The 43654-nt window shown below is 71.9% G+C and carries 40 protein-coding genes, 1 pseudogene and 1 riboswitch; of the genes and pseudogenes, 11 read left to right on the top strand and 30 right to left on the bottom strand.

Going from position 1 to position 43654, the window contains the following annotated elements:
- A pseudogene (locus AQJ66_RS31970) lies at nucleotides 1-336 on the top strand (2-oxoacid:ferredoxin oxidoreductase subunit beta); the annotation flags it as partial.
- Nucleotides 337-349: 13 nt separating this feature from the next.
- On the opposite strand, the gene AQJ66_RS31965 reads toward AQJ66_RS31970, so the two are convergent.
- Nucleotides 350-754, bottom strand: a complete 405-nt coding sequence (locus tag AQJ66_RS31965; RefSeq protein ID WP_061928897.1) for a winged helix-turn-helix transcriptional regulator — start codon at nucleotides 752-754, stop codon at nucleotides 350-352.
- Nucleotides 755-846: 92 nt separating this feature from the next.
- On the opposite strand from AQJ66_RS31965, the gene AQJ66_RS31960 reads away from it, so the two are divergent.
- From AQJ66_RS31960 to AQJ66_RS31950, 3 genes are all read left to right on the top strand, one after another.
- The gene (locus tag AQJ66_RS31960; protein WP_061928895.1) at nucleotides 847-1701 is read left to right on the top strand and encodes an SDR family oxidoreductase; all 855 of its coding nucleotides are present in this window, start codon (nucleotides 847-849) and stop codon (nucleotides 1699-1701) included.
- Between the two features lie 145 nt (nucleotides 1702-1846).
- The gene (gene rarD / locus AQJ66_RS31955) at nucleotides 1847-2806 is read left to right on the top strand and encodes an EamA family transporter RarD (RefSeq protein ID WP_079060542.1); all 960 of its coding nucleotides are present in this window, start codon (nucleotides 1847-1849) and stop codon (nucleotides 2804-2806) included.
- Nucleotides 2807-2825: 19 nt separating this feature from the next.
- Complete coding sequence (locus AQJ66_RS31950; RefSeq protein WP_061928893.1) at nucleotides 2826-3293, top strand: VOC family protein; 468 nt, start codon at nucleotides 2826-2828, stop codon at nucleotides 3291-3293.
- A 26-nt stretch (nucleotides 3294-3319) separates the two neighbouring features.
- On the opposite strand, the gene AQJ66_RS31945 is transcribed toward AQJ66_RS31950, so the two are convergent.
- Entirely contained in the window at nucleotides 3320-4339 is a 1020-nt protein-coding gene (locus AQJ66_RS31945; RefSeq protein ID WP_208611497.1) for a hypothetical protein, read from the bottom strand.
- A gap of 195 nt (nucleotides 4340-4534) precedes the next feature.
- Here AQJ66_RS31945 and AQJ66_RS31940 point away from each other — a divergent pair, with 195 nt between their 5' ends.
- Nucleotides 4535-5122, top strand: coding sequence for a flavodoxin family protein (locus tag AQJ66_RS31940; protein ID WP_061928891.1), 588 nt, complete (start codon nucleotides 4535-4537; stop codon nucleotides 5120-5122).
- Between the two features lie 6 nt (nucleotides 5123-5128).
- On the opposite strand, the gene AQJ66_RS31935 is transcribed toward AQJ66_RS31940, so the two are convergent.
- From AQJ66_RS31935 to AQJ66_RS31920, 4 genes are all read right to left on the bottom strand, one after another.
- Complete coding sequence (locus AQJ66_RS31935) at nucleotides 5129-6013, bottom strand: ABC transporter permease (RefSeq protein ID WP_061928889.1); 885 nt, start codon at nucleotides 6011-6013, stop codon at nucleotides 5129-5131.
- Nucleotides 6000-6974: an ABC transporter ATP-binding protein gene (locus AQJ66_RS31930; RefSeq protein ID WP_061928887.1), complete on the bottom strand. Its 975-nt coding sequence runs from the start codon at nucleotides 6972-6974 to the stop codon at nucleotides 6000-6002. Before AQJ66_RS31930 ends, AQJ66_RS31935 begins: the two co-directional genes overlap by 14 nt.
- A gap of 34 nt (nucleotides 6975-7008) precedes the next feature.
- On the bottom strand, nucleotides 7009-8220 hold the full coding sequence (locus AQJ66_RS31925; protein ID WP_061928885.1) for a LolA family protein: 1212 nt from the start codon (nucleotides 8218-8220) through the stop codon (nucleotides 7009-7011).
- Nucleotides 8221-8457: 237 nt separating this feature from the next.
- On the bottom strand, nucleotides 8458-9468 hold the full coding sequence (locus AQJ66_RS31920; protein WP_061928883.1) for a polyprenyl synthetase family protein: 1011 nt from the start codon (nucleotides 9466-9468) through the stop codon (nucleotides 8458-8460).
- Nucleotides 9469-9993: 525 nt separating this feature from the next.
- A riboswitch (cyclic di-AMP (ydaO/yuaA leader) is annotated at nucleotides 9994-10173 on the top strand.
- Nucleotides 10174-10191: 18 nt separating this feature from the next.
- Here AQJ66_RS31920 and AQJ66_RS31915 point away from each other — a divergent pair.
- Nucleotides 10192-10680, top strand: a complete 489-nt coding sequence (locus AQJ66_RS31915) for a transglycosylase SLT domain-containing protein (protein ID WP_061928881.1) — start codon at nucleotides 10192-10194, stop codon at nucleotides 10678-10680.
- Between the two features lie 87 nt (nucleotides 10681-10767).
- Here AQJ66_RS31915 and AQJ66_RS31910 read toward each other — a convergent pair whose 3' ends face one another.
- The 3 genes from AQJ66_RS31910 to AQJ66_RS31900 form a co-directional block, all read right to left on the bottom strand.
- A complete protein-coding gene (locus tag AQJ66_RS31910; protein ID WP_061928880.1) occupies nucleotides 10768-11580 on the bottom strand; it encodes an HAD family hydrolase in 813 nt (270 codons plus the stop codon).
- Nucleotides 11581-11719: 139 nt separating this feature from the next.
- Nucleotides 11720-12922 carry an FAD-dependent oxidoreductase gene (locus AQJ66_RS31905; protein WP_061928932.1) on the bottom strand — a complete coding sequence of 401 codons (1203 nt, stop codon included), beginning with the start codon at nucleotides 12920-12922 and terminating at the stop codon, nucleotides 11720-11722.
- 45 nt (nucleotides 12923-12967) lie between these two features.
- Nucleotides 12968-14239, bottom strand: a complete 1272-nt coding sequence (locus AQJ66_RS31900; RefSeq protein ID WP_061928878.1) for a carboxylate--amine ligase — start codon at nucleotides 14237-14239, stop codon at nucleotides 12968-12970.
- A 250-nt stretch (nucleotides 14240-14489) separates the two neighbouring features.
- On the opposite strand from AQJ66_RS31900, the gene fahA reads away from it, so the two are divergent.
- Both fahA and AQJ66_RS31890 read left to right on the top strand, forming a co-directional pair.
- Nucleotides 14490-15707, top strand: coding sequence for a fumarylacetoacetase (fahA, locus tag AQJ66_RS31895; RefSeq protein ID WP_061928877.1), 1218 nt, complete (start codon nucleotides 14490-14492; stop codon nucleotides 15705-15707).
- A gap of 217 nt (nucleotides 15708-15924) precedes the next feature.
- On the top strand, nucleotides 15925-16863 hold the full coding sequence (locus AQJ66_RS31890) for a M56 family metallopeptidase (RefSeq protein WP_061928875.1): 939 nt from the start codon (nucleotides 15925-15927) through the stop codon (nucleotides 16861-16863).
- Nucleotides 16864-16929: 66 nt separating this feature from the next.
- Here AQJ66_RS31890 and recQ read toward each other — a convergent pair whose 3' ends face one another.
- From recQ to AQJ66_RS31815, 15 genes are all read right to left on the bottom strand, one after another.
- Nucleotides 16930-18948 (bottom strand): DNA helicase RecQ, encoded by a 2019-nt coding sequence (recQ, locus tag AQJ66_RS31885; RefSeq protein ID WP_061928873.1) that lies wholly within the window; start codon nucleotides 18946-18948, stop codon nucleotides 16930-16932.
- A gap of 213 nt (nucleotides 18949-19161) precedes the next feature.
- On the bottom strand, nucleotides 19162-20811 hold the full coding sequence (gene nuoN / locus AQJ66_RS31880; RefSeq protein ID WP_061928871.1) for an NADH-quinone oxidoreductase subunit NuoN: 1650 nt from the start codon (nucleotides 20809-20811) through the stop codon (nucleotides 19162-19164).
- Nucleotides 20808-22379 (bottom strand): NADH-quinone oxidoreductase subunit M, encoded by a 1572-nt coding sequence (locus AQJ66_RS31875; RefSeq protein ID WP_061928869.1) that lies wholly within the window; start codon nucleotides 22377-22379, stop codon nucleotides 20808-20810. The genes nuoN and AQJ66_RS31875 overlap by 4 nt, the downstream gene beginning before the upstream one ends.
- A gap of 5 nt (nucleotides 22380-22384) precedes the next feature.
- Nucleotides 22385-24331, bottom strand: a complete 1947-nt coding sequence (nuoL, locus tag AQJ66_RS31870; RefSeq protein ID WP_061928867.1) for an NADH-quinone oxidoreductase subunit L — start codon at nucleotides 24329-24331, stop codon at nucleotides 22385-22387.
- A 15-nt stretch (nucleotides 24332-24346) separates the two neighbouring features.
- Nucleotides 24347-24646, bottom strand: a complete 300-nt coding sequence (gene nuoK, locus AQJ66_RS31865; protein WP_023547474.1) for an NADH-quinone oxidoreductase subunit NuoK — start codon at nucleotides 24644-24646, stop codon at nucleotides 24347-24349.
- Nucleotides 24643-25488: an NADH-quinone oxidoreductase subunit J gene (locus AQJ66_RS31860; protein WP_061928865.1), complete on the bottom strand. Its 846-nt coding sequence runs from the start codon at nucleotides 25486-25488 to the stop codon at nucleotides 24643-24645. Before AQJ66_RS31860 ends, nuoK begins: the two co-directional genes overlap by 4 nt.
- Nucleotides 25485-26126 carry an NADH-quinone oxidoreductase subunit NuoI gene (nuoI, locus tag AQJ66_RS31855; protein WP_061928862.1) on the bottom strand — a complete coding sequence of 214 codons (642 nt, stop codon included), beginning with the start codon at nucleotides 26124-26126 and terminating at the stop codon, nucleotides 25485-25487. The genes AQJ66_RS31860 and nuoI overlap by 4 nt, the downstream gene beginning before the upstream one ends.
- On the bottom strand, nucleotides 26119-27480 hold the full coding sequence (gene nuoH / locus AQJ66_RS31850) for an NADH-quinone oxidoreductase subunit NuoH (RefSeq protein WP_061928860.1): 1362 nt from the start codon (nucleotides 27478-27480) through the stop codon (nucleotides 26119-26121). Before nuoH ends, nuoI begins: the two co-directional genes overlap by 8 nt.
- Nucleotides 27477-29981, bottom strand: coding sequence for an NADH-quinone oxidoreductase subunit G (locus AQJ66_RS31845; RefSeq protein WP_061928858.1), 2505 nt, complete (start codon nucleotides 29979-29981; stop codon nucleotides 27477-27479). The genes nuoH and AQJ66_RS31845 overlap by 4 nt, the downstream gene beginning before the upstream one ends.
- Nucleotides 29978-31327: an NADH-quinone oxidoreductase subunit NuoF gene (gene nuoF, locus AQJ66_RS31840; protein WP_208611496.1), complete on the bottom strand. Its 1350-nt coding sequence runs from the start codon at nucleotides 31325-31327 to the stop codon at nucleotides 29978-29980. Before nuoF ends, AQJ66_RS31845 begins: the two co-directional genes overlap by 4 nt.
- Entirely contained in the window at nucleotides 31324-32193 is an 870-nt protein-coding gene (gene nuoE / locus AQJ66_RS31835) for an NADH-quinone oxidoreductase subunit NuoE (protein WP_061928854.1), read from the bottom strand. The genes nuoF and nuoE overlap by 4 nt, the downstream gene beginning before the upstream one ends.
- Nucleotides 32190-33512, bottom strand: coding sequence for an NADH-quinone oxidoreductase subunit D (locus AQJ66_RS31830; protein WP_061928851.1), 1323 nt, complete (start codon nucleotides 33510-33512; stop codon nucleotides 32190-32192). The genes nuoE and AQJ66_RS31830 overlap by 4 nt, the downstream gene beginning before the upstream one ends.
- Nucleotides 33509-34273 carry an NADH-quinone oxidoreductase subunit C gene (locus tag AQJ66_RS31825; protein ID WP_061928849.1) on the bottom strand — a complete coding sequence of 255 codons (765 nt, stop codon included), beginning with the start codon at nucleotides 34271-34273 and terminating at the stop codon, nucleotides 33509-33511. Before AQJ66_RS31825 ends, AQJ66_RS31830 begins: the two co-directional genes overlap by 4 nt.
- Entirely contained in the window at nucleotides 34270-34824 is a 555-nt protein-coding gene (locus AQJ66_RS31820; RefSeq protein WP_007383964.1) for a NuoB/complex I 20 kDa subunit family protein, read from the bottom strand. Before AQJ66_RS31820 ends, AQJ66_RS31825 begins: the two co-directional genes overlap by 4 nt.
- 15 nt (nucleotides 34825-34839) lie before the next feature.
- Nucleotides 34840-35199 (bottom strand): NADH-quinone oxidoreductase subunit A, encoded by a 360-nt coding sequence (locus AQJ66_RS31815; RefSeq protein ID WP_003992243.1) that lies wholly within the window; start codon nucleotides 35197-35199, stop codon nucleotides 34840-34842.
- 744 nt (nucleotides 35200-35943) lie between these two features.
- Between AQJ66_RS31815 and AQJ66_RS31810 the strand changes: the two genes are divergently transcribed.
- Nucleotides 35944-36765, top strand: coding sequence for a C40 family peptidase (locus AQJ66_RS31810; protein ID WP_107119102.1), 822 nt, complete (start codon nucleotides 35944-35946; stop codon nucleotides 36763-36765).
- 167 nt (nucleotides 36766-36932) lie between these two features.
- Here AQJ66_RS31810 and AQJ66_RS31805 read toward each other — a convergent pair whose 3' ends face one another.
- On the bottom strand, nucleotides 36933-38225 hold the full coding sequence (locus AQJ66_RS31805; protein WP_061928847.1) for a geranylgeranyl reductase family protein: 1293 nt from the start codon (nucleotides 38223-38225) through the stop codon (nucleotides 36933-36935).
- A gap of 97 nt (nucleotides 38226-38322) precedes the next feature.
- On the opposite strand from AQJ66_RS31805, the gene AQJ66_RS31800 reads away from it, so the two are divergent.
- Complete coding sequence (locus AQJ66_RS31800) at nucleotides 38323-38829, top strand: GNAT family N-acetyltransferase (RefSeq protein WP_061928928.1); 507 nt, start codon at nucleotides 38323-38325, stop codon at nucleotides 38827-38829.
- Between the two features lie 93 nt (nucleotides 38830-38922).
- Nucleotides 38923-39258 (top strand): PASTA domain-containing protein, encoded by a 336-nt coding sequence (locus AQJ66_RS31795; RefSeq protein WP_079060540.1) that lies wholly within the window; start codon nucleotides 38923-38925, stop codon nucleotides 39256-39258.
- 19 nt (nucleotides 39259-39277) lie between these two features.
- On the opposite strand, the gene AQJ66_RS31790 is transcribed toward AQJ66_RS31795, so the two are convergent.
- The 5 genes from AQJ66_RS31790 to AQJ66_RS40730 form a co-directional block, all read right to left on the bottom strand.
- Nucleotides 39278-39973 carry a demethylmenaquinone methyltransferase gene (locus AQJ66_RS31790; protein WP_061928843.1) on the bottom strand — a complete coding sequence of 232 codons (696 nt, stop codon included), beginning with the start codon at nucleotides 39971-39973 and terminating at the stop codon, nucleotides 39278-39280.
- Between the two features lie 65 nt (nucleotides 39974-40038).
- The gene (locus tag AQJ66_RS31785; protein ID WP_061928842.1) at nucleotides 40039-40644 is read right to left on the bottom strand and encodes an imidazolonepropionase-like domain-containing protein; all 606 of its coding nucleotides are present in this window, start codon (nucleotides 40642-40644) and stop codon (nucleotides 40039-40041) included.
- 7 nt (nucleotides 40645-40651) lie between these two features.
- On the bottom strand, nucleotides 40652-41851 hold the full coding sequence (gene mqnC / locus AQJ66_RS31780; RefSeq protein WP_061928840.1) for a cyclic dehypoxanthinyl futalosine synthase: 1200 nt from the start codon (nucleotides 41849-41851) through the stop codon (nucleotides 40652-40654).
- Between the two features lie 68 nt (nucleotides 41852-41919).
- A complete protein-coding gene (locus AQJ66_RS31775) occupies nucleotides 41920-42696 on the bottom strand; it encodes a prepilin peptidase (protein WP_079060539.1) in 777 nt (258 codons plus the stop codon).
- Nucleotides 42697-43473 (bottom strand): hypothetical protein, encoded by a 777-nt coding sequence (locus AQJ66_RS40730; RefSeq protein WP_061928838.1) that lies wholly within the window; start codon nucleotides 43471-43473, stop codon nucleotides 42697-42699.
- Nucleotides 43474-43654 lie beyond the last annotated feature (181 nt).

The raw sequence follows: 43654 nt of genomic DNA, 5'->3' as shown, positions 1-43654 counted from the left end.
GGGCAGCCGATCCGCTTCGGCGCCGACGGCTCCCGCGGCGTCCTCCGCGACCCGCGCACCGGCGACCTGGAAGTCGTGACGGTCACACCCGACAACGAGGCCCACATCCTCGTCCACGACGCGCACACCGCCTCCCCCACCACCGCCTTCGCCCTCTCCCGCCTCGCCGACCCCGACACCCTCCACCACACCCCCATCGGCGTCTTCCGCTCCGTCGAGCGGCCGGTGTACGACACGCTGATGTCGGAGCAGCTCGACACCGCGGTCGAGCAGCGCGGCAAGGGCGACCTCGCCGCCCTCCTGGCCGGCGGCGACACCTGGACGGTCGTCGGCTGAGCCGGTACGGCTGTCACGAGGCCCGGGACCGCGCGTCCCGGGCCTCGTCGTATGCCCGGCGGGCCTGCTCCACCTCGTCCATGCGGTCGTGGGTCCACCGGGCGAGAACGCGCACCTGCTCGGCGGCCTCGCGACCGAGGGCGGTGAGCGAGTAGTCGACGCGGGGCGGGATGACCGGCTTGGCGTCGCGGTGGACCAGGCCGTCGCGCTCCAGGGTCTGCAGGGTCTGGGTGAGCATCTTCTCGCTGACGCCCCGGCCCGTGTACCCGTTGACGGCCCGGCGCAGCTCGCTGAAGCGGTACGGCCGCTCGAGCAGCTCGACCAGGACCAGGACGCCCCAGCGGCTGGTGACGTGTTCGAGGACGAGCCGGTAGGGGCACAGCGCCTCGGCTTCGGCGACCTGCTTGCTTACTGCCATGCCAGTACCTTACTTCAAAGTGGGTACTTTCTTTCAGTTAGCGCCACTCCTAGGGTGAGTGTCCTACGCACCCCCACAAGGAGAACCGAGTCATGAGCATCGTCGTCACCGGAGCCACCGGACACCTCGGCCGTCACGTCGTGGAGCAGCTGCTGGAGAAGGTTCCGGCGGAGCGGATCACCGCCGTCGTGCGCGACCCGGCGAAGGCCGCCGGCTTCGCGGCCCGCGGGGTCCGGATCGCCGTCGCCGACTACAACGCGCCCGAGACCTTCGACGGCCTGTTCGCGGCCGGCGACAAGGTCCTGCTGATCTCCGGCAACGAGTTCGACAAGGACCGGGTGCGGCAGCACAGGGTCGTCATCGACGCCGCCGGGGCCGCGGGCGTCGCCCTGCTCGCCTACACCAGCGCCCCCGGCACCCTGACCGCCGCGCTCGCGGACGACCACCGGGCCACCGAGGAGGCGCTGCTCGCCTCCGGGCTGCCGTACAGCCTGCTGCGCAACGGCTGGTACCACGAGAACTACACCGAGAACCTGGGCCCGGTGCTGGAGCACGGCGCGGTCGTCCAGGCCGCCGGCGACGGCCGCCTGTCCTCGGCCTCGCGCGCCGACTACGCGGCCGCCGCGGTCGCCGTGCTGACCGGCGAGGGCCACGAGAACACGACGTACGAACTGGGCGGCGACGAGGCGTGGAACTTCGCCGAGTACGCGGCCGAGCTGAGCCGGCAGACCGGCAGGGAGATCGCCTACCGCCCCGTCTCCGTCGAGGCCCTCCAGGAGATCCTGACGGGCGCCGGGGTGCCCGGGCCGTTCGCCGCGGTCCTGGCCGGCGTCGACGCCTCGATCGAGCGGGGCGAGCTGGCCGTCTCCTCCGGTGACCTCTCCCGCCTCACCGGCCGCCCGACGACCCCGCTCGCCGAGGCCGTCACCACCGCGCTCAAGGGCTGAGCCCCCGGCGCGGGCCCTCCGGCACCTCCACCCCGCCTGTCATGACCGTATGGCGATACGGGCATGACAGGCGGGGGTGGGCGGCGCTACCTTCTCTGTGGCGCGTACGGGTGACGCGCAGGGTGAGGCGAGAAGGAGGGGCCCCGTGGCCGGGACATCCAAGGCAGAGCACCGGACAGGCCTGCTGAACGGTTTCGCCGCTTACGGCATGTGGGGACTGGTCCCGCTGTTCTGGCCGCTGCTGAAACCCGCCGGGGCGATGGAGATCCTGGCCCACCGCATGGTGTGGTCGCTGGCCTTCGTCGTCGCCGCCCTGCTCACCGTCCGCCGCTGGGCCTGGGCCGGGGAGCTGCTGCGGCAGCCCCGGCGGCTGGCGCTCGTCGCGGTGGCGGCGGCCGTCATCACCGTGAACTGGGGCGTCTACATCTGGGCGGTGAACTCCGGCCACGTCGTCGAGGCCTCCCTCGGGTACTTCATCAACCCGCTGGTGACCATAGCGATGGGCGTGCTGCTCCTGAAGGAGCGGCTGCGGCCGGTGCAGTGGGCGGCGGTCGGTACCGGTTTCGCCGCCGTCGTCGTCCTGACGGTCGGCTACGGCCGCCCGCCGTGGATCTCGCTGTGCCTCGCGTTCTCGTTCGCCACCTACGGGCTGGTGAAGAAGAAGGTCGGCCTCGGGGGCGTCGAGTCGCTGGCCGCCGAGACCGCCGTCCAGTTCCTGCCCGCGCTCGGCTACCTGCTCTGGCTCACCGCGCACGGCGAGTCCACCTTCACCACGGGCGGCGCCGGGCACTCCGTCCTGCTCGCCTCGACCGGCCTCGTCACGGCGCTGCCGCTGGTCTGCTTCGGCGCCGCGGCGATCCGGGTGCCCCTGTCCACGCTGGGGCTGCTGCAGTACCTGGCGCCCGTCTTCCAGTTCCTGCTCGGCATCCTCTACTTCCACGAGGCCATGCCGCCCGAGCGCTGGGCCGGTTTCGCACTGGTGTGGGTGGCGCTGGGCCTGCTCACGTGGAACGCGCTGCACTCGGCGCACCGGGCGCGGACGGCCGCCGCGATGCTCGGCGCGCCCCGCGTCGATGCGCCGGACTCCACCCCGGTGGAGGCCTGACACCGCTATAAGTGGGAGCATGCCGACACCGACCTCCGCCGCGGTCCACTGGAAGCTCGTCATCGACGCCGCCGACCCGCACGCCCAGGCCGACTTCTGGGCCGCCGCGCTGCGCTACGAGGCCGAGGACAACAGCGCGCTCGTCGAGCGCCTGCTGTCCCTCGGCGCGCTGCCCGGGCAGGCGACCGTCGAGTACCACGGCCGCCCCGCCTTCCGCGACCTGATCGCCGTGCGGCACCCCGACGACCCGTACGACCCGGACTCCGGTACCGGGCTGGGCCGCAGGCTGCTGTTCCAGCGCGTCCCGGAGGCCAAGACCGGCAAGAACCGGCTCCACCTCGACCTGCACCCCGGCGACGGACGGCGCGCGCAGGAGGTGGCGCGCCTGACGGCCCTCGGGGCGCGGGTGGTGCGGGAGGTGGAGGAGCCCGCCGGGCAGTGGGTGGTGATGGCGGACCCGGAGGGCAACGAGTTCTGCGTGCACTAGCCGCACCGGACGCACCCTGCACCGGCCTACGCCCGCGCCGCCTTCGCCGCGCGGTCGGTGAGGCGGACCATGCGGGCGCGCGCGGACTCCAGGGGGCGCGGGTCGCCGGCCGCGGGGCCCGGCTCCGCGGCGAGGTCCGCCCACAGCGCGATCAGGTCCCGGCCCAGCCGCAGTCCCTCTTCGGGGTCGCGCACCGCGCGCCAGGCGGTGGCCGCGCTCTGCACGTTGCCGTAGGCGGACTCCGCGTCCAGGGCCTGCCGGCGGAGCCGGGCTAGGTCCAGGGAGAGGCCGCAGGCGCGGACCGGGTCGCCCGCCAGGTAGGCGATGTAGGCGGTCAGCTCGCGCAGGTGCAGCACCTCGGCGTGGCGGGGGCCCAGCACGGCGGAGGCTTCGGCGACGGTGCGGTCGGCGAGCCCGGCCGCCTCCTCGATACGGCCGTCCCGTACCGCCGCGTTGATCCGCCGCATCGGCTCGGCGAGCAGCTCGGCCCCCTCCGCGGTCTCGGTCACGGGCTCGTCGCCGAGCACCTCCTCGGCGACGGCGTCGAAACCGCGGGCGGGGGTGGAGGCGGCGGCGGGCGTGGACTCGGGGTCGGGCAGGGGGGCGGGGGCCGGGGCGGCCGCCTCGCGGTCCCGCGCGGTCGCGGGAGCCGGCACGGCCGGTACGGCGGTCCGCGGCGAGGGGAGGTCCATGACGGGCGCCGGCCCGAACTGCCCGGTGGGAGCCTGTACGACGCCCGGCGCGGCACGCGGGGCCACCCGGGCGGGCTCTCCCGCCACCCGGCTGGAGCCGTCCGCCGAGACCTCGAGCGGGACGACGCAGCCGACGCGGTCGTCGTGGATCGTGGCGCGTATGGGGGCGCCCAGGCTGATGGCGAGGCGCTGGAGGTGGTCGAGCACGGCCTGCTGGATCTCCTGGCCCGGCGCCGCCGTCACCGCCGTCCCTCCCACCGACGCGCTGCCGGCGCCGGACACGCGGACGTGCACCACCGCGGGGTGTGCCGCGGGCTGCTGCGCCCGCTTCTTCTCGAAGCTGAGTCGAGACATCGGTTCCCTCACTCCCCCGGCGTCACGATCCGGTCGTACGCGTCCTACCGACCAGTCTGTCCGCTCCGCCCGCCTCGCGCGTAACCGAGACGTCACAGCCTCGCATCAGCCGCGACCCTGGAGGAAAGTGCTTGTGTGTGCATATGATGCATGCGCCTTTATTCGCGGTACGACATCGCTCCTCCTGGGGGACCCATGAGCCGCCGCTTCCTCTTCGTCCTGGGCAGCGCCCGCCTCGACGGCAACACCGAGCTGCTGGCCCGCACGGCCGCCGAGCAGCTGCCCGGTGACGTCGAACAGCGCTGGATCCGGCTCGCCGAGCTCCCGCTGCCCGACTTCACCGACCTGCGCCGGGACGCCGACCACGTGCGGCCGCCCGCGGACGCCGCCACCGGCCTGCTGCTCGACGCCACCCTCGCGGCCACCGACATCGTGATCGCCTCGCCGCTGTACTGGTACTCCGTCTCCAGCCTGACCAAGCGCTACCTGGACTACTGGTCGGGCTGGCTGCGCACCCCGGGCGTGGACTTCCGGGAGACCCTGGCCGGCCGCACCCTGTGGGGGGTGACGGCGCTCGCGGACCGCGAACCGACGGTCGCCGAGCCCCTCACCGGCATGCTCCACCACTCGGCCGCCTACCTGGGCATGCGCTTCGGCGGGGTGCTGCTGGGCAACGGCAGCGCGCGGGGGGACGTACGGAACGACGCCGGCGCGCTGGCGCGCGCGAAGACGTTCTTCGCGCAGGAGCCGCCGCTCGCCCGCTTCCCGCACCAGGCCGCCTGAGAGGCGCTACGCGCTGATGTCCTTCGCCGTGAACCGCGCCCAGGCCGCCGAGCCGAACACGGCCGCGTACAGCGCCTGGAGTCCCAGGTTCTTCACCAGGTCGTCCCAGTAGACCGGGTCGCGCATCAGGTCGGCGAAGGACAGCCAGTAGTGCGGGAAGAGGTAGGGCCGCAGCGCGTGCAGCTGCGGTATCTGGTCCAGGATCTGGACGGTGATGAGCAGGCCGACGGTGGTCGCCATCGCCGCGATGCCGCTGTTGGTGAGGGTCGACACGAACAGGCCGAGGGCGGCGACGCCGACCAGTGAGGCCGCGACGACCAGCGCGATCAGCAGGGCCCGGCCGAGTCCGTCGGCGAAGCCGATGCGCGTGCCGGAGATGGTGGTGAGGTCGCCGAGCGGGAACAGCAGCGCCCCGACGGCCAGCGCCGAGACGGCCACGACCAGGGTGGCCAGCAGGCAGAAGGCCATGACGGTCGTGTACTTGGTGAGCAGCAGGCGGGTGCGGCCGGCCGGGGCGACCAGCAGATAGCGCAGGGTGCCGCCGCCCGCCTCGCCGGCGATCGCGTCGCCCGCGACGACGCCGACCGCCATCGGCAGGAAGAACGGCAGGGTCGCGGCCAGTGCCGTGAACACCAGGAACAGGCCGTTGTTGGTGATCTGCGCGATGAACGCCGGTCCCCCGCCGCCGTCCGGACCCGACGACGAGCCGCCCCGAGTCTCGACCTTCACCGCGATGCCGACCAGGACCGGCACCGCCGCCAGCACCCCGAGCAGCGCGAGCGTGCGCCAGCGGCGGAGGGTGGTGACCAGTTCGCTGCGCAGCAGCCCGAAGGTCCACAGGGCACGGGGCCGGCGTCCGGCCGGTGCCGGTGGTGCCTCAGCCCGCGACATCGAAGCCCTCCCCCGTGAGTGCGACGAACGCGTCCTCCAGGGAGGCCCGTTCGACCGTGAGCCCGCGGACCCGTACGCCCGCCGTGACCAGGGCCGCGGTCACCTCGGCGAGGTCACGCTCGGGCGGCTCGCCGGTGACCCGGTCGCCGTCCGCGCCGACGTCCCCGACGCCCTGCTCCTTCAGCACTCGCGCCGCGTCGCCCGGGTCGGGGGTGAGCACCACCAGCCGGCCGCGTGCCCCGGCCGCCAGGTCGGCCACCGAGCCCTGGGTGACCAGGCGGCCCCGGGTCATCACCGCCGCATGGGTGCACACCTGCTCGATCTCGTCGAGGAGGTGGGAGGAGAGGAACACCGTCGTACCGTCGGAGGCCAACTCCCGCACCAGGGAGCGGATCTCCCGCATGCCCTGGGGGTCGAGGCCGTTGGTGGGCTCGTCCAGGACGAGCAGCCGGCGCGGCTGGAGCAGCGCGGCGGCCAGGCCCAGGCGCTGCTTCATGCCGAGCGAGTACGCCCTGGCCTTCTTGCCCGCCGCGGCCGTCAGACCCACCCGGTCCAGGGCGGCCGCGACGCGGGCGCGCCGGGTGCGCGGGTCGGCGGTCGGGTCGGCGGCGTCGTAGCGCAGCAGGTTGTCCCGCCCGGAGAGGAAGCCGTACAGGGCGGGGCCCTCGATCAGCGCGCCGACCTGCGGGAGGACGGCGCGGGTGGCCCTGGGCATGGGCCGGCCCAGGACACGGGCCGTACCCGAGGTCGGTGCGATCAGGCCCATCAGCATGCGGATGGTGGTGGTCTTGCCGGAGCCGTTCGGGCCGAGGAAGCCGAAGACGCTGCCCGCCGGGACGGTCAGGTCCAGACCGTCCACGGCGAGCTGTCCGCCGCGGTAGCGCTTGGTCAGGCCGCGCGTGGCGATGACGGGCGCCGGCCCGTCATCGCCCCGCCGCTCCGTGGCGGACGGTGCGTCCATCGGCTCCCCCTCGACTCGTTCGGCCCGCGCAGGGTCACTTCCCCTGGTCGGCCGCCTTCACCAGCGCGTCCTTGGTGACCGCTCCGGCGTACACCTTGCCGTCGTCGGTGATCAGGGCGTTGACCAGGCGGGTGGAGAAGACCGTGCCCTTGCCGAACTTCCCGGAGACCTGGTCGCCGAGCGAGCCGAGGAAGCCGCCGAGCTGACCGCCCCGGGACCCGCTCGGCACGCCGCCCTTGGCGCCGGTGTCGAAGGTGGCGATGGAGGTCCAGCCCTTGCCGAGCACCTTCGGCCCGTGCGCCCCCTGCGGCCCGTGTGCCCCGCCGAGGCCCTTGGCGAAGTCCTCGCCGCCCGCCTGGGGAGCGCGCCGGTCCTTCTCCTCGGTGACCTTCGCACCCTTGGGCGGGGTGAAGTCGAAGGTGGAGGCGGCGGGCCGGGCGAAGGAGACCTGGGTGAAGCCCGCGTCGAGGACGGCGGCGCCGCCGCTGCGCGGGGTCAGCGTGAACTTCAGCGGCATGCCCGTCTTCGCGTCCACCGCGATGCTGACCGCGCCGACCGTGGTGCCGGACTGCTTCGGCTTGATCAGCAGCTTGTAGGCGTCGCGTCCGGCGACCTGCGCGGTGCCGTCGACGGTCACGGACGTGGTGCCGTCGACCGCCTTCAGGGCCTCGTCGGCGAAGTCCTTCGGGGTGGCGGGCGGCGCGGCCCGGTGCCGGCCTGCGGAGGCGGCCGCGGTGCCGTGGTACACCTCGTTGGTCTTGCTGTCGTAGCCCCAGACGTCCTTGCCGTCGTGGATCATGCTGTACTCGGCGCCGCTCTCCAGCAGCGACAGCTTCTGCCGGTCCGGGCCGTCGGCCGCCACGCGCAGGGTGTGCGTGCCGGAGACCAGCTCGGTGAGGTGCGACTTCGGGTCCGCGGAGGAGCCGTCGCCGCCCCGGGCCGCGCCGGAGGCCAGGGTGCTCTCCAGGCCGCCGAGGTTGGGCAGACCCAGGTCGGTGCTGACCTTGACCGTGCCCGAGAGCCGCTGCACGTCCGACTTGGCGATCTTGTCGATGAGCTGCTGTGCGGTGATTTTCGGCAGGGCGGGGTCGCCTGAGTCGGCGAGCGCCGGGACCAGCCCGATCGTGGCCGCCGCCACCCCCACCACCGCGACCGGGACCGCGTACCGGGCGGCCTTGCGGCGTCCGGAGGGCGCGTCCTCCGCCTGCGCGGCGGCCGTTGCGTCGTCGGATTCGTACGGTGCCATCTGTGCCTTACCTCCGTCGTCGGCGGCGGCTGTCACCCACACTGGTCCACCTGAGCCGCCATTCTCACCCGAATCGGTGAGGATTGGTGATTTCCGTGGTTTCCATCTCACCAAATGGTCCGTCAGGAAGCGTCAGCCCTCGGAGGCAACTCCGCGTACGCCTGCGGTATGACACGCGGGGGCGGTACCCGGGGCAACCCGTAGGGGTCGCCCGGGGCGCGCGGGGAGCGGGCCGGCTCAGCCGGCGCGGTGCACCACCGCGTCGCACAGTTCGAGCAGCGCCGTCTTGGCCTCGCACTCCCGCAGCGGGGCGAGCGCGGACCGCGCCTCCTCCACGTACCGGACGGTGTCCCGGCGGGCCTGCTCCAGCGCGGGGTGCGCGCGGAGCGCGGCCAGCGCCTCGGCGTGCCGGGCGTCGTCGGTGAGGTCGGAGTCCAGCAGCTCGCACAGCGCCGCGTCCTCGGGCAGGCCCAGGCGGGCGGCCCGCTCGCGCAGCCGCAGGACGGGCAAGGTCGGGATGCCCTCGCGCAGGTCGGTGCCGGGGGTCTTGCCGGACTCGTGGGAGTCCGAGGCGATGTCCAGGACGTCGTCGGCGAGCTGGAAGGCGACCCCGAGCCGCTCGCCGTACTGGGTGAGCACGTCGACGACCGTCTCGTCGGCGCCCGACATCATCGCGCCGAACCGGCAGGACACCGCCACCAGGGAGCCCGTCTTGCCGCCGAGCACGTCCAGGTAGTGCTCGACCGGGTCGCGGCCGTCGGAGGGGCCGGCGGTCTCCAGGATCTGGCCGGTGACCAGCCGCTCGAACGCGAGGGCCTGCACCCGGACCGCCTCCGGGCCGAGGTCGGCGAGGATCTGGGAGGCGCGGGCGAAGAGGAAGTCGCCGGTCAGGACCGCGACGGAGTTGCCCCAGCGCGTGTTGGCGCTGGCCACACCGCGCCGCACGGACGCCTCGTCCATGACGTCGTCGTGGTACAGCGTGGCCAGGTGGGTGAGCTCCACGACCACGGCGGCCGGGACGACGCCCGGCGCGTAGGGGTCGCCGAACTGCGCCGCGAGCATCACGAGCAGCGGACGGAACCGCTTCCCGCCCGCCCGTACGAGGTGCTGGGCGGCCTCCGTGATGAACGGGACCTCACTCTTGGTGGCCTCGAGCAGGCCTTCCTCGACAGCCGTCAATCCGGCCTGGACATCGGCTTCCAGAGCCTGGTCCCGCACGCTCAGCCCGAACGGCCCGACGACGGTCACGAGGGGTCTCCTGTCTGCTGGTGTCTGCTGGCGGTTACGGGGTTTGTCGATAGGTCGCTGCCCTCACTCAAGTCAGCGTATCCGGTCCTGTTTCGATCACCGATAGCGCCCACCGGTCCAGCCCGGGCGGTATCGGATCACGACCGTTATGTTTTCGATCGGGCGGTATGAGGGCATATCCACTGGCTTAGCACACCGGCACGAGGCGCGCCCGAGACGCCGCCCGACCTGCGGCGTCGGCCGGTGCGCGGATTCGCAAATCGCCCATGCCCGACTTAGAGTAATTTGCTATTTCGTGAAGTGGGTCACGCACCCCACCGGTGCGCCGGAGCGCCCCTCACCGCGTCCCCGCCTTGCGCCGTCGGCGAGTTGAGCCTTGGCAACCGCAAAGGATCAAGCGGGCCAAATGCCTCACAACAAGATCAACCAGCTCGTTGTGTGAATCCGCTACTTGTTCCCGACATGTGCTCTCGCATACGTTCCCGCCACGCCAGACGGACGCCGAATCCTGCCGCGTCTGGCATCACCCATCGACGGACGCATCCGTACGGCAGGAGCGGGGGACCCAGGTAAGCCGCCGGACCGGCCGGCACACGCCGTGCCGGAACGGCTAGGGGTGAAGCCGTGCCTCCTCACGGGGGCGCGGCCGGGCACCTCCCCGCCCGAACCCGACAGCTCACCTCGCAGGCGACGGAGAGGAACTTCGCCATGCCTGCTGCCGCCATGCCTGCTGCCGCCCAGCCCCGCCGCGCCCGCACCACCCGCCTGCTGCGCACGCTCGCCGTCGCCGGCACCGGCGCCGCCGTGCTCGTCCTTCCGCTCGTCGGCGCCACCAGCGCCTCCGCGGCCACCCCGGCCGCCACGACGGTCTCCACCACCCCGGCCGGGTACCCGAACAACCTCGACGGCTGGATCCGCGAGTCCCTCGCGATCATGGCGGAGAAGCACATCCCGGGCACCTACAACGGCATCTACCGCAACGTCATGCGCGAGTCGTCGGGCAACCCGAACGCCATCAACCTCTGGGACTCCAACGCGGCCAAGGGCATCCCGTCCAAGGGCCTGCTTCAGGTCATCGACCCCACGTTCAACGCGTACCACGTGGCCGGAACGGCCTACAACATCTACGACCCGGTCGCGAACATCACCGCCGCCTGCAACTACGCGGCCGCGCGCTACGGGTCGATCGACAACGTGTTCGGCGCCTACTGACGGGTCCGGCGGGCGGCCGCGGCGGGCCGCTACTGATATCCCGGTCAGTCGGTCGGTCCGGTCGGTCGGTCCGGTCGGTCGGTCCGGTCAGCCGGCCGGGAACAGTCTTTCGAGGACGACGGCGACGCCGTCGTCCTCGTTCGTCGTGGTGACCTCGTCGGCGACCGCCTTGAGTTCGGGGTGGGCGTCGGCCATGGCGACACCGTGCGCGGCCCAGTCGAACATCGGGATGTCGTTGGGCATGTCGCCGAAGGCGAGGGCCCGCCCGGGGGCGATGCCCAGGTGGCCGGCGGCCAGCGCCAGCCCCGTGGCCTTGGTCACCCCGCACGGCTGGAGCTCCACCGTGCCCGGCCCCGACATCGTCACCGTCGCCAGCGAGCCCACCACCGAGCGTGCGACCGCCGCCAACTCGTCGTCGCAGAGCGTGGGGTGGCGCAGCAGCACCTTGCTGATGGGCCGGCGCCACAGGTCGTCGCGCCGCCCGACCCGCACGGCGGGCAGGGTCGGGTGGGGCATCCGGTACCCCGGCTCGATCAGCGTGAGCCCGTCCACGCCGTCCTGGTCGACGGCCGCGTACACCTGCCCCACCTCGGCCTCGATCTTGCCGAGCGCGGTCTCGGCCGGCTCCCGCTCCAGCCGCACCGACCACAGCAGGCGGCCGGCGGCGGCGTCGTAGACCTGCGCCCCCTGCCCGCACACGGCGAGCCCCGTGCAGCCGAGGCTCTCCAGCAGCGGCCGCACCCGGGGGGCCGGCCGGCCCGTGACCACCAGGTGCCGGGCACCGGCCCGCGCCGCCCGCCGGAGCGCGGCGAGCGAGCGGTCGGAGACGGTGTCGTCGCCGCGCAGCAGCGTCCCGTCCAGGTCGGTGGCGATGAGGGCGTATGCGGGGGGTGCGGCCATGATCAGAGAATACGGAGGGCGGGGCCCGCCGACTCACCCCGCTCTTCCCGGACTTGTGTGCTGCCCGGGCGCAAGTGGCGTCCGTACCCTCCCGGATGGCGGGCCGGGGTGCCGGGCGACCGCTGCCCGGCGCCGGGTGTCAGCCGTGCGCGGCCGCCAGGTGCCTGGCCAGCCGCGGGGAGGCGAACTCCGTGCCGCACACGAAGCGCATCACCGGGCCGTAGGAGGACGCCGCCGGCAGGCCGGTGAAGTACAGGCCGGGGACGGAGGAGACGTACCCGGCGCCGAGCCGGGGAGCGCCCCTGCTCACCACGAGCCGGGTGCGCAACTCGTGGCCGAGGAAGTCCATCGCGGCGATGTCCACCCGGTAGCCGGTGGCGGCGATGACGTGGTCGGCGCCGAGCCGCTCGGTGCGGCCCGCGTGGGTGCGGACGGTGAGGCCCGGGGCCCCGTCCCCGGCGTCGGCACCGAGCACCCGCCGCACCTCCTGGACCTGGACCGCGCCCTCGAAGCGGTCGCGCAGCCACCAGGCGCCCAGCGGGCCGAGGACCCGCCGGACCAGGTAGTGCCGGGCCGGTTCGGGCAGGAAGCGGTACGGGTCGGCGTGGTGGCTGAGCGCCCACAGCGACCAGGCCCGGCCGAAGGGCGACTCCGGGCGGAACCTCGGCTGCTCCCAGGGCGGGGCGCCGAAGGCGACCCGGCCGCGGCCGCGCGAGACGACGCGCACCCGCGCGCCGGCCTCGGCCGCGAGGGCCGCGGTCTCCAGCGCGGACTGGCCGGCCCCGACGACGATCAGCTCCTTGCCGGCGAAGCGGGAGAGGTCGTGGTGCTGGGAGCTGTGCGAGACGGGGCCCGTGGGCGCGGGGCCGTCGGCCGCCGCTCCGGCCAGCTCCGGCGGCAGGTGCGCGAGGCCGGACAGGCCCGTGGCGACCACGACCGCGCGCGCGGTGAACTGCTCCCCCGAGTCCAGCTTGAGGTCGAACCCGCCGCCCTGGGCCTGGTCGACGGAGACGACGCGGACGCGCTCCAGGTCGGGGAGCAGCCGCTGCTGGAACCACTCGCCGTAGGCGACGAAGGTGTCCGCCGGGATGATGTCCTCGTCGGTGACCAGCCGGCGGACGCCGGCCGCGTCGCAGTAGTCGGCGAGCGTGTGACCGGGCTGCGGGCAGTCGAAGCTGGAGGCGGCGGGGGTCGACTTCAGGAGCATGCCCTCGGGCATGTGGTCGCGCCAGCTGACCATGGGGTCGCCGAAGACGCGGACGGGGATGCCGCGCGCCCGCAGGTGGGCGGCGGTGGACAGGCCGAACGGCCCGGCCCCGATGACTGCAACCGGTCGAATCACGAAGTCCCTCCCCAGGAACACGGTGTGCCACCTTCGTGGCCTTGCCTACTTCGTGGCTGTGGCGGATCGGCTGCCGCGGCGGGCCGCCCGCCACAGCTGATAGAGGTGCTTCGCGCCCGGGCGGACGAACCGGGCGAGCATCGTGAGGAACGGCAGCGGGTCGTCACCCGCGAGCCAGGCCAGCTCCGTCCCGCTCGCCCGCGCCGGCGCGTGCGGCGTCGTGTAGCCGCTGCGGCGGTAGGCGAGGAGGGCGGGCAGGTCGATGTTCTCCACGATGTAGCGGTGGCCGGCGCGCTGTTCGCCCTCCGGAACGGGGCGGCCGGTCAGGTTCAGGTGCAGCGCGCGTACGACGTCCACGCCCGACTCGTTCTCGAAGAGCCGGAACTGGGCGCCGGTGCGCGGGTTGAAGTCGAGGAGTTTGTACTGCCCGTCGCGCCGGTCGAAGCGCAGGTCGAGGTCGACGACGCCGCTGAAGCCGATCTGTTCGACGAAACGTGCGGCGAGGTCGGCGAGTTCCGGGTTGTCGACGACGTACGCGTGCGCCGTCATGCCAGCGTGCGGCGGCCAGGAGCGGACCTTGACGCCGGTGAAGAGGGCGAGCGGGGCGGAGTCGGCGTCGAAGCAGGCGTGCACGATCCAGTCCTCGGCCTCCTCCCGGGGCAGGTACTCCTGGAGGATGACGCCGGGTCGCTCGCCCCAGTCGCGGGCGAGGGCGAGCAGGTGCTCGCGGGTGGCGATCCGCGTGGTGCCGCCCACGGCGGGGCGTCTGCGCCGGACGAACGCCTCCCGGTTCTTGGCGACCACCGGGAACCTGGCCGTGTCGGCGAAGGCGACGACCTCCTGGTACGACTCCGGGAACGCGGCCGACGGGCTGACCACGCCGTGCTCCGCGCACAGTTCGTGCAGGCCCTGCTTGCTGGCCAGCCGGCGCGGCAGCGCGGGGTCGACGGGCGGGAAGAGGAAGGAACCGGCCAGTTCGCCCTGGTGCTCGGCGATCAGGACGGCGGCCTCCTCGTCCGTCGGGATCAGGACGGCGGGGCGGCCGATCCGGCGGCCGATGCGCAGCAGGCCCTCGACCAGGCGGGCCGGCTCCTCGGCGCCGGTCGTCGGCCAGACGAACGCCCGCGTGAGGTAACGGGAGGAGGCCGCCGGGGTGTAGGCGTCCTCGGTGATGGCGTACATGGGGACGCCCAGGCGGCCCAGGCTGCGGATCGCGCCGACGCCGCCGTGGTGCAGCGGGTAGTCGCCGAACTTGACGATCAGGCCCGGCACGTCACGGTCCGCCTCCACCGGCGCACCGGCGCGGTTCACGGCCACGGGTCCCCCCACGTGTCCCCCCTATGGACCGGACCCACCCCGTCCGCGTCCCCCCGAAGGACGCTAAGCCGGAATTGCCCGCTCCGACAAGACTTATACGGACATTGCGAACTCTTTAGGCCGTGTCCGGGCAACCTTTCGAACGCCCCCTGCGGCACTGCCCAAGACGGGCGACTCGCACGTAACGTGTGCCGCGACCACATGGAACGCATCGCCATGCATGGCCCGGATGAGAGTGAGGCAGTACCCCATGCCCCCCTTCGACGTCCCCGAGGGCGACCCCTTCGGCCCGCACAACCTTCCCTATGGCGTGTTCTCGCCCTCCGGCAGCACGGAGCGGAGGGTCGGCGTCCGGCTGGGCGACCACGTCCTCGACGCGGGCGCCGCGGCCGCCGCCCTCGGTTCGCCGTACGTCTCCCTGCTCGGGCAGCCCACCCTGAACCCGCTGCTGGCGGCCGGGCGCACGGCCTGGTCGGACGTGCGGCGCGCGCTGACCGCGTGGGTCACGGTCCCGGCACACCGGACGGTGATCGAACCGCTGTTCCACCCCCTGTCGTCGGTGACCCTCCACCTGCCCTTCGAGGTCGCGGACTACGTGGACTTCTACGCCTCCGAGAACCACGCCCGGAACGTCGGCCGGATCTTCCGCCCGGACGCGGAGGACTCGCTGACCCCCAACTGGAAGCACCTGCCGATCGGCTACCACGGCCGCTCCGGCACGGTCGTGGTCTCGGGCACCGACGTCGTACGGCCCTCCGGGCAGCGCAAGGGCCCCGCCGACCCGGCCCCCGTCTTCGGCCCGTCGATCCGGCTGGACATCGAGGCCGAGGTCGGCTTCGTGGTGGGCGCGCCCTCCGGCCTCGGCCGGCCGGTCGCCCTCGGCGACTTCCAGGAGCACGTGTTCGGGCTGTGCCTGCTCAACGACTGGTCGGCGCGGGACATCCAGGCCTGGGAGTACGTCCCCCTGGGCCCCTTCCTCGGCAAGTCCTTCGCCACCTCGGTGTCGGCGTGGATCACCCCGCTGGAGGCGCTGGAGCACGCGCGCGTGGCGCCGCCCGAGCGCACCCACCCGCTGCTGCCCTACCTGGACGACTCCGCGCCCGGGATCGAGCCCGGCGGCTACGACCTGCGGATCTCCGTCGCGATCAACGGGCACGTGGTGTCCGAGCCGCCGTTCTCCACCATGTACTGGACGGCCGCCCAGCAGCTCGCCCACATGACGGTGAACGGGGCTTCGCTGCGCACCGGCGACCTGTACGGCTCGGGCACGGTGAGCGGGCCGGCGGAGCGCCAGCGCGGCTCCCTGCTGGAGCTGACCTGGAACGGCCGCGACCCGCTCGAACTGCCCGACGGCAAGCGGACGTTCCTGGAGGACGGGGACGTGGTGACGCTGTCGGCGTGGGCGCCGGGGGCGGACGGGAGCCGGGTCGGACTGGGCGAGGTCGGCGGGCGGGTCGTCTCCGGCTGAGACGCTGCCGCGGCGCGGTGGTGCGTCGAGGGGGCGTGGGGTGGTGCCGGTGTGCCGGAGACGGCGCGATCGCTGCCGGACACCTGACTCGTGCGCCCCTTCCCCGTCATACTGACGGGGACACGCACGACGCGACGCGCCCCCACGCACCGGGGCGCGTCGTCACCGCACCACCCGACACCCGCACCCCTCCTCGGACCAGAACCGGAGCCCCGGCATGACCGTCTGCCTGCTCCTGCTGAGCGTCGTGGCCCTGACGGCCGCCGTGCCGGCGCCGCGTGCGCTGACCCGGGCCGCCTGGCCCGAACGCGAGCCCGTCGTCGCCCTGTGGGCGTGGCAGTGCCTGGTCGCCACGGTGCTGCTGTGCTGTCTGACCGCGCTGGTCCTCGGCGCGGCCGCCGTCTTCCACACCGTCCGCGACCACGTGTTCGCCCCCGCGCCGCCCGCCGTCACCGCCGCCTACGACCTCTCCGCGGCGCCGGTCTGGGCCGCCGCGCTCACCGTGCTGCTGGCCTGCGGGGCCGCGTGGACGACCGCGATGCTCGGCCGGGAGCTCGCCGAGGCCCGCCGGCGCCGCGGCCGGACCCGTGCGCACCTGCGCGAGCGCGCGCCCGACCTGCCCGCGGGGCTGCCCGCGGCGCGCGGGCCGATGCTGGTGCTGGAGGACGAGTACCCGGACGCCTGGTGGATGCCCGGTCACCCGCCCCAGCTGGTCGTGACCACCGGAGCCCTGCAGCGGCTCACCGACCACCAGCTGGACGCGGTCCTCACCCATGAGCGCGGTCATGCCCGCGCGCACCACGACTGGCTGCTGCACCTGTCCACGGCGCTGGCCACGGGGTTCCCGCACGTCCCGCTGTTCGCCCACTTCTGCGACCAGACGCACCGGCTGGTCGAACTGGCCGCCGACGACGCGGCCTCCCGCCGCTGCGGCCACCTCACCACGGCCCTCGCCCTCATCGAGCTGAACCAGCACCGGGGCGTGCTGTCCTGCGCGTCCAGCCGCCGTCTCCTCGGCGAGCGCGTGGACCGCCTCCTCACGCCGCCGCCGCGCCTGCTGCGCCGGCACCGGGCGCTCACGACGACGGTGGCCGCGCTGGTGCCCCTGCTGCCCCTGCTCATCACGTTCGCCCCGGGCCTGACGGCCCTGTCCTGACCCCCGGGGCACTCGCCGCGCCGTGCCGCCGCCCCGGTCTGCCCGGGCCGGCCCAAGAGACACGCTCTAGGCCCAGTCCTCCGGCTCGGGCTCCTCGTCCGGTTCGGGCCAGTCGTCCACCGGGGAGTCGTCGGGGCCGGATGCCGCACCGGCGTCCGCGGCGGTGCCGGCCGGTCTGCCGGGGCCGTCCAGGGTGTTGAGGACCTCGAGGACGCCTTCGCCGTACGTCGCCAGCTTCTTCTCACCGACGCCGTTCACCGTGCCCAGCTCCCGCACCGAGCCGGGCCACCGGGAGACGATCTCCCGCAGGGTGGCGTCGTGGAAGATGACGTACGCCGGGACGCCCTGCTCCCGGGCCTGCTCGGCCCGCCAGGCGCGCAGGGCCTCGAAGGCGGGCAGCAGCTCCTCGGGCAGCTCGGCCGCGACCGCCTTGGCCTTGCGGTCGCCCCGGCCGGAGGACCCCGAGCCCGACCGGGTGGCGGCCGGCTTCTTCGGTTCCTTGCGCAGCGGCACCTCCCGCTCGCGCCGCAGCACCGAGCCGCTCTCCCCGGTGAGCACCAGCGTGCCGTACTCCCCCTCGACCGCGAGCAGCCCCTGCGCCAGCAGCTGCCGGATGACGCCGCGCCACTCGCCCTCGGTGAGCTCGTCGCCGATCCCGAAGACGGACAGCTGGTCGTGGTCGAACTGGATCACCTTGGCGGTGCGCTTGCCGAGCAGGATGTCGATGATCTGGACGGCACCGAACTTCTGCCCGCGCTCCCGCTGCAGCCGGACCACCGTCGACAGCACCTTCTGCGCGGCGACCGTGCCGTCCCACGTCTCCGGCGGGGTGAGGCAGGTGTCGCAGTTGCCGCAGCCGGCGGCGGAGGGGTCCTGGCCGAAGTAGGCGAGCAGCTGGCCGCGCCGGCAGCGGGCGGTCTCGCACAGGGCGAGCATGGCGTCGAGGTGGGCGGAGGCCCGGCGGCGGAACGCCTCGTCGCCCTCGCCGGACTGGATCAGCTTGCGCTGCTGTATGACGTCGTTCAGGCCGTAGGCCATCCAGGCGGTGGAGGGCAGGCCGTCGCGGCCCGCGCGGCCCGTCTCCTGGTAGTAGCCCTCGATCGACTTGGGCAGGTCGAGGTGGGCGACGAAGCGCACGTCGGGCTTGTCGATGCCCATGCCGAAGGCGATGGTCGCCACCACGACCAGGCCCTCCTCGCGCAGGAACCGCGCCTGGTGGGTGGCGCGCGTGCCCGCGTCCAGGCCCGCGTGGTACGGCACGGCCTCGATGCCGTTGGCGGTCAGGAACTCGGCGGTGCGCTCGACGGAGTTGCGGGAGAGGCAGTACACGATTCCCGCGTCGCCCGCGTGCTCCTCCCGCAGGAAGGCGAGCAGCTGCTTCCTGGGGTCGGCCTTGGGCACGATCCGGTACTGGATGTTGGGCCGGTCGAAGCTGGCGACGAAGTGGCGGGCCGCCGGGAGGTTCAGCCGCTGGGTGATCTCCTGGTGGGTGGCGTGGGTCGCCGTGGCCGTGAGGGCGATCCTCGGCACGTCCGACCAGCGCTCGCCGAGCAGGGACAGCGTGAGGTAGTCGGGGCGGAAGTCGTGGCCCCACTGGGACACGCAGTGCGCCTCGTCGATCGCGAAGACCGAGATCTTGCCGCGGGAGAGCAGGTCGAGCGTGGCCTCGACGCGCAGCCGCTCCGGGGCCAGGTAGAGCAGGTCGAGCTCGCCCGAGAGGAACTCGGCCTCGACCATGCGCCGCTCGTCGAAGTCCTGGGTGGAGTTGATGAAGCCGGCCCGCACGCCGAGCGCGCGCAGGGCGTCCACCTGGTCCTGCATGAGCGCGATCAGCGGGGAGACCACCACGCCCGTACCCGGTCTGACCAGGGCCGGGATCTGGTAGCACAGCGACTTGCCGCCGCCGGTCGGCATCAGGACGACGGCGTCGCCGCCCGCCACCACGTGCTCGATGACCGCTTCCTGCTCGCCGCGGAAGGCCTCGTACCCGAAGACCCGGTGCAGCGTGGCCAGCGTCTCGCTGTCGGCCGCCCCCGGCCTCTCCGTCGTGCTTGGCATCTCGCTGATCCCGCCTGTCGCGCTCATCGTGGTGTCCCCCGTGTACCGGTCCCCCGTGCGTCGTCCTGCGACCACTGCGTCCACGATAGGCGCCCGCACCGACAGAGCCCGACCGTTGTCCACAGGTGCGAGAACTTGTCCTATCAGCCCATCGGACGCTTTCGGCCGGTGACCGGGACACGCGACGGCCCCGGCGCCTCGTCACCGAGGAACCGGGGCCGCACGCCGCGGGTACGGGGCTCAGCGCACGAACACTCCCGCCTGGCTGGCCAGGTCCAGGAAGTACTGCGGCGCCACGCCGAGCACCAGCGTGACCGCCACGCCGACGCCGATCGCCACCATGGTCAGCGGCGAGGGCACGGCCACGGTCGGGCCCTCCGGCTTCGGCTCGCTGAAGAACATCAGCACGATCACGCGGATGTAGAAGAACGCGGCGATCGCCGAGGAGATCACACCGATCACGACCAGCGGGGCCGCCCCGCCGTCCGCCGCGGCCTTGAACACGGCGAACTTCCCCGCGAACCCGGAGGTCAGCGGGATACCGGCGAAGGCCAGCAGGAACACCGCGAACACCGCCGCCACCAGTGGTGAACGACGGCCGAGGCCGGCCCACTTGGACAGGTGCGTCGCCTCGCCGCCCGCGTCGCGCACCAGCGTGACCACGGCGAAGGCGCCGATCGTCACGAAGGAGTACCCGGCCAGGTAGAACAGGACGGAGGAGACGCCGTCCTTCGAGGTCGCGATGACACCCGCGAGGATGAATCCCGCGTGGGCGATGGACGAGTACGCCAGCAGCCGCTTGATGTCGGTCTGCGTGATCGCGACGATCGCACCACCCAGCATGGTGATGATCGCCACCGCCCACATGACCGGCCGCCAGTCCCAGCGCATGCCGGGCAGGACGACGTACAGCAGGCGCAGCAGCGCGCCGAACGCCGCGACCTTCGTGGCCGCCGCCATGAAGCCGGTGACCGGAGTCGGCGCCCCCTGGTAGACGTCGGGCGTCCACATGTGGAACGGCACCGCGCCCACCTTGAACAGCAGGCCCATCACGATCATGGCGCCGCCGATCAGCAGCAGCGCGTCGCTGCCCATCGTGTCGGCCAGCGCCGGGTCGATGCCCGTGACGGTGCCGTCGACGACCTGGGCGATGCGCCCGTAGGACACCGAGCCGGCGTAGCCGTACAGCAGGGCGATGCCGAACAGGGTGAACGCCGAGGCGAACGCGCCGAGCAGGAAGTACTTGACCGCGGCCTCCTGCGACATCAGCCGCTTGCGGCGGGCCAGCGCGCACAGCAGGTACAGCGGCAGGGAGAAGACCTCCAGGGCCACGAACAGCGTCAGCAGGTCGTTGGCCGAGGGGAACACCAGCATGCCGCCGACCGCGAAGAGCAGCAGCGGGAACACCTCGGTGGTGGTGAACCCGGCCTTCACCGCGGCCTGCTCGCTGTCACTGCCCGGCACGGACGCGGCCTGGGCGGCGAAGGAGTCGACCCGGTTGCCGTGCGCCGCCGGGTCCAGGCGCCGCTCGGCGAAGGTGAACAGGCCGACCAGGGCGGCCAGCAGGATCGTGCCCTGCAGGAACAGGGACGGTCCGTCGACCGCGATCGCCCCCATGGCCGCGATGTGCGCCTTGGTGGTGCCGTACCCGTCGGACGCGAGTGCGACGACCGCGGCGAACGCGGCGCACAGGGCCACGACGGACACGAACACCTGCGCGTAGTAACGGGACTTGCGCGGGACGAAGGCCTCGACCAGCACCCCGACCAGCGCCGCGCCGAGGACGATCAGGGTCGGCGACAGCTGTCCGTATTCGATCTTCGGCGCACCGATCTTCGCGATCGGGTCGGCCGCGTTTGTCCACAGGCTGTGGACGGCTGCGGTGCTCACTTGGCGGCCTCCACCTCGGGCTTGGGGTCCTTCTTGTGTACGTCGGACATGGTCTGCTTGACCGCCGGATTGACGATGTCCGTGACGGGCTTCGGGTAGACGCCCAGGAAGATCAGCAGTGCGATCAGCGGGGCGACGACCACCAGTTCCCGCACCCGGAGGTCGGGCATCGCCGACACCTGGGGCTTCACCGGGCCCGTCATCGTCCGCTGGTACAGGACGAGGACGTAGAGCGCGGCGAGGACGATGCCGAGGGTGGCGACGATGCCGATCGCCGGGTAGCGCGTGAACGTGCCGACCAGGACCAGGAACTCGCTGACGAACGGCGCGAGTCCCGGCAGCGAGAGGGTGGCGAGGCCGCCGATCAGGAAGGTGCCGGCGAGCACCGGGGCGACCTTCTGCACGCCTCCGTAGTCGGCGATGAGCCGCGAGCCGCGCCGGGAGATCAGGAAGCCGACGACCAGCAGCAGCGCGGCCGTCGACAGGCCGTGGTTGACCATGTAGAGCGTGGCACCGGACTGGCCCTGGCTGGTCATCGCGAAGATGCCCATGATGATGAAGCCGAAGTGCGAGATCGACGCGTAGGCCACCAGGCGCTTGATGTCCCGCTGGCCGACGGCGAGCAGCGCCCCGTAGAGGATGCTGATCAGCGCCAGGACGAGGATGACGGGCGTCGCCCACTTCGACGCCTCCGGGAACAGCCCGAGGCAGAAGCGGAGCATCGCGAAGGTGCCCACCTTGTCGACGACCGCGGTGATGAGGACGGCGACCGGGGCGGTGGACTCCTGCATGGCGTTGGGCAGCCAGGTGTGCAGCGGCCACAGCGGCGCCTTCACCGCGAAGGCGAAGAAGAAGCCGAGGAACAGCCAGCGTTCGGTGCTGGTCGCCATGTGCAGCGAACCGGTCGCGCGCGCGTGGGCGATCTCCTGGAGCGAGAAGTTCCCGGCGACGACGTAGAGGCCGATCACCGCGGCCAGCATGATCAGGCCGCCGACCAGGTTGTAGAGCAGGAACTTCACCGCGGCGTACGACCGCTGGGTGGAGGCCGTCTCCTCGCCGTGCTCGTGGGCACGGTCCCCGAAGCCGCCGATGAGGAAGTACATCGGGATGAGCATGGCCTCGAAGAAGATGTAGAAGAGGAAGACGTCGGTGGCCTCGAAGGAGAGGACCACCATCGCCTCGACCGCCAGGATCAGCGCGAAGAAGCCCTGGGTGGGCCGCCAGCGGCGGCTGCCGGTCTCCAGCGGGTCGGCGTCGTGCCAGCCCGCGAGGATGATGAAGGGGATCAGCAGGGCGGTCAGCGCGACCAGCGCCACCCCGATGCCGTCCACGCCCAGTTCGTAGCGGACGCCGAAGTCCGCGATCCAGGCGTGCGACTCGGTGAGCTGGTAGCGGGCGCCGCCCGGGTCGAAGCGGACCAGCACGGTGATCGCCAGCGCCAGCGTGGCCAGCGAGACGACCAGCGCCAGCCACTTGGCGGCGGTGCGCCGCGCGGCCGGCACGGCGGCCGTGGCGACGGCCCCGAGCGCCGGGAGCGCCGCCGTCACTGTCAGCAGGGGAAAGGACATCGGTATCAGACCGCCCTCATCAGCAGGGTCGCGGCGACGAGGAGTGCCGCACCGCCGAACATCGAGACCGCGTAGGAGCGGGCGAAGCCGTTCTGGACCCGTCGCAGCCGCCCGGACAGGCCGCCGAAGCCGGCCGCCGTGCCGTTGACGACGCCGTCGACCAGGGTGTGGTCGACGTACACCAGGGAGCGCGTCAGGTGCTCGCCGCCGCGGACGAGGACGACGTGGTTGAAGTCGTCCTGGAGCAGGTCGCGGCGGGCGGCCCGGGTGAGCAGGGAACCGCGCGGGGCGACGGCCGGGACGGGCTTGCGGCCGTACTGCGCCCAGGCGATGGCGACGCCGACGACCAGGCACACCATCGTCGCCCCGGTCACGGTCCAGGCGCTGACCGGCGAGTTGCCCTCGCTGTGCCCGGTGACCGGCTCCAGCCAGTGCAGGAAGCGGTCGCCGATGCTGAAGAACGCGCCGCCGAAGACCGAGCCGACGGCCAGCACGATCATCGGGATCGTCATGACCTTCGGGGACTCGTGCGGGTGCGGTTCGGCGTGCTCGCCGCGGTGCTCGGCCGCGGGCTCGGCGCTCGGCGCCTCGGGCGAGCGGGTGGGCTGGTTCCGCCAGCGCTCCTCGCCGAAGAACGTCATCAGCATCACGCGCGTCATGTAGAACGCGGTGATGGCCGCGCCCAGCAGGGCCGCACCGCCGAGGATCCAGCCCTCGGTGCCGCCCTTGGCGAAGGCGGCCTCGATGATCTTGTCCTTGGAGAAGAAGCCGGACAGGCCCGGGAAGCCGATGATGGCGAGGTAGCCGAGGCCGAACGTGATGAACGTGACCGGCATGTACTTCCGCAGCCCGCCGTACCTGCGCATGTCGACCTCGTCGTTCATGCCGTGCATGACCGAGCCCGCGCCGAGGAACAGCCCGGCCTTGAAGAAGCCGTGCGTCACCAGGTGCATGATCGCGAAGACGTAGCCGATGGGACCGAGGCCGGCGGCCAGCACCATGTAGCCGATCTGCGACATGGTCGAGCCGGCCAGCGCCTTCTTGATGTCGTCCTTGGCGCAACCGACGATCGCACCGAACAGGAGCGTGACCGCGCCGACCACGGTGACGGCGAGTTGCGCGTCGGGGGCGGCGTTGAAGACGGCTCCCGAGCGGACGATGAGGTACACGCCCGCGGTCACCATCGTCGCCGCGTGGATCAGGGCCGAGACCGGGGTCGGGCCCTCCATGGCGTCCCCGAGCCAGGACTGCAGCGGCACCTGCGCCGACTTGCCGCACGCGGCGAGGAGCAGCATCAGGGCGATCGCGGTCAGCTTGCCCTGCGAGGTGTCGCCCACGTGGGAGAACACCGGCCCGAAGGCGAAGGACCCGAACGTCGTGAACATCAGCATGATCGCGATGGACAGGCCCATGTCGCCGACGCGGTTGACCAGGAAGGCCTTCTTGGCGGCCGTGGCGGCGCTGGGCTTGTGCTGCCAGAAGCCGATGAGCAGGTAGGAGGCGAGGCCGACGCCCTCCCAGCCGACGTAGAGCAGCAGGTAGTTGTCGGCGAGGACGAGCAGCAGCATCGCCGCGAGGAACAGGTTCAGGTAGCCGAAGAAGCGGCGGCGGCGCTCGTCGTGCTCCATGTACCCCACCGAGTACAGGTGGATCAGCGAGCCGACGCCGGTGATGAGCAGGACGAACGTCATGGACAGCTGGTCGAGGCGGAAGGTGACGTCCGCCTGGAAGCCGGCCACCGGGATCCAGCTGAACAGGTGCTGGATCAGCGTCCGGCTTCCCGCGTCCCTGCCGAGCAGGCCGGCGAACAGGACGAGGCCGATCACGAAGGAGGCGGCCGACAGCAGCGTGCCGATCCAGTGGCCGACGGCGTCCAGCCGCCGGCCGCCGACCAGGAGGACGGCCGCTCCGAGCAGGGGCGCCGCGATGAGCAGCGCGATCAGGTTCTCCACGATTCTTCCGACCCCTTACAGCTTCATCAGGCTGGCGTCGTCGACCGAGGCCGAGTGGCGGGTGCGGAACAGCGACACGATGATCGCCAGGCCCACCACGACCTCCGCGGCGGCGACGACCATCGTGAAGAAGGCGATGATCTGGCCGTCGAGGTTGCCGTGCATCCGGGAGAAGGTGACGAACGCGAGGTTGCAGGCGTTGAGCATCAGCTCGATGCACATGAACACGACGATCGCGTTGCGCCGGATCAGCACACCGGTCGCGCCGATGGTGAACAACAGGGCGGCGAGATAGAGGTAGTTGACGGGGTTCACTTCGACGCCTCCTCGGCCCGCTTGAACGTCGCCGGCTCGATCTGCCTGCGCTCCAGGCGCTCCTCCGCGCGCTGCTCCAGCGCGCGCAGGTCGTTGAGCGCCTCGGTCGACACGTCACGGATCTGACCGCGTTCGCGCAGCGTCTTGCTGACGGTCAGCTCGGACGGGGTGCCGTCGGGCAGCAGACCCGCGATGTCCACGGCGTTGTGCCGGGCGTAGACACCGGGGGCGGGCAGCGGCGGCACGTGCGTGCCCTCGCGGACGCGCTGCTCGGACAGCTCGCGCTGCGTCTTGGCGCGCTCGGTGCGCTCGCGGTGGGTGAGCACCATGGCGCCGACGGCGGCCGTGATCAGCAGGGCGCCGGTGATCTCGAAGGCGAACACGTACTTGGTGAAGATGAGGGAGGCCAGTCCCTGCACGTTGCCGTTCGCGTTCGCCTGGCCGGTGCCGTCGAACTCCTTCAGCGAGGCGTTCGCGATGCCCGCGAGGAGCAGGACGCCGAAGCCGGCCCCGCACAGCAGGGCCAGCCAGCGCTGGCCCTTGATGGTCTCCTTCAGCGAGTCCGCGGCTGTCACGCCGACGAGCATCACCACGAACAGGAACAGCATCATGATCGCGCCGGTGTAGACGACGATCTGCACGATGCCCAGGAAGTAGGCGCCGTTGGCGAGGTAGAACACCGCCAGGACGATCATGGTCCCGGCGAGGCTGAGCGCGCTGTGCACGGCCTTCCTCATGAAGACGGTGGACAGGGCGCCGATCACCGCGACCGTGCCGAGGACCCAGAACTGGAAGGCCTCACCGGTGGAGGTGGTGTAGGCGGCGAGCTGAGTGGCGCTCATCGGCGGATCACCTTCTCCGACGCCGGTTCGCTCTCCCCGAAGGTGGAGTCGGCCTCCTGTGCGACCTCGCCCTTGGAGACGGCGACCTGCCGTACGGTGCCCGGCGCGGCCTCGGTCACCAGGCCCCGGTAGTAGTCCTGCTCGTCCGTGCCCGGGAAGATCGAGTGGGGCGTGTCGACCATGCCCTCCTCGAGGCCGGCGAGCAGCTGCTCCTTGGTGTAGATGAGGTTGGCGCGGCTGGAGTCGGCCAGTTCGAACTCGTTGGTCATCGTCAGCGCGCGCGTGGGGCACGCCTCGATGCACAGGCCGCACAGGATGCAGCGGGCGTAGTTGATCTGGTAGACGCGGCCGTACCGCTCGCCCGGCGAGTAGCGCTCCTCGTCGGTGTTGTCGGCGCCCTCCACGTAGATGGCGTCGGCGGGGCAGGCCCAGGCGCACAGCTCGCAGCCGACGCACTTCTCCAGGCCGTCCGGATGGCGGTTGAGCTGGTGCCGTCCGTGGAACCGCGGAGCCGTGGTCTTCTTCTGCTCCGGGTACTGCTCGGTCAGCCGCTTCTTGAACATGGCCTTGAAGGTCACGCCGAAGCCGGCCACGGGGTTCAGGAAACCGGGCTTGGTCTCCTTGGGCTCCTCAGCCATCGGACGCCTCCTTTCCATCCGTAGGTCCGTCACTCACAGTGTCGGGGCCACCACTGACAATCAGCTCCCGCTCGCGGTGCGAGCGGCGCCTCGGCACCGGCGGAAGCTCCTGTCCGGGCAGCGGCGGTACGGGGAATCCGCCCGCCATCGGGTCGAATCCGGCCGGCTGCGCGGGCGGTTCGGCCGGCTGGGCCTTCCCGCGGAACAGGTCGGCGACGAAGGAGATCAGCAGCAGGGCGAGGACCGCGCCGCCCACGTAGAGGGCGATGTCGGCGAAGTCGTAGTTCTCGTTGCGCAGGGCCCGGACGGTCGCGACGAGCATCAGCCAGGTCACGGAGACCGGGATGAGGACCTTCCAGCCGAGCTTCATCAGCTGGTCGTAGCGCACCCGCGGGAGGGTGCCGCGCAGCCAGATGAAGAAGAACAGCAGCAGCTGGACCTTGATGACGAACCACAGCAGCGGCCACCAGCCGTGGTTCGCGCCCTCCCAGAAGGTGCTGATCGGCCAGGGCGCCCGCCACCCGCCGAGGAAGAGCGTGGTCGACACGGCCGAGACCGTCACCATGTTGACGTACTCGGCAAGCATGAACATCGCGAACTTGATCGACGAGTACTCGGTGTTGAAGCCGCCGACCAGGTCGCCCTCGGACTCCGGCATGTCGAAGGGGGCCCGGTTGGTCTCACCGACCATCGTGACGACGTAGAGGATGAAGGAGACCGGCAGCAGCAGGATGTACCAGCGGTCGTGCTGCTGCTCGACGATCGTGGACGTCGACATCGACCCCGAGTAGAGGAACACGGAGGCGAACGCGGCGCCCATCGCGATCTCGTAGGAGATCATCTGCGCGCAGGAGCGCAGGCCGCCGAGGAGCGGGTAGGTGGAGCCGGAGCTCCAGCCCGCCAGCACGATGCCGTAGATGCCGACGGAGGCGACCGCGAGGATGTAGAGCATCGCGATCGGCAGGTCGGTCAGCTGCATCGCGGTGCGGTGGCCGAAGATCGAGACCTCGTTGTCGGCCGGCCCGAACGGGATCACCGCGATCGCCATGAAGGCCGGGATGGCCGCGACGATCGGCGCGAGGACGTAGACCACCTTGTCGGCGCGCTTGACGATGACGTCTTCCTTCAGCATCAGCTTGATGCCGTCGGCGAGCGACTGGAGCATGCCCCAGGGACCGTGCCGGTTGGGGCCGATGCGCAGCTGCATCCAGGCGACGACCTTGCGCTCCCAGACGATGGAGAACAGCACGGTCACCATCAGGAAGGCGAAGCAGAACACCGCCTTGACGACGACCAGCCACCAGGGGTCGCGGCCGAACATCGAGAGGTCTTCTGCGGCGAGGTACGGGCTCATGCCTCCACCTCCTTGGGGGCTTCTTCGGCGACTGCCGCCGGGCCGATGCGGACGAGGGAGCCGGGCACCGCTCCGGTGGAGGAGGCGACGCCCGAGCCGACCGAGTTCAGCGGGAGCCAGACCACGCGGTCGGGCATCTCGGTGATCTGGAGCGGGAGTTCGACGCGGCCGGCCGGGCCGGTGACGGCGAGGAGCTCGCCGTCCGCGACGCCCGACTCCGCGGCCGTCGCGGCCGACACGCGCGCGCGTGCGGCGTGCCGCGTGCCGGCCAGCGCCTCGTCGCCCTCCTGCAGGACGCCCCGGTCGAGCAGCAGCCGGTGCCCGGCGAGCACGGCCTCACCGGCGGCCGGGCGGGGCAGCACGCCCGCGGACTGCCCGGGCCCGTCGAGCCGCGGGCCGTCCCAGGCGCCGAGCCGGTCGATCTCCGCACGCGTGGTGCGCAGGTCCGGCAGGCCCAGGTGGACGTCCATCGCGTCGGCCAGCATCTGCAGCACCCGCCCGTCGGTGGGGGCGAGGCGGCGGGTCATCTGGTCGGGCTTGAGCGCGGCCTCGAAGAAGCGGACCCGGCCCTCCCAGTTGAGGAAGGTGCCCGCCTTCTCGGCGACCGCGGCGACCGGCAGGACGACGTCGGCGCGGTCGGTGACCTCGCTGGGCCGCAGCTCCAGGGACACCAGGAAGCCGACGCCGTCGAGCGCCTCACGCGCGCGGGCCGGGTCGGGCAGGTCGGCGACCTCCACACCGGCGACCACGAGGGCGGAGAGTTCGCCGGTGGCGGCCGCCTCGATGATCTGGTGGGTGTCGCGGCCGTAGCGCAGGGGCAGTTCGGCGAGCCCCCAGGCGGCGGCGACCTCCTGCCGCGCGCGCGGGTCGGTCGCCGGGCGGCCGCCCGGCAGCAGCGACGCCAGCGCGCCGGCCTCGACCGCGCCGCGCTCACCGGCGCGCCGCGGGATCCAGACCAGCTGGGCGCCGGTCGCGGCGGCGGCCCGTACGGCGGCGGTGAGGCCGCCGGGGACGGCGGCGAGCCGCTCGCCCACGAGGATCACCGAGCCCTCGGCGCGCAGCGCGTCCGCCGCGCCGGTGCCGGGCTCCTCCAGGCCGACACCGCCCGCGAGGGCGTCCAGCCATTCGGTCTCGGTGCCGGGGGCGGCCGGCAGCAGGGTGCCGCCCGCCTTCTCCAGGCCCCGGGTGGCGTGCGTGGCCAGGGCGTAGACCCGCTGCTTGCGCTTGCGCCAGGCCTTGCGCAGCCGCAGGAAGACCCCGGGTGCCTCCTCCTCCGACTCGAAGCCGACGAGCAGGACGGCGGGCGCCTTCTCCAGGGAGGTGTACGTGACGCCGGTACCGTCGAGGTCGCGGCCGCGGCCCGCCACCCGGGACGCCAGGAAGTCGGCCTCCTCGCCGCTGTGCACGCGCGCGCGGAAGTCGATGTCGTTCGTGGCGAGCGCCACGCGCGCGAACTTGCTGTAGGCGTAGGCGTCCTCGACGGTCAGCCGGCCGCCGATGAGGACACCGGCCCGGGAGCGGGCGGCGGTCAGCCCGCGGGCGGCCGCCTCCAGCGCCTCGGGCCAGGACGCGGGCTCCAGGACGCCCTCGGCGTTGCGGACGAGCGGGGTGTCGAGGCGGTCCTTGAGCTGCGCGTAGCGGAACGCGAAGCGTCCCTTGTCGCAGATCCACTCCTCGTTGACCTCGGGGTCGTCGGCGGCGAGCCGCCGCATGACCTTGCCGCGCCGGTGGTCGGTGCGGGTGGCGCAGCCGCCCGCGCAGTGCTCGCACACCGACGGCGAGGAGATCAGGTCGAACGGGCGGGAGCGGAACCGGTAGGCCGCCGAGGTGAGCGCGCCGACCGGGCAGATCTGGATGGTGTTGCCGGAGAAGTACGACTCGAACGGGTCGCCCTCGCCGGTGCCCACCTGCTGCAGCGCGCCCCGCTCGATCAGCTCGATCATCGGGTCGCCCGCGACCTGGTTGGAGAAGCGGGTGCAGCGGGCGCACAGCACGCACCGCTCGCGGTCGAGCAGCACCTGCGTCGAGATCGGCACGGGCTTCTCGTACGTCCGCTTGCGGCCCTCGAACCGGGACTCGGCGTTGCCGTGGGACATGGCCTGGTTCTGCAGCGGGCACTCGCCGCCCTTGTCGCAGACCGGGCAGTCCAGCGGGTGGTTGATGAGGAGCAGTTCCATCACACCGTGCTGGGCCTTCTCGGCGACCGGCGAGGTGAGCTGGGTCTTCACGACCATGCCGTCCGTGCACGTGATGGTGCAGGAGGCCATGGGCTTGCGCTGGCCCTCGACCTCGACGATGCACTGGCGGCAGGCGCCGGCCGGGTCGAGCAGGGGGTGGTCGCAGAACCGCGGGATCTCGATGCCGAGCTGCTCGGCGGCCCGGATGACCAGGGTGCCCTTGGGCACGCTGATCTCGACGCCGTCGATCGTCAGCGTGACGAGGTCCTCCGGCGGGACCGCCGCCTCTCCCCCTCCGGAGGGAGCACTGGTGGTCACGGTCATGCGTTCACCTCCGGGCGGTCCGCCCAGGCCGTCGACTTGGCCGGGTCGAAGGGGCAGCCCCGGCCCGTGATGTGCTGCTCGTACTCCTCGCGGAAGTACTTCAGCGAGGAGAAGATCGGTGAGGCGGCGCCGTCGCCGAGGGCGCAGAAGGACTTGCCGTTGATGTTGTCGGCGATGTCGTTCAGCTTGTCGAGGTCGGACATGCTGCCCTTGCCGGCCTCGATGTCCCGCATCAACTGCACCAGCCAGTACGTCCCTTCACGGCAGGGGGTGCACTTGCCGCAGGACTCGTGGGCGTAGAACTCGGTCCAGCGGGTCACCGCCCGCACCACGCAGGTCGTCTCGTCGAAGCACTGCAGGGCCTTCGTGCCGAGCATGGAGCCCGCGGCGCCCACCCCTTCGTAGTCGAGGGGGACGTCGAGGTGCTCGTCGGTGAACATCGGGGTCGAGGAGCCGCCCGGCGTCCAGAACTTCAGCCGGTGCCCGGGGCGCATCCCGCCGCTCATGTCGAGGAGCTGGCGGAGCGTGATGCCGAGCGGGGCCTCGTACTGGCCTGGGCTCGCGACGTGGCCGCTGAGCGAGTAGAGCGTGAAGCCCGGGGACTTCTCGCTGCCCATCGCCCTGAACCATTCTTTCCCGTTTTTCAGGATGGCGGGAACCGACGCGATCGACTCGACGTTGTTCACAACAGTCGGACAGGCGTAGAGGCCTTCCACGGCAGGGAAGGGGGGACGCAGCCGCGGTTGACCACGGCGGCCTTCGAGCGAGTCGAGCAGGGCGGTCTCCTCACCGCAGATGTACGCGCCCGCACCCGCGTGCACGGTGAGTTCGAGGTCGAGTCCGCTGCCCAGGATGTTCTCGCCGAGGAAGCCCGCCGCGTAGGCCTCGCGCACGGCCTCGTGCAACCGCCGCAGAACGGGGACGACTTCACCCCGCAGATAGATGAAGGCATGCGACGACCGGATGGCGTAGCACGCGATCACGATGCCCTCGATGAGGCTGTGCGGGTTCGCGAAGAGGAGCGGGATGTCCTTGCACGTCCCGGGCTCCGACTCGTCGGCGTTGACAACAAGATAGTGCGGTTTCCCATCACCCTGGGGAATGAACTGCCACTTCATCCCCGTCGGGAATCCCGCGCCGCCGCGCCCGCGCAGACCCGAATCCTTGACGTACGCGATCAGGTCGTCCGGCGACATGGCGAGCGCCTTGCGGAGCCCCTCGTACCCTTCGTGCCTCCGGTAGACGTCCAGGGACCAGGACCGGTCCTCGTCCCAGAAGGCCGACAGCACGGGTGCGAGCAGCTTCTCGGGGCTCGAGTCCTTGAGTTCGGGTGCCACGGTCATCACTCCCCCTCCTCTGCGGCAGGCCCCGCGGGGTGGGCCGGGTCGGAGGCCGAGGTCTCCTGCGGCGCGTCATGAGAACTGAGGTGCTCGGTCGGCGACGGCTCGTGCACCCGGTCCCGCGGTTCGTCCTGCGGACCGCCGTCGCGCGGATGGACCACGCGCGCGGGTGCGGCCTCTCCCCTTGCCAGGCGAAGGCCCACCAGCGACGCGGGTCCCGCACTGCCGCCCTCCTCGACGGCCCCGGGCCGCTCGTCGGGGAAGCCGGCCAGGATCCGCGCGGTCTCCTTGAAGGTGCACAGGCGCGCCCCGCGCGTGGGCTGCACGGGGCGCCCCTCGCGCAGGTCGTCGACCAGGCGCTTGGCGCTGCCCGGCGTCTGGTTGTCGAAGAACTCCCAGTTGACCATCACGACGGGCGCGTAGTCGCAGGCCGCGTTGCACTCGATGTGCTCCAGGGTGACCTTGCCGTCGTCGGTGGTCTCACCGTTGCCGACGCCCAGGTGCTCCTGGAGCTCTTCGAAGATCGCGTCGCCGCCCATCACCGCGCACAGGGTGTTGGTGCACACGCCCACCTGGTAGTCACCGGAGGGCTTGCGCCGGTACATGGTGTAGAAGGTGGCGACGGCGGTGACCTCGGCCGTGGTCAGGCCGAGCATGTCCGCGCAGAACCGCATGCCGGTGCGGGTGACGTGGCCCTCCTCCGCCTGCACGAGGTGGAGCAGCGGCAGCAGGGCGGACCGGGAGTCGGGGTAGCGCGCGATGACCTCGCGCGCGTCCGCCTCGAGCCGGGCCCGGACGTCGTCCGGGTACGCGGGTGCGGGCAGTCCGGGCATGCCCAGGCTGACGCCCCGCTCCGAGGAACTGGTGGTCACCGGTCGACGCCTCCCATCACGGGGTCGATGGACGCCACGGCGACGATCACGTCGGCGACCTGGCCGCCTTCGCACATCGCCGCCATGGCCTGCAGGTTGGTGAAGGACGGGTCGCGGAAGTGGACCCGGTAGGGGCGGGTGCCGCCGTCGGAGACGGCGTGCACGCCGAGCTCGCCCTTGGGCGACTCGACCGCCGCGTACGCCTGTCCCGGCGGGACGCGGAAGCCCTCGGTGACCAGCTTGAAGTGGTGGATCAGGGCCTCCATGGAGGTGCCCATGATCTTCTTGATGTGGTCGAGGGAGTTGCCCAGTCCGTCCGGGCCCAGGGCGAGCTGGGCGGGCCAGGCGATCTTCTTGTCGGCGACCATGACCGGGCCGGGCTGGAGCCGGTCCAGGCACTGCTCGACGATCCTGAGCGACTGGCGCATCTCCTCCAGGCGGATCAGGAAGCGCCCGTAGGAGTCGCAGGTGTCGGCGGTCGGGACGTCGAAGTCGTACGTCTCGTAGTCGCAGTACGGCTGGGCCTTGCGCAGGTCGTGCGGGAGGCCGGTGGACCGCAGGATCGGGCCGGTGGCGCCGAGGGCCATGCAGCCGGCCAGGTCGAGGTAGCCGACGTCCTGCATGCGGGCCTTGAAGATGGGGTTCCCGGTGGCGAGCTTGTCGTACTCCGGGAGGTTCTTCTTCATCTTCTTCACGAACTCGCGGATCTGGTCCACCGCGCCGGGCGGCAGGTCCTGGGCGAGTCCGCCGGGCCGGATGTACGCGTGGTTCATGCGCAGGCCCGTGATGAGCTCGTAGATGTCGAGAATCATTTCACGATCACGGAACCCGTAGATCATGATCGTGGTGGCGCCGAGCTCCATGCCACCGGTGGCGATGCACACCAGGTGGGAGGAGAGCCGGTTCAGCTCCATCAGGAGCACCCGGATGATCTTGGCGCGCTCGGTGATCTGGTCCTCGATGCCGAGGAGTTTCTCGACGGCGAGGCAGTAGGCGGTCTCGTTGAAGAAGGACGTCAGGTAGTCCATGCGCGTGACGAAGGTGGTGCCCTGCGTCCACGTGCGGAACTCGAGGTTCTTCTCGATGCCGGTGTGCAGGTAGCCGATGCCGCAGCGGGCCTCGGTGACCGTCTCGCCCTCGATCTCCAGGATCAGCCGGAGCACCCCGTGCGTGGAGGGGTGCTGGGGGCCCATGTTGACGACGATGCGCTCGTCGTCGGCGCGGGCCGCGGACTGGACGACCTCGTCCCAGTCGCCACCGGTGACCGTGTAGACGGTGCCCTCGGTGGTCTCACGTGCCGATGCTGACTGAGTGCTCACGAGTACGACCTCCGCTGGTCCGGAGCCGGGATCTGGGCGCCCTTGTACTCGACGGGGATGCCGCCGAGGGGGTAGTCCTTGCGCTGCGGATGGCCCTGCCAGTCGTCCGGCATCATGATCCGCGTCAGGGCCGGATGACCGTCGAAGACGATTCCGAAGAAGTCGTAGGTCTCGCGTTCGTGCCAGTCGTTGGTCGGATAGACGGAGACCAGGGACGGCACGCGCCGGTCGCCGTCGGGGGTGCTGACCTCGAGGCGGATGAGCCGGTTGTGGGTGATCGAGCGCAGGTGGTAGACGGCGTGCAGCTCGCGGCCCGTGTCGTGCGGGTAGTGGACACCGCTGACGCCGGTGCACAGCTCGAAGCGCAGCGCGGGGTCGTCGCGCAGGGTGCGGGCGACGCGGAGCAGGTGCTCGCGTTCGACGTGGAAGGTGATCTCGCCGCGGTCGACGACCGTCTTCTCGATGGCGTTGCCGGGGAGGAGACCCTGTTCCTCCAGGGCGCCCTCGAGCTCGTCGGCGACCTCGTCGAACCAGCCGCCGTAGGGCCTGCTCGCCGGTCCCGGGAGCCGTACGGAGCGGACCAGGCCGCCGTAGCCGGAGGTGTCGCCGCCGTTGTTGGCGCCGAACATGCCGCGCTGGACGCGGATCTCCTCGCCGCCCTGGCCGCGCCGGCCGGGGAGGTTGGAGGCGGAGAGATCCTTCTCGGGGTTGACCCCGTTCGCGGACCCGTTGACGCCGTGGGTGCCGTTCGCGTCACTCACCGCAGCAGCCCCTTCATCTCGATCGTGGGCAGGGCCTTGAGGGCCGCCTCCTCCGCCTCGCGTGCCGCTTCCTCGGCGTTCACGCCGAGCTTGGAGGACTGGATCTTCTGGTGGAGCTTGAGGATCGCGTCCATCAGCATCTCGGGCCGGGGCGGGCAGCCGGGGAGATAGATGTCGACCGGGACGATGTGGTCGACGCCCTGGACGATCGCGTAGTTGTTGAACATGCCGCCCGAGGAGGCGCAGACGCCCATGGAGATCACCCACTTCGGGTTGGGCATCTGGTCGTAGACCTGCCTCAGGACCGGCGCCATCTTCTGGCTGACCCGGCCGGCGACGATCATCAGGTCAGCCTGGCGCGGCGAGCCGCGGAAGACCTCCATGCCGAAGCGCGCGAGGTCGTACCGGCCGGCGCCGGTGGTCATCATCTCGATGGCGCAGCAGGCCAGGCCGAAGGTGGCCGGGAAGACGGACGCCTTGCGCACCCAGCCCGCGGCCTGCTCCACGGTGGTCAGCAGGAAGCCGCTCGGCAGCTTTTCTTCGAGTCCCATGTCTGTAAAGGCCCCTCAGTCCCATTCCAGGCCGCCGCGCCGCCATACGTACGCGTACGCGACGAAGACGGTGAGCACGAAGAGCAGCATCTCCACGAGCCCGAAGATCCCCAGGGCGTCGAAGGTGACGGCCCAGGGGTAGAGGAAGACGATCTCGATGTCGAAGACGATGAAGAGCATCGCCGTCAGGTAGTACTTGATGGGGAAGCGCCCGCCGCCGGCCGGCGTGGGGGTCGGCTCGATACCGCACTCGTAGGCCTCGAGCTTGGCGCGGTTGTACCGCTTCGGACCGATCAGCGTGGCCATGACCACGGAGAAGATCGCAAAGCCTGCCCCGAGGGCTCCCAGTACGAGGATGGGCGCATACGCGTTCACCGCTCCTCGCTCCTCTCAGTCGGCACTGACTGCTGGCGGTTGCACTGGGCTCACAGCCGCCCCACGAGTCCCCTCCGGCCCGGGCGTCCCGGGCCAAGATCGGGAGCATGTGAAGCAGGTCACAAGCCCAACTGCCTCGCATCCTATGCCTGCCGCCCTGTGATCTGCGACACGGGGTATTCCACAAGCTTTGTGATCTCCACCACCTGACGAAGGATCATGAAGTCGGATGATGAGTGATCTTCATACGCGAAGCGTCCAGGTGATCACCAGAAGTGACAAGTTCGCTCGTCATCGCAGGCCGGAGGGGTCGTCTCCATATCAAGAGAGTTCCGCTGCATGCAAATTCGCGGTGGACGCCCCGCCTTGATAGAGGGACGCGTTCACACATCAGGGGGAGCTTCGGGACGGTGTGTGGACGCGCGACGGCGCGTGCATGCGTTCACGAGCTCCCGCGTACGCGGGACGCCGCGCTTCCGGTGACCGTTCCGTGACCTCCGCCACATCCATGAGAGGTGTCTGAGAACGGGGCTTGGCCATCGACCCCAACCAGTGGTAGGCGCGGGGCAATCCGGACTAAATGATCAAACACCGTGATCAAGGGCTTGATCGCGTGCATCCAAAATGTCCGTTACGGCGTCAATAAGGAACGGCACGACCGGGATTTCGCCCCCCGATTGAGCAACTGTGGCGCAGCACACGTTTCTTGAAGATATGAAGGAGCCCCTGGTACCGGTTATTCCCATGTCCCACACCGCTCACATACGCAGCCACCGGAAGCCCCGCCGCAGCGCGTCGTCCCTCGCGATGCGGGCCGGAGTCGCCGGTGGCGTCCTCAGCACCCTGGCAGTCGCCGGGGCGTCGGGCTCGGCGAACGCTGCCGAGCCGGTGACGCAGACCCTTGAACTGCCCACCCTGACGGCCGACCTGGCCGCCCAGGTGGCCCAGTCCGCGGACGCCACGCAGCAGGCCGCCGCGAACTACGAGCTGCAGGCCGAGCGTGATGCGGCCGCCGCAAACGCCGCGAAGCAGGCCAAGGCGGACCTCGCCGACGCCAAGCACAAGGCCGCCGAGGCGAAGAAGAAGGCCGAGGAGGCCGCCCGCAAGGCGGCCGCCGCGCGGGCCTCGCGCAGTGCGGCACGGACGACCCTGTCCACCACCGCGAGCGCCTCCGTCTCCACGAGCACCTCCACCTCCACCTCGACGGCCACGGGTTCGGCCGCTGCCGTCATCTCCTTCGTGAAGGCCCAGGTCGGCAAGGCCTACGTCTCCGGCGCCACCGGTCCGTCCGCCTACGACTGCTCCGGCCTGGTGCAGACGGCCTTCAAGCAGGTGGGCATCAGCCTGCCGCGCGTCTCGCAGGACCAGTCGACGGCCGGCACCCAGGTGTCGCTGAGCAACCTGCAGCCGGGCGACATCCTGTACTGGGGCAGCGCGGGCAGCGCGTACCACGTGGCGGTGTACGTGGGCGACGGTATGTTCGTGGGCGCCCAGAACCCCTCCAGCGGCGTCCAGGAGAAGCCGCTGTCGTACGACCCGCCGACCGGCGCCGTGCGGGTGCTCTGAGCGCTCCACACCCTTCTCACGCGTGAGGGCCGCAGCCGCTCGGGGGCTGCGGCCCTCACGCGTTCCCCGGCATGCCCGGCATGTCGGATACGTCGTCAGTTCGCCGCGAGGCGGACGAGAGCGGCCCGGCGGGACGAGGTGGACGTCCGCCGGGCCGCCGTCGCGGGTCACGCCTTCGGCGCCACCTTGGTCAGGCCGTTGATGATGCGGTCCATCGCGTCGCCGCCCGTCGGGTCGGTGAGGTTCGCCAGGAGCTTGAGGGTGAACTTCATCAGCATCGGGTGCGTGAGGCCGCGCTGGGCGGCGATCTGCATGACCTTCGGGTTGCCGATGAGCTTCACGAAGGCGCGGCCGAGGGTGTAGTAGCCGCCGTAGGTGTCCTTGAGGACCCGCGGGTAGCGCTGCAGGGCGATCTCCCGCTGGGCGGGCGTGGCCCGCGCGTGGGCCTGGACGATGACGTCGGCGGCGAGCTGGCCGGACTCCATGGCGTAGGCGATGCCCTCGCCGTTGAAGGGGTTCACCAGGCCGCCGGCGTCGCCGACGAGCAGCAGGCCCTTCGTGTAGTGCGGCTGGCGGTTGAAGGCCATGGGCAGGGCGGCGCCGCGGATCGGGCCGGTCATGTTCTCCGGGGTGTAGCCCCAGTCGGCCGGCATGGAGGCGCACCAGGCCTTGAGGATCTCGCGCCAGTCCAGCTCCTTGAACGCGGCGGAGGTGTTGAGCACGCCGAGGCCGACGTTGGAGGTGCCGTCGCCCATGCCGAAGATCCAGCCGTAGCCGGGCAGCAGGCGGTCCTGGGGGCCGCGGCGGTCCCACAGCTCCAGCCAGGACTCCAGGTAGTCGTCGTCGTGGCGCGGGGAGGTGAAGTACGTACGCACCGCGACGCCCATCGGGCGGTCCTCGCGGCGGTGCAGGCCCATCGCGAGGGACAGCCGGGTGGAGTTGCCGTCGGCGGCGACGACGAGCGGCGCGCGGAAGGTGACCTCGCGCTTCTCCTCGCCGAGCTTGGCGGTCACGCCGGTGATGCGGCCGGTGCGGTCGTCGACGACCGGGCCGGAGACGTTGCAGCGCTCGAAGAGGCGGGCGCCGGCCTTCTGGGCGTTGCGGGCGAGCTGCTCGTCGAAGTCGTCGCGCTTGCGGACGAGTCCGTAGTTCGGGTAGGCGGCGAGATCCGGCCAGTCGAGCTGGAGGCGGGAGCCGCCGCCGATGATGCGCAGGCCCTTGTTGCGCAGCCAGCCGGCCTCTTCGGAGATGTCGATGCCCATGGCCACGAGCTGCTTGACCGCGCGCGGGGTCAGGCCGTCGCCGCAGACCTTCTCGCGCGGGAACTCGGTCTTCTCCAGCAGCAGGACGTCGAGTCCGGCCTTCGCGAGGTGGTAGGCGGTGGTGGAGCCGGCCGGCCCCGCGCCGACGACGATCACATCGGCGGTGTTCTCGGAGAGGGGCTCAGTCTCGACGGTCACGGCGGGATCTCCCCAAGTTCGGAATCAGCGTGCCGACCGGCACTGGACATGGGCAGTCTATTCAGCAGAATTGATCACCCGGCTGAAGGGCTGCCCCGTGAACCGAGCTCTCCCCGCAGTACGACTGCGCGTGCCCACCGACGAGGACGCGTTCACCTGGCACCGGGTCTTCGCCGACCCCGAGGTCATGGAGTTCCACGGGGGCCGCGCCGCCGAGCTGTCCGTCTACGAGGAGCTGACCGCCCGCCAGCGGCGGCACGACGCGGAGCGCGGCTTCTGCCTGTGGTCGGTGCTGGACGACGCCGGTGACGTCGTCGGCTTCACCGGGGCCCAGCCGTGGCCGCACGCGTGGGGTCCGGCGGGCGAGATCGAGATCGGCTGGCGCTTCGGCCGGCCGCACTGGGGGCGGGGGTACGCCACGGCCGCCGCCGAGGAGACCCTGGAGCGGCTGCGGGCGGCGGGGGTGGAGCAGGTGGTGGCGATGGTCGACGCGCGCAACGAGCGCTCCATCGCGGTCACCCGGCGCCTCGGCATGCGCCTCGCGGAGACGTTCACGACCCCCTCCTCGGCCCGGCAGGGGCACTGCTACCGGCTCGAACTGTGACCGAGAGTAACTGATTGTCACAGAAAGCGACATGGCGCTTCCGGGCGGCCCGGGTGCGGAGTTACCCTGCACCTACCGCTGGGGGTGACATCTGTGCGCATAACACCCAAGACACCCGATGTGCGCGTTCCTCGTCTGGTCGGCCTCATGGCCGTGGACGCGCGCGAGACGGCCCGGGCGCGGGGCCTGTTCCTCAACGCGCCGGACCGTCCGGACTTCCTTCACACGGTCGTCGACTACGTCGTACGCCAGTACCCGCAGCCCGGCGCCGAGGTGCCGCCGGACGCCATGGTGTACGTGTGGTTCGACTTCGGTGAGGGCGAGGGGGGCGGGGGCGTGCGCGAGCCGCGCGTCCCGCGGCCGCCCACGGGCGGGCTGCGGCGCGAGCTGGGCCGGCCCGGGGACGCCTTCGAGACGATCGACCGCTGAGCGGTGCGCGCGGCCGGGGTCAGCTCTCCTTGAAGCCCCGGTGCAGCGCGACCACGCCGCCGGTCAGGTTCCGCCAGGCCACCTTCGACCAGCCCGCCTTGCGCAGCCGCTCGCCGAGGGCCGGCTGGTCGGGCCAGGCGCGGATGGACTCGGCGAGGTAGACGTACGCGTCGGGGTTCGAGGACACCGCGCGCGCGACCGGCGGCAGGGCCCGCATGAGGTACTCGCTGTAGACGGTCCGGAAGGGCGCCCACGTCGGGTGCGAGAACTCGCAGATCACCACGCGCCCGCCGGGCCGGGTCACCCGGTACATCTCGCGCAGGGCCGCGTCGGTGTCCTGCACGTTGCGCAGGCCGAAGGAGATGGTGACGGCGTCGAAGGTGTCGTCGCAGAACGGCAGTCTCGTCGCGTCGCCCGCCGTGAACGGCAGCCAGGGGTTCCTCTTCTTGCCGACCTGGAGCATCCCGATGGAGAAGTCGCAGGGGACGACGTACGCGCCCGAGCGCGTGAAGGGCAGCGAGGAGGTCGCCGTACCGGCCGCCAGGTCGAGGACCTTCTGCGCGGGACGCGCGTCGACCGCCTTCGCGACCTCCTTGCGCCAGCGCCGGTCCTGGCCGAGCGACAGCACGTCGTTGGTCAGGTCGTACCGTTCCGCCACGTCGTCGAACATCGAGGCGACTTCGTGCGGCTGCTTGTTCAGGGAAGCGCGGGTCACCCGCCCATTCTTGCAGGAGGCCCGCCCGGGACCGGCCGCAGGCCGGAGGCGGACGGCGATCGGGCTCAGCGGCGGCGGAACACGAGCCGTCCGGCCACCACCGTCGCCACGCACGTGCCGGAGCCGCGCTCGGCCAGTTCGGCCGCGTCGCGCACGTCGAAGACGGCGAAGCGGGCGGCGGAGCCGGCCTCGCGCTCGGGCGGGAGGTCCAGGGGCAGGCCCGAGGCGCACGGGTCGAGGGAGGGCACGCCGCCTGGACGCCCCAGCCGGCCCACGATCCCCAGGCCGGTACGGCGCACGGCGTCCCGCACCGCGCGGTTGCGCAGCGGTTCGCAGGCCGCCGCGACCGTGCCGTGCGCCAGCATCCGCTGCACCCCGCGCCGGGCGCTCGCGCCCCAGCGGGCGCTGTCCAGGGTGAGCGCCGCCAGCACGTCCCCGGTCAGCGGCTCGGTGCCGAGCGTGTCGGCCTCCCGCGGGTCGGGGTGGTACGCCTCCTCCAGCAGCTCGTTGCCGTGGAGGTTGACGAACCCGGACGTGAGGATGCCGGGCCACTCGCGCACGCGCGCCCGCGGGTACGCGGCGGCCAGCCGCTCCGGGGACCCCACGGCCTCGATCCACTCCCCCCTGACGGCGAAGGCGCGGCCGCGGGAGTCGGCGTGAATCGTCAGCACGGCCGGGTCAGTTGGACGCCAGCAGCTTCAGCTCGGGGTGGGCCGTGCCGCCTTCGATGGCCGTGGAGGAGATGTGGGAGACCACGCGGTCGTCGACGGGGTCGTTCGCCGGGTCGTCGTGGACCACGAGGTGCTCGTACGTCGTCGAGCGCTGCGCCGGGACGCGGCCCGCGCGGCGGATGAGGTCGATGATCTCCAGCCGGTTGGAGCGGTGCTTGGCGCCGGCCGAGGAGACGACGTTCTCCTCGAGCATGATCGAGCCGAGGTCGTCCGCGCCGTAGTGCAGGGACAGCTGGCCGACCTCCTTGCCGGTGGTCAGCCAGGAGCCCTGGATGTGCCGGACGTTGTCGAGGAAGAGGCGGGCGATCGCGATCATCCGCAGGTACTCGAACAGGGTCGCCTGGGTGCGGCCCTTCAGGTGGTTGTTCTCCGGCTGGTAGGTGTACGGGATGAAGGCGCGGAAGCCGCCCGTGCGGTCCTGGACGTCGCGGATCATGCGCAGGTGCTCGATGCGCTCGGCGTTGGTCTCGCCGGTGCCCATGAGCATGGTGGACGTCGACTCCACGCCCAGCCCGTGCGCGATCTCCATGATCTCCAGCCAGCGCTCGCCGCTCTCCTTCAGCGGGGCGATGGCCTTGCGGGGGCGCTCGGGCAGGAGTTCGGCGCCGGCGCCGGCGAAGGAGTCCAGACCGGCCGCGTGGATGCGGGTGATGGCCTCCTCGACGGACACGCCGCTGATCCGGGCCATGTGCTCGACCTCGCTCGCCCCCAGGCTGTGGATGACGAGCTGCGGGAACTCCTTCTTGATGGCCGAGAAGTGCTTCTCGTAGTACTCCACGCCGTAGTCCGGGTGGTGGCCGCCCTGGAACATGATCTGGGTGCCGCCCAGTTCGACGGTCTCCGCGCAGCGGCGCAGGATGTCGTCGAGGTCGCGGGTCCAGCCCTTCGCGGTGTCCTTGGGGGCCGCGTAGAAGGCGCAGAACTTGCACGCCGTGACGCACACGTTCGTGTAGTTGATGTTGCGCTCGATGATGTACGTGGCGATGTGCTCGATGCCCGCGTACGTCAGGCGGCGTGCGGCGTCGGCGGCGGCGCCGAGCGCGTGCAGGGGCGCGTCGCGGTAGAGGACGAGGGCCTCTTCCGGAGTGATCCGCCCACCGGCAGCGGCACGGTCGAGGACAGACTGGAGGTCGGCCTTCTCGGTCACCAGGGCGTCCTTTTCTCGGGTACGGGCGGACCGAACCAGCCTACGCCAGGGGGTTCGGGTGGCCGTCGTCAGGCCGCGTACGCGCCGATCAGGAGTCCGGCGAAGGCCCCCGCGAGGAGGAACGGGCCGAACGGGACGGCCGTCTTGCGGCCCGCCCGCCCGGCGAGGACGAGCGCGCCGCCGTACAGGGCGCCCAGCAGGAACCCGGCGAACGTGCCGAGCAGGACCGTCGGCCAGCCGTACCAGCCGAGGACGGCGCCCGTGCCGAGCGCCAGTTTCACGTCGCCGAAGCCCATGCCGCCCGGGTTGACGAGGAACAGCACGAAGTAGCCGGCGCCGAGGGCGAGCGCGCCGTACAGGGCGGTGAGCCAGTCGCCGGCGTGCTCGGGCAGCAGTGCGGCCGCCCCGAGCAGGGCCAGCGCGGCGGCCGCCATCGGCAGGGTCAGCGGGTCGGGCAGCCGCCGCACCCGCAGGTCCACGGCGGCCAGCAGCACCCACACCGGCGCGAGCAGCAGCCAGGCGGCCAGCTCGGGCCGGGTGCCGGTGGCGGCGGCGAGGAGGGCGCAGGTGAGGGCGGTGGCGGTGGCGAGGAGGAGAGCGGAGGGGGCGTACGGTCGACCGGGCGCACCCTGCGTGCCCTTCGCGCCCTTCGCGTCCTCGGCACAGTCCCCGCACGCCCGGCGGCCGAGCCAGCCCTCGAGCGCGTGGCCGTCGGGGCAGTGGGAGCGCCACGGCTCCTCCTCCGGGACGGCGAAGCGGTAGGCGGCGCGGGGCAGGTGGGCGCCCGCGGCCGCGCCCCACAGGGCGGCCAGGACCACCACGAGCAGGTCCACCGGGGCGGTCACCTAGCCGGCCCTCGACATGCGGGACACCGGGTTGCCCTCCGCCGCGCTGTCCGACGTGTACCGCAGGTCGTCGCCGACGGGCGTCAACTGGACGGGGTGCGGGGCGGGGTCGCAGCCGGCGTGGTTGTCCTTCGCGCCGGTCGAGGTCGCCACGATCCGGGTCTTCGTCACCTGCTTCAGGGTCAGGATGTCCGTGCAGACGCCGCCGAGCTGGTCGGTCTGCGTGAGCCGCCCGAACTCCCCGCCGACGCCCGCCCGGTGGACGGTGAGCCGGAAGGTGCCCATGGGCAGGCTGCCGTCGAGTCCGGTGGCCGGGCCCTCCCAGGTACCGAGGTATCGGGCCGGGACGGTGCCCGCGGGCTCGGGGGCGGTCGCGCCGTCGGTGGGATCGGGCGCGCCCGAGTAGGCGCCGCCGGGCGAGGACGGTCCGGGGGTGCGGGTGGCGGCCGGTCCGCTGCCCGCCGAGTCGTTCTCACCGCCGGTCCAGGGGCGCAGCAGCGCCCCGAGCCCCACGGCGCCCACGGCCAGTGCCCCCGCCACGGCCAGCGCGACGGTACAGCTCACGTTGCGGCCCCGGCCGCTCGCGCCCGGGGCGGAGCCCGCCGCCACACTGACGGTGAGCTTGCCGCGCGGCGGGGCGTCGTGCGGGGAGCCGTCGTGCGGTGCGGCGTTCCTGGGGGCGGGTACGACGGCGGGCGCACCGCCGGAACCGGCTCCGTCCGGGGCCATGACGGGCGCCGGCCCGAACTGCCCGGCGCCCGGGCCCTCGGCCCCCACCCCGGACTCCCCGGCTCCCGAGCCCCCGGCACCGGCGTGCCCGAGCCCTCCCCCCGAGCCGGGCACCGGCCCGGAACCAGGCCCCAGGTCCGGGCCGGACACGCTCCCGGGCACGGGCACCTGCATCGCCATCGGCCCAGGACCGGCCACCGAACTCTCGGCAACCGCCCCGGACTTCCCC

Origin of the sequence: Streptomyces bungoensis (assembly GCF_001514215.1) — a bacterium.
In the GTDB taxonomy this organism is placed as follows: Bacteria; Actinomycetota; Actinomycetes; order Streptomycetales; family Streptomycetaceae; genus Streptomyces; species Streptomyces bungoensis.
The sequence above is the reverse complement of the archived record's forward strand: the minus strand, read 5'-3'. Positions and strand labels throughout refer to the sequence as shown.

Excerpts from the sequence above, each read along its gene's own strand:
- AQJ66_RS31965 (WP_061928897.1), bottom strand. The coding sequence starts at position 754 with ATGGCAGTAAGCAAGCAGGTCGCCGAAGCCGAGGCGCTGTGCCCCTAC.
- AQJ66_RS31960 (WP_061928895.1), top strand. The coding sequence starts at position 847 with ATGAGCATCGTCGTCACCGGAGCCACCGGACACCTCGGCCGTCACGTC.
- AQJ66_RS31950 (WP_061928893.1), top strand. The coding sequence starts at position 2,826 with ATGCCGACACCGACCTCCGCCGCGGTCCACTGGAAGCTCGTCATCGAC.
- AQJ66_RS31945 (WP_208611497.1), bottom strand. The coding sequence starts at position 4,339 with ATGTCTCGACTCAGCTTCGAGAAGAAGCGGGCGCAGCAGCCCGCGGCA.
- AQJ66_RS31940 (WP_061928891.1), top strand. The coding sequence starts at position 4,535 with ATGAGCCGCCGCTTCCTCTTCGTCCTGGGCAGCGCCCGCCTCGACGGC.
- AQJ66_RS31935 (WP_061928889.1), bottom strand. The coding sequence starts at position 6,013 with ATGTCGCGGGCTGAGGCACCACCGGCACCGGCCGGACGCCGGCCCCGT.
- AQJ66_RS31930 (WP_061928887.1), bottom strand. The coding sequence starts at position 6,974 with ATGGACGCACCGTCCGCCACGGAGCGGCGGGGCGATGACGGGCCGGCG.
- AQJ66_RS31925 (WP_061928885.1), bottom strand. The coding sequence starts at position 8,220 with ATGGCACCGTACGAATCCGACGACGCAACGGCCGCCGCGCAGGCGGAG.
- AQJ66_RS31915 (WP_061928881.1), top strand. The coding sequence starts at position 10,192 with ATGCCTGCTGCCGCCCAGCCCCGCCGCGCCCGCACCACCCGCCTGCTG.
- AQJ66_RS31910 (WP_061928880.1), bottom strand. The coding sequence starts at position 11,580 with ATGGCCGCACCCCCCGCATACGCCCTCATCGCCACCGACCTGGACGGG.
- fahA (WP_061928877.1), top strand. The coding sequence starts at position 14,490 with ATGCCCCCCTTCGACGTCCCCGAGGGCGACCCCTTCGGCCCGCACAAC.
- AQJ66_RS31890 (WP_061928875.1), top strand. The coding sequence starts at position 15,925 with ATGACCGTCTGCCTGCTCCTGCTGAGCGTCGTGGCCCTGACGGCCGCC.
- recQ (WP_061928873.1), bottom strand. The coding sequence starts at position 18,948 with ATGAGCGCGACAGGCGGGATCAGCGAGATGCCAAGCACGACGGAGAGG.
- AQJ66_RS31875 (WP_061928869.1), bottom strand. The coding sequence starts at position 22,379 with ATGTCCTTTCCCCTGCTGACAGTGACGGCGGCGCTCCCGGCGCTCGGG.
- AQJ66_RS31860 (WP_061928865.1), bottom strand. The coding sequence starts at position 25,488 with ATGAGCGCCACTCAGCTCGCCGCCTACACCACCTCCACCGGTGAGGCC.
- nuoI (WP_061928862.1), bottom strand. The coding sequence starts at position 26,126 with ATGGCTGAGGAGCCCAAGGAGACCAAGCCCGGTTTCCTGAACCCCGTG.
- nuoH (WP_061928860.1), bottom strand. The coding sequence starts at position 27,480 with ATGAGCCCGTACCTCGCCGCAGAAGACCTCTCGATGTTCGGCCGCGAC.
- AQJ66_RS31845 (WP_061928858.1), bottom strand. The coding sequence starts at position 29,981 with ATGACCGTGACCACCAGTGCTCCCTCCGGAGGGGGAGAGGCGGCGGTC.
- AQJ66_RS31820 (WP_007383964.1), bottom strand. The coding sequence starts at position 34,824 with ATGGGACTCGAAGAAAAGCTGCCGAGCGGCTTCCTGCTGACCACCGTG.
- AQJ66_RS31810 (WP_107119102.1), top strand. The coding sequence starts at position 35,944 with ATGTCCCACACCGCTCACATACGCAGCCACCGGAAGCCCCGCCGCAGC.